A 57,671-nucleotide genomic window follows, 5' to 3' on the forward strand; every position below is an offset into this window, starting at 1 on the left:
ACTCCGAATTACATTCCATTGTGAATTCCGAATTGGAAGGTTTAGAAAGATGGAATGTTTCCAATGCATCTGCTATTGTTTTGGAGCGGGTTCCTGGCAAAAAAGATGAACTAGAGCTTAAAGGAATGATTGGATCCAAAAATTTTTTTGAAGATGGAAATGGAATGGTAAATGGAAGTTTGGCATATCGAGATGCTGGAAGTACACTCAAACCATTGTTATATGCACTTACCATTGAAAAAGGTCAGTATTCTGTTAACTCCATTTTTTCTGATGAAAAATATTCTTTTTCTTTAGGACAAGGAGGTAACTACCTTCCTAGAAATGCAGATCTTCGGTATTGGGGAGATTTGACCTTGGCAGAAGCTTTAGGAAACTCTCGGAACATACCAGCTGTGACTGCGATCAACCAATTGGGTGTAAATACATTTTATCGATTTTTGCAATCAGCTGGATTCACTCATTTAAAAGAGTCCCCTCAGTTTTATGGCCCAGGGCTTGCTTTGGGTGCTGGTGGAACAAGCCTCCTCCAGTTAACACGTGCTTATGGAACATTTCCTCTAAAAGGAATCCTTCCTAAAATTCTCCTGGGAAAAATTGACAACCAACCATTATACTTTGGTGATTCGTCTCAATTATTTTCTCCTGAAACTGCAGAAGAGATAAAGTTTGTATTAAGAGATCCTAAGTTAAGGCAGAGGGCATTTGGACGGCGAAGTTATTTGGATTTTCCTTTCCCCGTTTCCATCAAAACTGGAACTTCGAAAGACTATCGAAATTCTTGGACAGTAGCATTTAATGAAAATTATGTGGTGGGAGCTTGGGTTGGAAATTTTTCTGGGGAAAGAACTATGGATGTATCTGGTTCTTTTGGAGCCGGACGAATTGTTCAGAATATATTTCGTACTTTGATGAAAGACAAACCAAAACTGGAATACCATTCTCATTTAACGGAAACTAGAAATTTTTGTCGAGTCACTGGGAAGTTAGCACAAATGAATTGTCCTTCCATTGTATTAAGAGTCAGAAAAAAAGTATTCCTTCCTGAACCCTGTGATAAACATAAAGAAGAACCATCTGGATCCGTTTTGGGTGTCGGTTTTGTTTATCCTTCGATGGGACAAATATTTTTATACCATCCATCTTATGAAAGGGAAACACAAAGTATTCCTGTCAGAATCCGCGAAATGAAAACCTTAAAGGAACCAAAATTAATTTGGAATGAGAAAGAAGAACTAAAACCATCCTCAAACGGCGAGTTACGTTTGCCTATCATTCGGGGTAAACAATCATTAGTATTATATGATGGAGAAATGAAGAAGGCATCTGTTGATTTCGAAGTTAAATAAGTTAGGTAATTCAATTCGTTCTTTGTTTTTGGGAAATGTTTCCAGCTTACTTCTTTGTATATTTTTTTATATTTTTTGGGGACCTAACACAATTTCCTTCCAAGGTTGGTTCTACTTTCATGGATTTTTCCTGACTGTATTTTTAATTTTTAACTTGGTTTTAGATTCTTTTTTGAATCAAAAGCTGAAGATTAAAAATTCAAAGCCGATTCTTTTTTATCGATTGGTTTTATGGACTCTTTTTGTGGTGGTTCTTAGTTACCAACAAGTGTATCAAACTGCATTGACTGTTTCTCTTGTTGTATATTTTTTTCAACACCTTTCTCTTCTCTACTCTGATATCCTAAATTTTGTATACCAGTGGAATCTTTGGCAATGGATTGGATTGTTGATTGGATACTATTTGATTATTACGAGAAAAACTTTAGAGTCAAAGAAACATTTGATTGGATTTTTCACCTGTATTCTGTTATTTGTTTCTTTTCGTTGCGGACTGGACTTATTACGTTCCAATACTGATCCAAAACCTAACACTTCACAAATACTACAACGAGTGAAATCCAATTTAGAATCGATTCCAGGAAAACCAAATTTGGTTTTCGTTTTATTGGAAGGTGTTCCAAGGAAACACTTAAGTAAATTAAAATCACGTTATATTGATTTTTCTAAATTAGCGGGATCTTATTTTTGGATTCCTATGCCACATACCTCCAAAAGTCTTTTTACTTGGATGACGGGAGAGTCACAACTAAACCACACTCGTTTGCGTTTGGACGATTCCATATTAGAATCGAATCTTCCCAAAGAATTAGAATCAAAACATGGTTATCATACAGAGATGACCTATACTCAATCCATATACTTTGAAGGGATGGAACAATTTTTTCCAAAAATCTTTCAAGTTGTTTTGGATAAATCAGAATTAGAAAAAAGATTTGGGGCTCTTCATTCCTCTTTTAGTTGGGGAATGGATGACAGAGTCATTTTTCCTGCGATCAAACAAATTTCGAATTCAAAAATGCCTTATTTTTTATTTTTAGGTCTAAGCCAAACCCATAGTCCTTATTTTGTATCCAAAAACAGTTTTGATGGTCAAAGAATATCACCTTTTGATCGTTATATGGATTCTCTTTTGGAGGAAGTCGAAGTTTTGGATTCGATTATTTCTTATTTAAAAGAAAATACTTCAAGGGAAACTGTAGTCATTCTTTCTTCCGACCATGGGGAATCCTTTGGCGAAGAAGGAGCTCATGCTCATAATTATTCTTTATACAATCAAGAAACAGATGTTCCTTTTTTATTGTATTTTGTTAAATCGAACCAAATTTACATTCCTAAACTCGGAAGTTCAATCGATTTTAAAGATACCATTCTAACTTTGATAGAGACAAACTCTTTAGAAAAAGAAAATACGCGAAATACAAATTTTTTCCATCCGAACTATCAACTGGATTTAGTTTTGAAAACTTGGAATTCAGAGATTCAAAAATCTTGGATTAACAATGAAAAAAAATACATCTATCATAGCGATAGAGATCGATTATTCGAAATGGACTTTGGGGAAGAAAAAAGAATTCCCGTTACTGATCCTAAATTTAAACAAAAAATTTTAGACCATATATATTCGAAAATTGATTAGACTGATTTATTTCCGTTTAACAATGTTAAGATGGAGTTTCTTAAAAAACTTTTATAATCTAAAATGAATATATCCAATCCGTTTTCCTTGACTGCTTCTTTTACTTGATTGGATGGAAATCCATGAGACCAAGATCCAACAGCTAAGGCATGGCATTGCATCAAAAATAAAAAACCTGATTGTTCATTTAAAAAGGGAAAGGTTTGGAATAGAAGTGGTAAGACTTTAAAAATTTGTTCCTTCAAACTAAGTTTGAATTCGCGAATGGTTTCTACACTGGCATTTTTTTCTAAGATAGTTGGAACAATTGGTAGAAGTTTTAAAAATCGAACATGTCGATCCATAGAATCTACAAACCATTTCGCAAACTGATTCGCATCAATTGATTGTGTTTCTGTTAGAAAATTTTCCATGTCTAAAAACCAAGCTTCATAATCACCTATGTGAACACGAAGGCAAAGATCTTCCTTTGTCGGAAAGTATAAGTATAGAGTACCTTTTGCAATTTTGGCTCGTTTGGCAACTTCATCCATAGAGAGTTCCGCCCAGTCTTTCTTTTGTAAAAGAAATGCCGCCGATTGGAGAATGGAGGTGCGTTTGGAAAGTTTGTCTTTTTCCAATACTGCTCTTTTTTTTGGCGAACGTTCTGCAACTGCTGTGCGGCTCATACCTCCAATATGGAAAAATCCAAAAAAATATGCTAGAAAAAAACGGTTATTGACTATAGGTCAATTCAAAACAACCAGCAGTCATTTATACGTGACTTATAGTCATAAAATTCCTGAATTTTGTTAAGATTCATACAAAACTTTCTATACAAATAAAAATTTACGAATTTACATTCCGTCAAAAGATAAAGTCAAATTTTGATTTCTAACAATTCGTTAAATTAGGATGTAATTATGAAAAATCTTAACTCTTTGGGAATTCTATTCTCTGTGTTTGTTTTTGTTAGTTCTCACTTTTCCCTATTGTATGGAAAAACGAGTTCTTGTGCGGAATTGACTGAGGAGCAAAAAATTGAAAAACTTTTGGTGAAACTCGGTAAAGTCCAAGGAAGTTTGATTCGTAATGGAGAAACTCATTCCGCAGAAGCTGGAGAAAAACATTTACGTTACAAATTAGAGGAAGCAAAAAAATCTTTTTTTGCACCCGATCCTAAAGAATGGACTGCCAAATTATTTATCGAAAAAGTAGCATCAAAATCATTTCTTACGGGAACTCCTTATCAAATTAAATTTTCAGATGGCAAAGAAATCAAATCCAGAGACTGGTTACTTTCTGAATTAACCAAGATCGAGTCTTGTTTGTAATTTAGAAATTTAATTGAGTATAGGTTAGAAAAAAAATGACAAACAATAGTTGTAAAATTCATAGATCTCTTGTATCATAATCCTCCAAACAAAACGTTAGGAGCCTATTATGATTCGATTTTCTTATTTCTCTCCTTTTTATCTTTTGATCCTACTGTTTTGTTTTTCCTTATCTGCACAAAAAATAGAATCAGAGTTTTCCTTTAAAACCGACTTCAGTGTCCGGCCAACATTTGTAGAAGATGATACTCCTTTCTTTGTGAATGGGGGGAAGTGGATTTATTTAGGAAGAACTGCCGATTTTGACGAACCTGGTTTGTATTTTTATGATCCACAAACTAAAGAAAAAATTTATCGTCCGGTTCCTTTGGAAACTTATTTTCTTTCTCATCCCACAGAGTTTCTCGGCAAAATAGAAACGACTGGCAAACGTTTGCCGTTAACCATTTATGATTTTTTATTTTATGATGAAGGGAATCACCGCGCAGGTTTCGTTGTTGAAAACAAACACAATGATACTCGTGCCAAACGTTACTTTTTTATGGGATGGGATCTATCAACGAATACCATTGATGTGGTAGAACAGATTTACGAAATTCCGGAAAATGATAAAAAATCCTTTGCCCAAAGTTCCCGGATTGGTTACTCAACGGAAGACAATACAGGTTACTTTGTGTTTTCAGTAGATGCAGATTTAAAAGACAATGAATCGACAGATGTCACTGCTTTGATTTATCAAATTCAAAATCAGAACTTAACAAAATTAAAAGAATATAAATCTAAATTCTATCCTTATACTCCGGAGCTCCATCCCGAATCAAAACAATTGGTCATTGCAGCGTATGCGGAGGATTTTCAAAAAAGAAATCCAATCGGTTTTTTGTACAAAGTAAACACAGATTCATTCCAAGAATTTTCTATTCCTTCCACTCCTTATGGAATTAGTTTTTCGAAAGATGGAAAGTATTTGTATATGGCAGCAGCGGATACCGGTGAAGTGCGTATGTACAATACGGACAATCTTTCCGATGTGAAAAAAACAAAGTGGGGAACCCACGGTCATAAATTAGGATTTTGGAAAGAAGGGGAACTTGTCTGGGTTCGAAACTCTGGGCTTCATATTTATGATCCCATCACTTTAAAACAAAAGAAGGTAATTCCTACTAAAAAGTTTTATAAAAATCAAATCAATGTAAGCGGTTCGTCATTTTTGCCATTTCGTAAGTTACTCCTTAGAAATGGACTGGAAGATGTGGCTGGCGGTGCCGCCAACCGCATCTTAATTGCAGATTAAAATTCAATCTTCCTTAAAGTAATCAAATGATAAACGAGATGTTTGGATTTATTTCCAAGCATCTGCATTTTCTTTTGCATATTGACCAAAGGAGATGGGATCTTTTCCTGTCAGAGTTTTTACTGTATCGACGATAGGAGAGGCAAACCCGTCCTTTAAGGCACCAGCAATCATCACAAGAAAAGCTGCATAATCTTTTGGCAGACCTGCTGATACAAGAGAAGATTCAAATACTTTTGGATTCACATCTACATATCCAATCGTTTTTCCACTTACTTTTGTTAAGTGGTTTGCTACTTCATTGTGATCAATGGATTCAGGTCCTGTCAATGTAAAGGCTTGGTTTTCATTTTTGGTCGTTGTTAGAAGCACAGAAGCAACGGATGCGATGTCTTTTGCATCAATGAAACTTGTTTTTGCGGATCCACCTGGGAAGTAAATCTTTCCATCTTGTTTGATTCCTGAAATCCAGAAGGTATGGAAGTTTTGCATAAACCAGTTAGGGCGAATGATATTCCAAGGAATCCCTGCTCCTTCGAGTAGTATTTCTGTTTTGCGAAATGGTGCTTCCGGTGGAGCATGTTCCACACCCATTGCCGTCATCAGAACAAGTTTTTTCAAACCCACTTGTTTTGCTTTTTCAATCCAAGGGGAAAGGATTTCGTATTGGTTGGTTTGACCAGGAGGGCTTAAAAAATAAGCTGCATCCACTTTTTCCAAAACTTCCAACCCCTTGTTCAGTTCGCTAGAATCAGCAAACACCCAATGTAAGTTCGTGGAACTCTTTTGGGATTCTGGTTTTCTGGATCCTGCAAAAACTTCATGTCCCGCTTTTAGTAATTCGGTTACGAGGTGACCACCTACGAGTCCTGAGCCGCCATATACAAATACTTTCATAGTTAATCCTTGCATTCGGAAAGATTCCGTTATTGTTCTTTTATACTACTCCTAAATTTATAGACTGTCTATGTCATAAAATATTAAAAATATATCCAATCGTATAAACGAGTAGACTTTTGGTATGGATTGGGTAAAAAAGGAACATGGATCTACTTTCTGATATTCTCGCCTCCGCTGGTTGGAAAAACGACCTACTTTCCAAGGGTCAAATTTTTGATAGTTTTGGGTTTCATTTCCCTTGTGAAAGAAGTGGGGGATTTCATGTCGTAACACAAGGCAGTTGTTATGCGAGGATGGGTGGGACAACGATTCCTTTGCACAAAGGGGATCTTATCTTTATCACCAGAGGAACCAATCACGAATTATTATCCGACCCAAAGGCAAAAGTTGTCACGATCGAACGTTTCCTTGGTGATCAAGAAATTCGGATCAAAAAAGAAAACCCTGTCACAACTTTTGTATCAGTTCGTTATGAAGTTCCTCCGGGTCCTATCCACCCATTATTTTTGGAATTACCAGAATACATTCATATACCTTATGAAACTATCGAGGCACATCACGCATTAGGAGATATCATTCAAATTCTTTCTCGTGAATTAGAACTCAATCTCGGAACAGATTTAATTGTGCAAAGGTTAACCGATATTTTGTTATATTATATGTTGCGGATGTGGTTGAACCAAAATCTAGATTCGCAAGCTGGTTGGATCAAAGCCTTTCATGATACGCAAGTGCTGTATGCCCTGGAAAAATTACACAATGGGTATAACAAAGATTGGACCATTGAATCTTTGGCAAAAGAAACTGGGGTCTCTCGGGCCAACTTAGCTAACCGGTTCCGTGATGTTTTGGGAATTCCTCCGATGGAATACTTGGCAAAACTCAGAATGGAAAAAGCCAAACAAATGTTTCAAAAAGGGAATATGGGTTTGGAAGAGATTGCACAAAATGTAGGTTATGCGTCTGCTTTTTCTTTTTCGAAAGCATACAAACGTATTTTTGGAAATTCACCGAGCCGAGAGTGGAAACGAGTTGTGTAGAAGTGTACGAATGTTTTCTAGCTGATGTTTTTTAGGTAAGTATTCTGGATGATTTCGAAATACCTCCGCTGCTTTTCTAATTTTCGAAGTATCGGCCATCATTGGTTTTGTTTCTTTCCATCGCCCATCTAGTTTCATTTGTTCTGAAAGTTTGAGATAAGATTTGATCCTTCCAGCTCTTGTTGCATAACCGATTCGATTTTCACATTGACACTGATTATTTGCTTTTGTAAGACTACATTCTTTTCCAAGAAATGATTCCATTTGTTTTCTAGACCTAGATAACTTTTGGCGGAAGGCTTCTGGACGAATTCCCATCACAAGAGCACCTTCTTCACTGGAAGTTTGGAACACTTCTCCTAAAAGATAAGCCATTCGGTAAGGCCTGGAAAGACCTTGTAACATAGAGTAGGTGCAAGCTACCTGAACATGTAAAATAAGTTCAGAAACTGGCGGCGAGGATTCTTCATCCATGGTTACGGTTGGAAATTCAAGTGGCGGTTGGTAAGGTTTTTGTGTCCGGTGTAATTCCTCGCGAACAGCTCGCAAATGAACCTTCCTTCGTTCCATTTTTGATTTTTGTACATTGATCAAATGGTTACTGGCAATCCGATAGATCCAAGTTGAAAGTTTACTCTCCTTCCTGAATCCACCTAAGTTCGTAATCACTTTCACCAAAATTTCTTGGGTGGCATCTTCCGCATCTTCTGGATTCCATAAAAATTTCAAAGCCAGTGAAAAAACTTTTGGTTGGAAGATTTGAATGAGCTCTTCCAAAGCATTGGTTTTTCCAGCAAGTGAACTTTCTAATAGTAAAAGATGCGGATCTTCGATCATTATTTTTTGTTGGCTATGTAGTGAACGACTAGAGCAAGAAAAGCAGGTAATCCTTGTGAAAACAAAATCGAAAACTTAGCAGTTGCTGAACCATAAATCCCTGCCACTACCACACAAATGAGAAAAAACAAAATGGTTTGGAATTTTTGTGTTTGGTCTTTGATGAAAAACAAAGCCCAAAAAAGTCCAGCTGCTAAAAATCCATTATAAAGACCTTGGTTTTTTGCAAGCTTAGCAGTGATCTCTGCGGTTTCGGGTGTTAGTTGGAATACTTTCATTCCAAACTCTGATTTCCAAAGGAACATTTCCAATACCAAAATGAACACATGTTCAACAGCAACAAATCCAGTCAGGATTACGGAAAGAATCTTCATATCATTCTCCTAAAGAACGGTTTTTCTATTGGGACAATTGATTTTACCGTTTGTGACAAAATGGGAAGAAAAAAATGAGAAAATACCGCTAGTTTTGTTCTGAAACTGGCTTCCCGCCGGAATGAGCGGTTTGGAGCCCAAATGAGGATTTATTTTATCTGGTAATACAAATTTTTTCTGAACATCCTTCGAATATTCTAAAATTTAAAAGTGAAAATTCAGTATGAAGTTAATAACTTATCTAGTCCCATTTTTTGTCTTTGGCAGTTTTTTATCATGTTCAGAAAGCCCAAATTCCAATCCAACAACTCTATTTGGATTGTTGGCATTCGGGGGAAATACGGCCGGGTCACCTACTAACCTTCCCGAAAACCCAACGGATCCTCTCCTTCCACCCGCGGATACAACACCAACTCCTCCGGCACCATCTTCGGATGTTTGTATACTCGGAACAAGTGCCCTTTATGTGAATGGAGATTCTGGAAGTGATTCTAACGACGGAAGTAAAACCAATCCATTTGTGACGCTCAAAAAAGCAGTGACAACCGCTACTCCTGGAAACGTTATTTGTGTCGTTAGTTTGTCAGGCGGTGGAGAATACGATGAGTCAACAACGACTCTGACAATCCCATCTGGAGTAAGTCTTTATGGAGGATATAACTCTAGTTTTGTTAGAAACGTAACCACTAACAAAACAAAATTGAAACTGAATCGAATTGGTATTCAGATCAACAATCTCAATGGTGATTCCGAAATTTCAGGTTTCGACATGACAGCTGTAAATCCATCATCCTCATCTGAAAGTAGTTATGCGATTTTAATTTCCAATGGTACTGCCAAGTTAACGTTTAAAAATAATAAAGTTACTGCTGGTTCTGTTCCGGCCTCAAAATCGGCAACACCTGGTTCTAGTATTGGAATTCTTGTTACCCATTTAGATAAAATCTCTATTGAAGATTCAGAAATCGTCTCTGGCTCTGCTGGTAACGGAAATGATGGAACGAATGGTGTTAATGGTGTAGCAGGGGGCAATGGTAAAGTCGGAACCAATGGCCATTGTGACCAAAATACTATTAATGCATTGGGCGGTGATGGCGGGACTCATCCAACAAATTCTAGCTTGAACGGCTTTGCCGGGGGACGTGGTGGAAGAGGAGATGAAAATGGAATTATTGGATTTGGTACTTGTGGAGGAGTTGGCGGTGCAATGGGCGATCCAGGTTTGACAGGTCGTAGTCCTATTTGTCCACTTGAAAATGGAGCAACGGGAAATCATGGTTTGTTTACAGGTAGTGATATAGGAAGTTTTTCTCCTTTTTACCAACCAACTAACGGCAGTGATGGTAGCGATGGTTTAGACGGTGTTCCTGGAAGCGGAGGTGGAGGAGGTGGTGGCCAATCTTGTTTTTTTTGTAGTAAAGGGACTGGTAGCGGGGGCGGGGGTGGTGGCGCTGCTGGTAGTGCTGGTAAAAAAGGTACTGCCAGTGTTGGAGGAAGTGGTTCATTCGCGGTAGTTCTTTTGGAATTGAATGAAGTTGTACTGCAAAATTCTAAATTGATTTCAGGAAATTCTGGGAATGCAGGACTTGCTGGTAATGGCGGGGAAGGGGGAGCAGGGGGAGAAAAGGGAACAGGTGCGGCTATTTGCACGGGAGAAGTAGGCCGAGGAGCCGATGGAGCACCTGGTGGGAAAGGTGGAAATGGCGGTGATGGTAGTGCTGGTGGAGGAGGGTCCTCGATCGCACTTGTCTTAAAGTCTATAACCAGTCTTACCGCAAATGACAACAGTTTTAAAACTGGCCTCGGTGGTGTTGGGGGATCGGCAAGAAATTCGCATTCCGGTAGCGGTGGTCATTCGATCGCAGTCTATTCTGTTTCCGGTAGTTCCTATACCCTTTCCAATTCACAATTTGATTTAGGAACGGAAGGGAATGCGGGTTCCATCACTGGGACGGGAACAGTTGGAACTTCCGGCCGCAAAACAAACTATAGTTGGGAGTGATCCCTTTAAGGTTCCTCTCTGGCTGGACGAGTTGAGATTTCTGCATAGCGGGTCATACTTGGGAATTGGATCACTGTATCCAAACGAACCAATCGCCCTTGGCAAACTTCACAAGCTTTGGATTCAAGTCCTACAGGATACGCTGCACCTGTGGCATTGGTTTCATAATAAGCCTTTGTGAATTTGCCTGATTGGTCCAAACGAACGGTGAGACTTTGATTTTCATTTGTTCCAGGTCCGTTTTCTATGTTGCTAAGACTCGAATAACGTTTATTTGTTTCTGGTCCGAGTAGTTTTGCTCGAAGTTGATTTCCAGGCATATAGGATATTGAAGGAAATACATCGGAAACCGCTTCATCTTCAGTACTAACAAGTGTATGCCAAAGTGGATTTCCAAGCCAATCCGTCTTAAAAAAAAGAAAACTCCGATAACCTTCATTTACGGCTGGTAAAATAGGACTTCCGAAGTTTCCTGCATAGAATCCACTACCAAAAAAACCATCCTCTCCAGAAATCAGTGCAGTTGAAATCACATTCGTCTGAGATGGGTCACTTGATCCCAAATAACTTACATTATAGATCTGAAATCCTTCTATAGAAAGGTTTACAGTAATAGGTCTAGGTGTAGTATTGTTCGGATAAGGATGACCGGAAAATCCAGCTATATTTCCATTTGCAACTCCATACAAAAGTATGTTTTGAAATGGTCCAAGTACGGCAGACCGGATCGCGACAGTGTTGTTTGGCGTTCCCACAATGTATTTTTGTCGAATGGGATTGCCGTTCCCGTTTAGGATCGCCCAGCCAGTTTCTAAAATGTTTCCACCTAAGGATGTTTGTTCTGGTGGTGCGAATTCAACAAACCCGATTGAATCTGCATATGGGCTAAGTGTTCCAAAAAAAAAGTGAACATCATCTTTTTGGTCAATGACGATCGAGGAATACGCATCGTCCAAAGCTTCATTACTTTTGTCTAAATACGTTTGCCAGATTCGATTTCCATTTTGGTCAAATCGAACAAAAAACATAGAGTCTTCATTGTTTTTTTCTGAAATAGGTGCCGGTAAATTTTGCCCAGAATAAACAAAAGCCTTCACCACAAAATCACCGTTAGCAAACTCAGCAAGATTTGTTGATTGTGAAATATTACTATTGAAAGAGGTAGCTGTCACACCCAAATAATCCAACCATTCAATTTGAAAATTTTTCCCATTGATCAGAGCTACAAAAAACTGAGCGCCTGAAGTATAAGAATAGTTTTTTCCTGTGTTCGAACCATTCCACTCGAGAGCTTCTCCCGTTGCTCCAAAAACAACAAGGTTACCATTTTTCAATTTTAATAGATCGTAGGCAAAGACTTGTGCTGCACCCGAGCCCAATCGTATCGTACCTCTCAAATTCGGTGTACAAAGACTATTTAAATAGGACTCCCAAAGCAACGTTTCCATAAAACTTTTTGAATTAGGATCTCGAGGATTATTTAAATCAAGTTTGCATAAGTTAGCTGATGATAGAAGAGATGTGAGAATCAGAAGTAATTGAAACTTCTTGCTAAAATTAGATTTTTGTTTCATTGCCAAATTAAACTACCTTTCTGATGAGAAAGGTTTTTTCTATTTTAGGTCATGTTATGAGAAGTTACATATACCTCAAGTCTTTGTAGAAAACCCTAGAGGAAGATAGTTAAAGTGCATCGAAAGAGCTTTTTGATGCAAAGCGTAGGTATTCTTCTTACGTTTAGATGTTCATCTACGTAAATATTTTTTTATGCTAAAGAAATATTTGTGTCAGGTGAATCGATTGAATAACATTTTTATGACAATCATCTTCTATTAGCAATTTCTTATAAAAGAAATTTTGTTTTATGGTTCTTCTGATCCAGGTCGGGTCGAAACTTCTATCCTTCTTGCAGTCGTAAGTGTGGAAAAGCTATTAAACATTGTATGGATGGTTACCATCCTTCCTGAACAAACCTCTGCTTGGTTTGAAATAAATCTTCCGTTGTTTCCTGTAGCATCAGAAGTCCCTTCATACAATTGAATTTGTTGGAAGGCACCGGTGGAAGGATTCATTTTTAATCTGGCCTGGCCGACAGCGTTGACAACCGATCCAGATTGGATGTTCGATGAGATTCCTGTAAAGGGAGTTCCATTATCAATCATTAGTAGGTTTCCCACCACCTCTCCCCTTGTGCTGTTATAAATTAGGTTTCCTGGGATTACATCAGGCACATTATAACTTGTGGCTCCTAAGTATTGGCTCCATAATAAACTAGTGGAACTTCGATCTGGTTTTAAAATTTGATAATTTCTTCTACCGGAACTTCCTTGGTATTGATGGATTGTATTGGGAGTAGAATCAGGTTCGTTGATATTCCCAATTAAATAAACCTCGTTATTGGCAAATAATGATTTTATAATTTTATATCCCGTTGCCGAAATGGTTGGACCATAATAACCGACGGAATCCCAGCTGAGAGTCGAATTTACGATCCCATAAAAACCACGTGGTTCGCTTAATCGGGGATGGCCAGAGAATGAGATGAACTCATTGGACGATTCTCCCGCAATCAAGAGTTTATCTGCATATGATTTGAAAAATTTGGGTTCTGAAGACGAACCTGTGTTAGGTAAAAATCTTTGGCTGATTCCATATCCATTCCCATCCACTAAGGCTAATCCTAGTTCTTTCTGACTTGGGCTGGATGCATTGGAGCTAGTGGAAGGTGCTGGTAAATTTGGGAAACTAAGTCCTGTGAAATCAATCGTTGGTGTGGTTGTTTCAGATATACCTTGGTATAAAATTGCCATTTGATCAAATGGGGTCACCGTCATGGCATATCCTTTGTTGGTGAATCTTGTGTTATCTTTGTTTGCATATCCTTGCCAAACAATTTCACCGGAATATTGGTTATATCGAGAAAGAAAAAATGCTAATGTTCCTGTTTTGGCATTCAGTGTATTGGTTCTTCCCGTTCCATTGACGATAGCGAAAAATCCAAGATCCCCATTGGAAAATTCATCTACTGAAATGACTTCTGGTGTTGGCCAATCTTCTACTCCGTAACTCATCTCTCCAATATAGTCTAACCAAAGAATACGAGAAAAATATCGATCAATGACAAAAACTACTCCGTTCAAAACGGAGTTTTGGTGGTTGTTATGGATTCCAGAGGTGTTCCCATTCCAAACCAAGGGTTCTTGGGTTACCGCTGTGACGACTGTGTTTCCGCTCTTTAAAGCTTTGATGGAAAGAGGAGTGACTAAAGTATTTCCCGTTCCCAATGAAAAACTTCCACGAGCATCTGGGATACATCTGGTATTTAAATAAGCATTCCAAAGTGCCGTTTCAAAATAACTTTTAGATTTAGGATCACTCGGGTTGTTTAGAGTTAGTTTGCAATTGTTAAGCGAAAATTGAAATAGAGTCAGTATAAAGAGAAAAAAACGAAGGGTAAAATTCCTGAGGTGAAAGTTGAATGTGATCATAATCCCTTTCTGATTCCATTTAGATTCCAGGGGAGGAATGGAAATTATTTATTGAGTATAGACATTAAAAGAGAACAGAAGAGCCTGGGATTCACAAGTCATTTGTGGGGTTTGGTAAGAAAATTTATTGGGGAATTGCGAGGAATCCTAGGTTAGGGTGAGGAAATATTCCAAGAGGATTGATGTATCTGTTGAATGCAAAATGTAAAAAGAATTTTTATGAAATCAGAATTGGATTTTCTTAACATTGAAAAATGATTTTGAGGTAAAACTCATTCTAGAAAATTCCGATTTTTTAGTTAATTTTGATTTTTGAAGTTATTCCCCGAATGGAATAGTTTTCGTAACATAAAAAATTTTAGAAAAATTCCAATGAAAGTAAAAAATAGATTTAAGTTTACTGCTGATTTGATTCCCCGTGTATTCATGAAATTTTCATCACATCACAATTGCTATTTTAATCAATCCGAGAAATGTAAAATAAGTTTTCTAAACAATTTCTAATCGTAAGTCTATATTTTTTACGTATGTAAATGAAAATAAACTGTCCTTCTGTCGGTAGATTATTTTATTAATATTTATTAATATTTTTATAAACATTAGGCAAAAAACAAATCTCTTTATGCGAATACAAAAAAAAATCTATCTTCTTTCGTTCTTAGTTTTATTCTCAAGCAATTGTGTTCTTTTTTTACCCAATGGTGGCAGCCAAACTGATTTCAGTCCTTTTGCCTTTCTACTTGGCCTTGTTGGTGGATCGCCTACATCTTCCCAAAACTTAACACCAGGAACCACCATTGATCTGTCAGGTGATGGGAACCCGGATGGAACTTTAGTCGATTTCGATGGCGACGGTGTTTCCGATGGAATCAATCTTACCGGTGGCACTACTCCAAACCTAGTCCTTATCGATACTAATGGAGACGGAATTCCAGATGCTGTAGACACCAATGGCGATGGCTTACCTGACTATTATATTAGCCCAAACCCTCCTGGATTTTTTACCACAGGGCCTGGGGGAACAGGAAATCCAGTGGTCATCATTGTGGATGGAAGTGGAAACCCTCTTGGGTTTGATACCGATGGGGATGGGACTCCCAATGACACAGCTATCGTCACCATACTCAGCGATACAACTCCCCCAACCATCACTAGTTCTTTGTTAACCGGAACTTTCTCGACTACACAAACGACTACTCTCACTTGTTCTGATAACAAAGCTCCAGGATCGATTGTTTATACCTTGGATGCATCAGCTCCTAGCTTTTCTCCCAAGCAAGGAACGATCATTGTAAAATCTTCCCAGGCGATCTCTCTCTCCACAGAAGGTAGCCATACCCTCCAAGCCATCTGTCGCGACTTAGCAGGAAATCTTTCTGCACCGATTAGCATTGTTTATACGATCGATACCAAAATCCCTGCTCTTACTCTTGTCAGCCAATCTTCGGCGGCAATCAGTTCCAGTGGGGGAGCCATATCTAGTTCGACTGCGACTTGGAGATCCGATCGATCAGGATCTTTTACTGTGAGAGAAGGTAGTTCTTGTGATTCAGGAGTCATTGCGACTACGGGATCTGCCACGGCCAACGTAGACCAAGGATTTGTTCGTTCGCATACTCATTTTACTGGAGAAGGTACAAAAACATATCGTATTTGTGTCACCGCTTCCAATGGACTCACAGGATTTGTATCTGTTACCTTGCAACGAGATGATACAGCACCCGTTGTCACAGCAGATCCAGGTGCAGGGAATTATGGGGTGGCCACTTCCGTTTCTCTATCCTGTTCCGACACAGGTGGTTCTGGATGTGATCAAATTGCTTATACTGTTCAAGCTGGGTCGAGTCCTTCCAATCCATCCATCCAAGGAACGACGGGAACCGTCAGTAGTGGAACCTTATACACTGCTGCCTTTGCCATGACGGATGGAGCTATCACCTATACTAAGTTTGTGGCCCGTGACAAAGCGGGAAATGTTTCCAACGTTAGTTCGCAAAACTATACTGTGGATACACAAGTGGCAACCATCACTGTGAATTCTTATACAGCTGCCATCAATGGATCTTCGAATGTATCGTTAAGTTGGCAAAGTTCCAAGGCCGGAACTTACCAAATCCGCTTGGGTGGGTCTAGTTGTTCTACTGGAACGGCTCTTACCAATACAGGAACCAATGTGAATGTTACTGGAAATGCTGCAGCAACAACAGACATCACTTCAACGATTGCCAATTCTCATTTTGTGGAAGGAGATAATACCATCCGCATTTGTGTGGCAAACCTGATTGGTAGTTTTGGATCAACTAGCATACAAACAAGGAAGGACTCTACGGCTCCTATTGTCACGATGGCTTCTCCTTCTGGATCTGGGCCTTTTGTTTCCGGAACCCAACTCCAACTTAGTTGTTCCGACTCTGGTGGTTCTGGTTGCGATAAAATTATTTATACACTGAATGGCACAGAACCTACCTTTGATGGAAGTGGTGCGGTGACAAATGGAACGGTATATTCTTCCCCAGTGGCTTTATCCAACGGTAGTAACCAGGTAAAATATTTGGCTCGCGACTTGGCTGGAAACTTAAGCACTGCTGGAAACACTAGTTTCCATGTAGGTCCACCGAATGCTCCCGCTTTTGTAGAAGCGCAAGCCGGAGGAACAACGGCTGTAGTGCAGTGGTGGCCGGTTACTGGGGCAACATCGTACACTGTGTACTATAGCACTAGTCCCGGTGTCACGACTGCATCCACTAGTTTTGGACCAGTGACGGATCCTTATGCAACAATCACAGGTTTAACTGGTGGTACATTGTATTACTTTAGAGTGGTGGCAAGTAATGCTGGGGGAAGTAGTGCAGTCTCATTGTTAGAAGCGGGAGCATTAACGACGGTGACACCGCCTGGAAGTAGTCCTAATGTGACACGTGTGGATATTTCTGTAGGACCGGTAACTGGATCAGGTTATTCACCGAGTGCCATTCTTGATACAAGGAATAGTAAACTTCTAATCGCTACAACAGATCAGTCTGATAACAACAAATCTGGATTATTTCGATGCAATTTAGATGGAACCAATTGTTCTTATCATGATATATCTTCTAACCAAGGGACAAATTCGGGATTCACTCCATCCATTGCCATTGATGAAAAAAATCTAAAAATTCTAGTGGTTACACGGAACGGTGCGAATAACAACAAACCCGCCCTTTTTCGATGTAATTTAGATGGGACGAATTGCTCTTACCATGATATATCTACTTACCAAGCAAACGAATCCGGTTGGCATCCTTCCGTTGGAATTGATTCTATAAATGATAAGCTCTTAATAGTCACAGAAAATAGAGGTAATGATTACAAAGCAAGTTTATTTCGATGTGATTTAGATGGTACTAACTGTACACATACCGATATATCGGCTAACCAAGGAATTTACACTGGCAATACTCCTCATTTGTCTATAGACTATTTAAACCAGAAACTACTTGTGGTTATTAGATCTGCCACAAGTAAATTAAGTTTAAGATACTGCAATTTAAATGGTTCTAATTGTGTTTTTCGAGATATTTCAATAACTGGACTAGAAAATCCGTATGGGTCAATTGATTATGCAAATAATAAGTTTTTGATTGTTGCGAATCAATCTTCTTCTACAAAGCCATTGCTCATTAAATGTGATAGAGATGGGAATAATTGTACCTCCGTAAATTTTGCGAATCCGAACCCTGACAAGACAGGTTTTTATCCAAACATATTGATTGATAAAGTCAATGGAAAGTTGATAGTAACTGCAATTCGTAAGGCGACTTTCGGATATTTTCCGAACGCATGGCAATGTGATTTAAACGGAAACAATTGCAGTTATTTAGACTTTGGTTTAAATTTCGGTTCTGATTCTCACCCTAGGACACTATTCGATTCTAGTTTTGGGAAAATATTGATTATTGCGAATAAGGCGACTGTCGGTAGTAAACCAAATCTCTTTATCTGGTAATCAATCCCGCGCCAGGGATCTGAAGGGCTTGGTCTCACCCTTGTTGGGTGAGACGGGAGCGTTAGCGCACCCCGAAGGAGCCCGGTCGGGTTAGGGTCGAATCAAAATCACCTAACCAATTCGAGGCGCCAAAACTAACTAGAACTTAAGGCAAACTTACATTTTCAATGGAGAGTTGTGTTGCTTCAATGGGTGGAGCTGTAGTAAACCTAGTGTAATTCAAACGAACCATCTTTCCTGAACAAACTTCTCGCATCATGTCTGTTTGTTCCATTGCAGGTAAAGTTGCATTAGAAGAATAATGAAATCGATTGAATGTGCCTGTCTGCGGGTTTACAAAAACATCAGCCAATGTATAAGGACCAGAGCCAATACCTGTTGTGAAATCGGGAGTGGAGTTGAATCGGCCATTGATCGCGGTAGTTTGCATTCTTACTAACAGTTGAGAATTCGATAGAAGCACAGGTTCGGACTCTGTTGTATCCATTACGTCTTCCGTTGCATTTCCCAAAAAAGAATTCCACAATACATTGCCACTTGTATTCAATTTTGATATGATATAATGTTTTCTAGCGCCATCAGTTGCAACGATGGGTTCTGCCGGGCTTCCGTAAGTATACCGACCAAAGCCAATCGTGTAAATGAAATCATCTTTGACTAAAAAACGATCGGCTCCATAATTTCCTTCCGCAGCAGTTCCCAAATATTGATACCAGATTGTGGTTCCATCGGTTTCGCTTAGTTTCATAACAAATGGCATTTGGAAAGTTGCGTTGGGATGGATGGTTCCATTGGCACCTTGCGCTGTGGTGCCAGTGACAAAGAGTCCATTGGCGTTGGCTTCCGCACCAAAGATAAAATCACTTCCGTTACTGGTAAAATAACGTTGGAAGATCATCCCACCATTTTCGTTGACTGCAAGGTGAATCACATCCGAGTCAGCCCCGCCACCGAGGGTAGAGTTACTAATCGGCGGATTTTCTACAAAAGCTAGATGACTCCCCACATTTTCAATAAACACATGTAAGCGGTTGGATGTATCCATTGCGGAAACTACATATTCACCAATACTATCAGAATCTAGGTAAGTATACCAAACACGTGTTCCATCTTCACGAATCCTTCCGACAAAAAGTGAAGGGATGTTGATCCCTGATTTTGCATTGAGGGGGGCTGGTTGGGATGCGCCTGTCACTATGAAAGTCACCGAGATATCTCCATTGGAATACTTTCTTAGTTTGGGTTTGTAGGTGACTTCTTTGACAGCTTCACCTAGATAATCTACCCAAAGGATATCGCCATTGTAATGAGAGACTCGCATTAAAAACGTATTGAGTGTGATCCCTGAACTTCCGGCAAAATTGTTTGTGACGCCAGTGGAGGAACCGGGAACTATATATTCTCTTGTGATTCCCGAAACTAAATAATCTCCATTGGATAACGTGATTAAATCAGATCCTGTTGTTTTATAATTTCCCGTTCCGTAAGTTTTCTTCCAAGTTTGGAAGCCAAGACAAGGATCAGATAATAAATAAGTTCTGATTAAATTGGTAAGAAAAAAATCTTGAGAGGTCGGATCGCTTGGGTTATTGAGCTTGAGTTTGCAGGAAGATGTAAATAGAACAATAGACAGGGCAAAGTAAAAAAAAATTTTCATATATATATATTTAAGATAACAGTGGAGAGGTTTTTGTTTCTTAAAGATTTGCAGAAATAAATTATATTTTTAATTCAATTGCTTTTGAATAGATTAAATCATATTCTAATTTTCTTTTTTTCCAACTCCAATCTAAATCCATAATGTTTTTCACTACGATATCTCGATCTGTAGATGCGAACAAATCTTTTGCACGTTCTAAAGCATAACCCAGCGAACTCACGTCATTCGGTTCAAAGACAATTCCTGTTTTGTATGGCAAAAGATTGGATTCTTCTACTGTATCTCTCAGTCCACCTACACGAGATACAATCGGAATGCTTCCATACGTATGGCTGTACATTTGATTGAGTCCACAAGGTTCAAAGAGTGATGGCATCAGAAAAAAATCACTGGCTGCCTCGATTTTATGGGCAAGACTTTCGTTATATCCTTTATAAAAATAAAAAACATCAGGAATAGTTCCCGATAGATGGAAAAAAGCATTTTCTGTTTCTGGATCACCGGAGCCAAGAATCACATAACGGTGTGGTAGGTGGCTTCTTTCGGACAATGCTTTTAGGAATGTAGGAAATCCTTTTTGGTAGGTAAGTCTTCCTATAAGCCCAACGAGAGGGGCATCCAGAGGCAATGAAGGCCTTCCAATTTCCTGATAGAGCTCTTTTTTGTTTTTTAATTTTCCTTCTTTCCAATTCCGCACCGAGTAGGTTTTGTAAATCCGTTTGTCTGATTCGGGATTCCATTCTTCTGTATCGATTCCATTTAAAATTCCCGAATAGTCAGATGCTCTTTGGTTTAAACAATAACTGAGACCAAATCCACTTGGTTCTGAGAGTGTTTCTTGTCTATAGCCGGGACTGACTGTGGTAATTTGATTCGCAGAAAGAATTCCTGCCTTCATATAATTGCATTTTCCATCGTGGTCAAAGGGGCTTGTGATGAGCCGAAAGGGTTCTTCTTTTAAAAATCCGGTCATCCAAAACGGATGGTCCCCCTGATAAGCCAAATTGTGGATGGTAAAAACACTTGGTATCGGTTTTACAGAATCCTTTTGTAAGGCAAGTGAGAGTGCTGTATGCCAATCATGGGCATGGAAAACATCTACATTTAGAATTTGACTTAAAGCATAACAAGCGTAAGAGAACATGGCAAACCGAAAGTGTTCTTCTGCATGGCCATAGATGGAATCCAAAGGTTGGAATAATTCTGATTCAAAAAAATATAACTTCACTCCTCCTTCTTCTGCTTCTAAAAACCGAGAAACTTTTAGAATGGATGCCACTACGGAATCTACCTGGGCATCGTTCGGGAGGAGGGCAGGATAAACTTTGCCCGTAAACTGCGGTGGTTTTCCCAACCTACCAATCAAAGGTAATGCGACATAAACTTCTTCGGTCTTGGCCTGTTCTTTGGTGAGTGAGGCGAGCATATCGGCAAGGCCACCCATCTTGATGTAAGGAAAATATTCTGCCGATGCGTGTAGAATCTTCATTTTCTGTTATTGACACCGACTCGCAAAATAAGAAGCTAGAAAAACACAAAGTGAAATCGAGGAGAGATCCATGTCAGTATCTACTAATCTGCGCGGCCTTGCTGAATTAGGCCTTAAACCATCCGAAGTCTTCCATAACTTATCTTACGAAGAAATTTACCAGCACGAATTGAACAACAAAGAAGGTGTTACTTCTGATAACGGAACGATGATGGTAGATACCGGAATTTTTACGGGTCGCTCCCCTAAAGACAAATACTTTGTCGATGAACCTTCTTCCCAAAATAACATTTGGTGGGGCCCGGTCAACACAAAGGTTTCTGAAGCCATCTTCAACGAACTCTATGCAGAAGTAACCAAATTCCTAGATAACAAAAAACTTTATGTTTTTGATGGTCATGCTGGAACTAACGATGACACACGTATCTCTCTCCGTGTGGTCACTGAAAGAGCTTGGCAACACCACTTTTGCACAAACATGTTCCTTCGCCCAACTAAAGAAGAACTCGCAAAATTAAATCCAGAATTTACTATCATCAACGCTTCTGGTTACAAAAACACAAAATACAAAGAACACGGCCTTAACTCCGATGTATTTGTGATCTTCCACTTAGCAAAAAAAATCTGTATCATCGGTGGAACGGAATACGGTGGGGAAATGAAAAAAGGGATTTTCTCTGTCATGAACTACTACTTACCGCTTAAAAACGTGCTTACTATGCATTGTTCCGCTAACGTTGGTAAGGATGGAGACAGCGCTCTTTTCTTTGGTCTTTCTGGAACAGGAAAAACAACTCTTTCCACTGACCCACACCGCAAACTTATCGGTGATGATGAACATGGTTGGGACGATAACGGAATCTTCAATATTGAAGGTGGATGTTATGCAAAGACCATCAACCTAGATCCAAAAACAGAACCAGAAATTTATGCTGCGATCCGACGTGATGCTCTTCTTGAAAACGTTGTGTTTGATGCGGGAACTAAAAAGGTAGATTACTCTTCTGCTGCTAAAACAGAAAACACTCGAGTTTCTTACCCAATCTTCCACATCGACAACATCCAACCAGGATCAAAAGCAGGTCACCCAAATACTGTGATATTCCTTACTTACGATGCTTACGGTGTCCTTCCTGCGGTTTCTAAACTTTCTATCGAACAAGCAATGTATCACTTCCTTTCCGGTTACACAGCTAAGGTTGCGGGAACTGAGCGCGGTGTGAAAGAACCACAAGCAACATTCTCTGCTTGTTTCGGTCAGGCGTTTATGACTCTTCACCCAACATACTATGCAAAGTTACTCGGTGAAAAAATGAAAAAACACCAAGTGAATGCTTACCTCATCAACACAGGTCTTGTTGGTGGAAAGTATGGTGTAGGAAAACGTATGAACCTTCCTGCAACTCGCCAAATCATCAATGAAATCCTAAACGGAAACATTGAAAAATCCGAGTTTGAAAAACATCCAGTATTCCAAGTGTCTTTCCCAAAAACCATCGAAGGTGTGGATGCACATATCCTCAACCCACGTAACGCTTGGGAAAACAAAGAAGACTACGACAAGACAGCAACTGATCTTGCAAAACAATTCATTGAGAACTACAAAAAATACCTCACAGGTTCCAAAGAATTTGACTACAGCCAATACGGTCCAGTAGCGTAAGGGTTAAGCCAGAAAACTCAAACTACGCCGACTTACTTTGTTAAGTTGGCCGATTGGTTTGGATCAAAGCCGCTCCTCCGAAAGGGAAGCGGCTTTTTTTGTGTCTTTAGAAGTTTTGGATGAGTAGAATAGCAGCGATATTAATTCCTACTAGATGATAGGCGCTAGAAATAAGACCATATAAGATTGGTTTGGGGATGTTTGGATTGATCGCAATAGTAAATGTATTGGCAGACAAATATCCAATTCCAATCAAAACTCCCCACTTGAACGCTTCAAGAGTTTGGTGTATTTGTAATGTAGAAAATAATATTGCTGTTGTTAGTAAAATGACAAGGGTACAAATTCCTGGACCAACAACAAATATCATTGTTAACGGTTGTTCCTTTTCGTTTTCTTTTCCTAAAGAAATTCGATATAACTTTTTGAAGAGAATGGTAAACCAAACATAACCTAGAAAAAAATAGGCAAAAAAAGCCAACACAACTGCAATCCAATTCAAACTTAAAAAAATTTGTAACATAAACAATCTTCCTTTGGTAGATAGGTATCCTAGCTTTATAACGGATTTTTTTAAGAAGGGATTGTAAAAAATCAGGAAGGGGACTTTTTTTAAGTCAAAAATTCTGTCGGTGTTTGTCCAGTGAATGATTTAAACTCTTTGATAAAATGTGATTGGTCGAAATACCCAAAATCATAAGCTAATTTGGTAAATGAATTATACTTTGGGATTTCTCGAATTGCCGAATTCATTCGGATGATCGATGAAAATTGTTTGGGAGTGTTTCCGATCACCTCTCGAAATTTTTTTTCAAAGGTATCGATACTTAAATTCACAAAGGAGGCAATCTCTTTGATTTTAATTGTACCTTGAGAATGACTCATTTGCGAAATCGATTCTAAAATTCTTTGATCAATGGTTTTATTTTTAATTGTTTTTAATAAAAAATTTTCGAGATGATCAATCTTTGCGAGATTATCTGTTGTTTCCTGTAGTTTTGAGTGGAGGTCATTTAAATCAGTCTTATCTAATATATCATATCCAGAAATTCCGATCTCATTCAGTTCATACATCGACATATTGAAAAAAGAAAATGCTCCCCATGGTTGGAACTTAACAATAATGATCTCGGTTCCTTTGGAGAGTGTATTGTGTTTTACTGTTTTTCTAAGTCCCGATAAAGAGATGGAGGGTAAATTTTTTAGATCTGATTGAATCCGATAGTGATGATTCCCTTTGAGTTTGATGGTCAAAACAAACGAATGGTGTGGAATGATCGACTTACTAAAATCCTCATCACATTGAATCAAAAGATAATTCTCTATATAAGGGCTGAGCTGTGATTGCGGTTTGTATTCAATGACAGTTGGGATCATGAGAATTGATCCCAATCAAACACAGTTTCTGCTGGTGTAAAGGATTTTCCTTTCGTATTAAATAGCAATTCCAGCGTATATTGAAAAGAAATGATAATTTCTTGCTGAACCATTTCTATCTTCATTAATATCTTTTGTAAGTAAATATGTATTAATTAAATTAACAGAGTATCCAGGATCAAACGTATAATGTTTATTTACTTTTCTAGCACTCAAATATCCGAATTCGAATTCAGTTCCAAAGACAAAATTGGATAAAAACTCTTTTCTATATCCTAAACCTACAGAGCCAAATGGCCGAACGAGGCCTTGGGTCGAGGCGTAGCATGAAAATTCTGTTATACGACGTGACAATTAGAATATTGTTGAGGCTGAAATATAGAATCCTTTGATAATTTCTTTTCCATTCGAAGATTTACTTTGCTGATATCCAATGCTGCTGGATTCAGAAGAAACATAATAGAGTGTATCATTTAAGTTTTCATATTTAAAATAGGAATAATTGTAGTTATATCCAAATGCAAGATTGTAGTGCTCCATAAAATTATATTTTAAAGAGACATTGGCCTCGTAACCTTGGAAAATTCCTATAGTTTTACCATTTCCCTTAATTGTTTCCATATGAGAAAAATTATCTTGCTGTATATAGTAATTTGCTGAATAATTAAGATCTCGTCTTCCTTGGGTATGATAGATATCTAAGCCCAAATTAAGTGATAATTTATCAGTAATAGGGATTTTAGATTTCATAACCAATTGAGGTCCATGAGTAATAAATTTCTCTTCCAAAGAATAATTTGAGAGTGAAGCATTTCTTATTCTGTCAATTTTTCTAATTCCTAGACCGAAAGAAAAATATTCATTTAGTTGAGAAGGGTGAAAGAAGAAGTTTAATTTATAATCACTTCTTTCGTTATTTGGAATATAGTTTTTAAATCGATTGATTCGGTTTCCAACAATTAGATCATTTTGAAAATTTGCTCTTTCAATTTGAATTTTAGTATAATCAAATTCAATACCGTAGCCTTTTTGTAAATCTTTGAAAATGAAGTAAAAAGGAGTAATTGTTTTAGTATTACTCTCCAATTTATACACACTTACTCCCCAATTTGGTTCTGCATTAGTGACTGCTCTGCTGTAATCGAATGGAGTAAATTGTGTTTTTTGCGCTCTAATACCGGTTTCAAAAGTAGGATTAGTCGCCTGTGAAAAGACCGCAGAATTTAGAAAAATTATAACTAGTATAATCGTTGATTTTGTTTTTTTCATATTTATTGTTCCTTTTTTGATTTCATTTTTGTCATTTCGCATATCGAGTTAGGGAATGTGGCACAACCCAAGCAAGGCCTTGTGCCGAAACGTAGCGGGAAGATGCTGTTATGCGAAGTAATTTCGTTTTAGATAGCAATTCCTGCGTAGATTGAAAAGAAGTGATAATTTCTTGCTGAGCCATTTCGATCTTCATTAATATCTTTTGTAATTAAATATCTATTTAATAAACTGGTAGAATAACCAGGATCAAACGTATAATGCTTATTTACTTTTCTAGCACCCAGATATCCAAATTCAAGTTCAGTCCCTATGATAAAATTTGATAGAAATTCTTTTCTGTATCCTATTCCGATTGAGCCAAATGCTCTATCATCAAATATTGTTGTTTTTTGATAAGGTTGAATTACTAAGTAGTTATTCATATTTGTAGAGAAAAGATTTTCATTGATTTTATATCCTTTTTCAAGTCCAACATTTAGGCTCGTATAGAAATTATTCCAAAAAAAGAATTGAGATTTCAAAATTAATTTCTCACCTGTAAAATATTCTGATCTTCTGTTGAATTCTAATTGACTCTGCCTAAAATAAAGCGGGGAAGTGTTTGCATATCGCTCTCTATTTTTGTTGGCGTTAGTATATGATAATCCTAAATAGAAGTTATCGAATAGTCCGAACATTAAAGTTAAATATTGATCGCTTGAGCCGATAACGCTGGTTTTTTGATTTAAATTATCTATATAAGCTGAAGATGGTGTAACATAAATGTGAATTTTTTTTCTTTCTGAAGCACTATCACTATATATTGAAAAGTTAAATATGTATATTATAACCAAAGTAATTAGAGTAATTATATTTTTTTGTTCCATTTTATCCTTTGAATCTGAAATTATTTCGCATATCAATGTGTATTTGAAATTCCAAAATAGATGGAATTATGAGTATCAACCAATCGAGTATATTTACTTTCACCATAAACATAAAGTTGATTTGTTGCGCCATAATAAGTATAAGTCGTTTGATCCAAGTTAATAGACCTAACTGTTGATTGATTTCTGCTGAATCCAACGTAGAATCTTAAATTATCATAGAACTTATAAGATAATGAAATTTCTGCCTGAAATCCTAAAATTTCTGTTATGTTATTTGGATTGGTTTTTATCAGGTAAAAGTATGGGCCATATGCGTTTTCATAATATACTATGTTACTAACTCTTTGGTTGGTGTAATTTCTCTTTCCATAGGTCACATAAGGATCAAAACCTAAATTTAATTCCAATCCATCAACTAGTTCGAATTTACTTCGAAGAGGCACTGAAATTCCATAGGAATTTATTTTGTCAGAGTTGATATTAGATGCATATTCATAATTTTCAATTTTATAAAATCGATCGATTTTTAATATACCGAGCCCAAAGTAGAAAACTTGATTTTCAAACGGCAGATAGAAAAAATTAAACCTGTACTCTTGTCTTTGCACATTGCCAAATCCATAGGTAGTTGGGAAAAAACCATTATAAAAGTAATACGCTTTGTAATAAAGATCATTAGTTTTGATATCCACCATATCAAAATCAAAACCAAAATTTTTACTAGTACTCCGATATTTAAAAAAAGGTAAATAAACGAAGTCTTTATTGTTTTTTAATTCTGATTGGTTGTATCCGAATGATCTAGTTGTCTCATAAGGAAAATAAGTAAAGTTTTGTCCTTTTAATCCATATTCAAAAGTCGCTGATTTTGTTTTGGATTCTTCTGCATAAAGAATCGAAGTCGAGATTAAGAATATACTGATAAATATTTTTAGTTTCATTTCGTTTGGTTACCAGATAAATAAGGATGGTTTTCCAGAGTTGTTTCCATTTCTAGTAACTACAAATAACTTCCCATTTATTGGATTGATTAATGCTTCCGGATATGTGCCAGAATAATCTGCTTGGCCCACAGAAATATCTGTATGAGTACAGTTTGATCCATTAAAATTGCATCTTGTTAGTCTTGGTTTGTGTCTAATATTGTGGTCTTGGTATACAACTAATATTTTTTGATTTAGTAGATCAAGAGTTGAGCTCATATATCTGTGACTTGTGAATATACTTGAGTTATAGGAAATGTCTACGTATGTGCAGCCAGTACCTTCCAAATCACATTCAATTATACCTGGTTTACCGCCCCCACTAGTTCCTCCGCCAATCGTACCGAAATGTACTGCGACCATTATTTTTTTGCGAATAGTATCGACGTTAAGACTAGGGAATAATCCATTCGTATTTCCTAGTGAGATGTCGGTATATGTACAATTAGTTCCATCCAAATTACATCGATATAATTTAGGATTTGTAACGGAGGCAAAGCCCGATGTTACAACTAATAGCTTTTTGTTAATTGGATCAATTTTTACAGTTGGATAGAGTGCCGAGTTATTTCCTTGTCCAGCCGAAATATCAGTATGAGAACAATTGTTCCCGTCTAGGTTACAACGAAATAAACTAAGTTTGCCGTTGTTTGCATCATTCGTAGTTACAACTAGAAGTTTTTTGTTGTAATCATCGATGACAATTTTTGGCCCGTATTTGTGCGAGGCTGAGTCTCCAGCAGAGTTTGTTCCTTGGTTCGCCGAGATGTCGCTATGAATACAATTGGATCCATTTAAGTCACAACGATAAAGACTTGGTTTGTTGTCATTGGCACCATTTCTTGCTACAACTAACAACTTTTGATTCACAAAATCTATTGCTGCATTTGGGTTACGGCCAGAGTTAGTTCCTTGTCCCGCAGAAAGATCCGAATGCGTACAATTTGTACCATCTAAATCGCATCGGAAAAGGCTTGGTTTTCCGTTATTTCCATCATTAACGGTTACTACTAATAACTTCTGATTGATTGAATCTATATTTGCTGATGGGATCGCAGCAGAAATGGATCCAGTACTTACCGAATTAGACCCTTGCCCTGCTGAAATATCGACATGAATTCCGGTCGTATCTGTTCCCGGTGGTGTTGCTGTCATGAGTGCACTTGCTTCAAACATCGAAACAGCACTACTTCCCATGGCATTATTCACCACCACTCTAAAGTAATACAAAGTCCCACCGGTAAGTCCTGTGATCGTTGCATAAGAATCAGTCACTGGCCCAAAACTAGTCGATGCTGTTGTGACCCCAGGACTTGTGCTATAGTACACAGTGTACGATGTAGCACCTGTGACTGGCCACCATTGTACAACGGCACTCGTTCCACCAGCTTGTGCTTCCACGAAGGCAGGAGCATTGGGTGGGCCTACATGGAAACTTTGGTTCCCGGCAGTGCTTAGGTTTCCTGCCAAGTCACGAGCTAAGTATTTGACTTGGTTGCTTCCATTGGATAAAGCCACGGGAGAAGTATAAACCGTTCCATTCGTGACAGCTCCACTTCCATCAAACGCAGGTTCTGTGCCGTTCAATGTATAAATGATTTTATCACAACCAGATCCACCAGTGTCGGAACAACTGAGTTGGAGTTGCGTCCCCGAAGCAAAAGATCCAGAACCTGAAGGAGATGCCATCGTGACGATGGGAGCCGTTGTGTCTTTGCTTGTATTGCGAGTGGTAGATCCAAAACTACCAATAAGATTTGCCACACAAATGCGGATGGTATTCTCACCTTCTACAAAATGAGAGTTGGCAATCGTTGAAGTGATGTTTGTTGTGGCAGCGGCATTTCCAGTAACATTCGCATTACTTCCTGTATTGGTAAGCGCTGTTCCTGTGGAACAACTACTTCCTCCCAAGCGGATTTGGTAAGTTCCAGCTTTATTACTTTGCCAGCTAAGAGATACATTCGAAGATCCATTGATGGCAGCTGTATGGGAATTCACAGTGATCGTTGCGACTTGAGTGTCCACAGTATAGTTTTGTGAACTCACGCTCGAAACATTTCCCGCTTTATCACGAGCCACAAACTTGGTATAGGTGACTGACGCATCTGTCATGGCAAAGGCTGCCGCGTATATGGTTCCGTTACTTACAGTTCCCGTCGTTCCTTGGATGGCTGGATTTGTAGGAGCTGAACCAGCTTGGACGGCATAGGCTACTTGCTCACATCCTGAACCACCTGTGTCGGAACAGGATAGAGAAACGGAGGTTGCCACTCCGTAACTTCCTGCACCTGGATCCGCTGTGACAACGGGTGCTGTATCATCTCGTTGCAAACTAACAGATACAAATCCAGTCAGTCCGTTGGAAGCCGTAACACAGATGCGATATGTCTTTGTGCCTTCGCCAGTAAAATGAGTATGAGAACGAACAAATCCTTGGTCTACGTTGGCAGTAACAGATCCTGTTGTCGCAATAGTTCCCGTATCACAAGAGCTACCTTCTCTCACAGTAAAAGATCCAGAGCTATCGGATCTCCAAGTGGCAGTGGAACTGCTAATGGCTCCCGCACTGGCACTAATGGCTGCTGAAGATTGGCTGACAATCGTAAGTGCTGGAATTTTGGTATCGATCGTATAAACAATATTAATCGGTGCAGAAAGATTTCCCGCTAAGTCACGACAGATGGCTTGGAGGGTATGACTTCCTTCGGTAGATAGAGCGACTGCTTGGGAAGATTTTGTGATGATGGTTCCATTCTTCGGCGCAAAGGTTGGAGCCGATGCATCCAAGGTATAAACAATCGATCCCGGCGCTTTGTTATCCGAACAAGTGAGAGTTGTTGTTTGAGTAGTGGAGTATGTTCCCGTTAACAAAGAACTGGTGATGGTTGGCGGAGTGGTATCACTCAAAATGGTAACGATAGCAGTGTCGTTGGGAGTTCCATCCCCGTCGGTATCAAATCCTAATGGATTCCCATTTGCATCCACAATGATGACTACAGGATTTCCCGTTCCCCCAGGGCCTGTGGTAAGAAATCCGGGTGGATTGGGACTAATATAATAGTCGGCGATTCCATCACCATTCGTATCAACAGCATCAGGAATCCCATCGCCATTGGTATCGATGAGGATTAGGTTTGGTGTGGTTCCGCCAGTAAGATTAATCCCATCGGAAACACCATCTCCATCGGAATCGACCAAAGTTCCATCTGGTTTTCCATCACCTGACAAATCGACTGCGGTTCCTGGAGTTAGGTTTTGTGCAGAGGTAGGCGATCCACCAACGAGTCCTAAGAGAAAGGCAAAAGGACTAAAATCAGTTTGGTTATTTCCCTGTATAGGGAGCAATATGCAATTGCTAGTAAAAAGAATTAAAAAAGAGAAGAGGTGAATTTTGTTTCGCATCAGAGATTCATTTTGCCTAAGGTTTTATATTCAGATTCTAAAATGAAACTGCGTATTCATCCTTTAGGGGCAACTAAAATTGCGAAGATTGCAAGAAATCTCCAAAATTACCGCTAGGAACGTTCTGAAATGAGTGAAAAAACGTTTTTAACGTTTTGGGATGTAAATCATGTTCAAAGCAAGGAGTGGAGGATATTTTTATGAGAATCCATCAAATTTTTTTGTTGTACAGAATTCTTCCAATGCTTACAAAAAAAACTTTGTTATCTCAATAAAATAAACAATTCAATTATAAATAATCTTTTATCAGCTGAAAGTAAGAATTCAATAGTATTAGAAAACAAAATGCGATCAATACCATTCGACCTATTGATATGGGTTTAAATACCATTTTGAGTTTTAGGACTTTATCCCAATGAGTAGTTCCATTTCTGAATAAGTAAAATATGTTAAATAAAGCAAAAAAAGTTGCTATCTTGGGAATCATAAACCCCAATCCAAAACAACAAACATAAAATGAACGGTTTAAAATTGTTGTGATGGGGATCTGTTGATTTTCATTTTCTTTCGATACTAAATGGATATTAAAAATCTTTTTTCCTAAACTTCCATTTACAAAAAATTGGAAGGAAGTATCGTACATAATGAATACGATGAAAGTCAGTAAATATGTGAGAATTTGATTCAATATTCCTTCATCATTAGGAGCTAAAATAAAATCTATCAAATGGATCGATAATATTTCTGCGGCCTTTATATCAAAGAATTTCGCGAGAATACGAGCGGTATAGTGAGTATTGTTTTTTTGCTTCAATTTGCTGAGATACCTTGCGTAATGTTATATTCAGAGAACATAATTAACAAATCTGAAAATAGAAACGTCAATATTTAAATTTCATTCACAAGGGCTCTCTGCGCATGAGCCCCAAAGAATCCAAAAACTAGCTTGGTTTTTCTTTCTGATCTTTATTTCTTAAATGGCATCTCACCTAAATAATCTTTTTTCCCAATTTCGATACCATTGTGTCTTAGGATTGCATAAGCAGTTGTTATGTGAAAATAAAAATTAGGAATCGCATGGTGAATCAGGTATTCAAACCCCGTTAAATATTTTCCTTCCCATCTTGGTTGTGAAACTTTGATTTCGTTCACTGATTTGAAATCTTCTTCTTTATAGGTATCTAAGTATTGGATCACTGAACCAATTCTATTTTTTAATTCAGCTACGTTGGTTTCGGAATCATCATGAACGGGAGCATTTTTTCCTGAAATACGAGATACACAAAGTTTGGCGGTATCACATGCAATTTGGATTTGTTTTGTTAATTGAAATTGATCAGGGAAAAGTCGTGAATTCAGTAAATTCTCAAAAGGAAACTTTTTTGTTTCCGAATGGGCTTCTGCTTTTTCTAGAATTTTGACTAAGTTCCCAAGTCCTTTTTTAAACGATTGGACGGAGATTTGATAAACGATGGATTCATTCATAGTTCTATTCAATTTGTAGAACAGTGTAGAATCAATCCAATTAAATCGAAACTGATTTCGCAGATTAAGGCATTTTCGAGAAGGTATTATTGAATTAATTGTACAATTTCAGGATCGCATTCATTTGATTCTTGTTATGATGTCCTTTGGATTGAGGAATATTCTAAAAAACTATTGCTTTTAAAAAAAACGATTACTACTTTGTTCCCAACCGTCACTTATCAATTGGTCCGTTTATGATAAGACATAGCGGGAACGGATCTAGGGGTTCGACTCCCTCAAAATTTCGGTAAAAACAGCATACGCTGAATTATAATAGAAGTGAGCAGTGATAAAATCACAGTTTCCAAAAACTTTGCAGTTTAAAGGATACCGAAATTCTATGGAATTTCTTAAATTAAACTCCGTTTTTGGAAATGCTCTCCTTCTTGTTTTAATGGATTAAGGATTCTAAATGAAAATAATTATCAGACCAAATGAAAAAGCTATTGTATTTATTAATTCAAAGTTTAGTAAAATTTATGAACCAGGTGTATATAAATTATATTCTTGGTTTAAAACTATTTTAGTATTTTCATTTCCTATCGTAGAAAAGTCAGTATCTGTTATTAACCAAGAAATTTTAACTAAGGATAATGTTGCATTAAGATTATCTTTCACATTTTCGTATTTGATTCAGGACATTAAGCTTCTAACTGAAAATTTTACATTAAAATTTGATGTAGATCATATAACACTTTTGATAGAACAAAAAATCTCCAATTTAATTAAAATTGAAATCAGGAATATACTATCGACGCTTACAATTTTTGAATTGAATGAAAAAAGAGATACTTTGTTCGATGGAATTATAGAAAGAATAGAGAATGAAACCAAGTTGATAGGCTTGAAAGTAAAAACCATTACGCCTTTGGATTTTTCATTTCCTAAAAATATCCAAGATATTTTTGCCAAATTAGTGGAAGCAAAAGTTAGATCACAAACAGATTTAGAAAATGCAAGGACACAGGTTGCGACTGCTCGAACACTAAAGAATGCAGCTGAACTGATGAAAGGTGACGAAAATTTAAAATTTTTCCAATATTTGGAAACAATTTCCAGAATTGCTAGTAAAGGGAATCATTCCTTTATCATAGGAACTGAAGACATTAGAAAACATTAAGAATTGCTAACGTCCGGCGGGACTAAAGGGTTGGACAACTTCAATAAGCCTAGAGGTATTGTTGATTTAATTGCAGAATTTCAACATCGCATTCATTCGATTTTTGCCATGATGTCCTTTGGGGTGGATTGGATGACACCGAGTTTAATTGCATAATACCCGGCACTTGTAAACAGAATCTCCATTCGATTTGTGCTTGCCGTCGATGTGAAAATTGTGGAGGAATTCTCCGTTCTTTGCGTCTGGCAATTCTCTAATCCGTTGGAGTAAATAGGATTTAGGAATACTCCCGAAAAACTATTGAGCGGGGTGTTGGTAGAGGTTAAAACTATTTTTGTACCTATTGTAGCATTTATAGTCAGATAAGAGGTGTTATTTGCAAAGAAAACTCTTTGATCCGCTTTCTTGGGAAAATTAATTGCATAACCATTGCAAAGCAGTGAATCGCCGTAATTTTCGTTTGAAGCGGAAATGGCCTGTAAAAGTAGCAAATTTTCAAAGTTTTTGTCTTTTTTATCCATACAACTGGCTGTTAAGGCGGTAAGAAGAATTAGGATTATGTAATTTGATTTCATTTCGTATTTTAGGAATGATACCTATAACATCAATTATCGTTTTGATTATTATTTTGACACAAGTATTTTAATTTAATGAAAATGCAAACTTGGGGATGTGTTGTTGTATCGGCATCCACATAATAAAAATAATTGCATTTTTTAATATAAAATATTTCTAATATATGATGGATCTAGAAGAAGTATCCTGTCTTGGTTTTGTAATTTTGTCCAATTGGCCTTTTGCTGTCACTAATGCTTTGCCATCTTCGGAGTGCCCATGAAATATCTGTTTAGCATCATCCCGATCCTTCCTCTCACAGTCTTTTCTTGCGTAAAACGTGAAAAGGAAAAATCTTTTTATGAATAATTTCCAGGGTATCTGAATCCGATCCTTTCAGAATCGAGTGCTTGTTCGGCGGCAATAGATGCTTATCCGGCAAACGCATATCCTTGTTATTTAAAATCGGAAGATCCTATTTTCTATCGTTATGATACAAATGTTTTTATCGATCCAAGCACAACATCTGTCCCCCAGGGCACTCCGATTGGTTGTCGATGTAGGATCAATGCTAATACGAATCCATATGGATTCAATTTGTTCAATCGTATTGAAGACTATCCGGATAATGGCATATCCCCGATTCCCTTCCATCTCAAAGTTACTATAGACGGTCTAAATTGGTATATTGATTCACTGGCTTCAGGGAATGTTATCGTATGTTTGGATCGAATAGGGACTTGCGGTGGTAAAAAAGTTTACCAAAAACTTTTGATTCAATAATCACTTTGGTCCCTTAAAGACCAAAGTTTACTTAACAAAATTTTTAAATGGCAACGCCACCAGACAAAACAAGCTCTAAAAATCCAAAATTTTGAGAAGCTCGATTGGAACCACCGCTGGTAAGAACATCTGTTAAATCGATGTATCCACCCTTACCACCTAATTCCAGAAAGTAGGTTCGCGAAAACTCATACCGAGTGGCGACGTATCCCGAAACCCCATACCCTGAAAGATGGAAGTTATTGTTTTGTCCTTTCCCTAACACGCGTACATCGCTACGACAAACAACAGGCCCCGCTCCAATTGTGGATACCAAACTAATTCCGCTCATTCCATCAGAAGAAGTATAAAGAGGTGTGATCCAACCAAAGTCTAAAAACAAATAATTGAGTCCATCGGTATGTTCATACTTTAAGATATCAGGTGTTAAGGCTATGGTTTGGTCCCCGCCATGATAACCAGCCATTTCCTGCACATGTCCAGGAAAAAGATAAATAAAGGCTGCTGCCTCAGGAGACAAGGCGAGTTGGTTTTTGGCAATCACACCCGGGTCAATATAACCGGAATACTTCACCGGTTGGCCTGGTGTGACAACATACTTCATATGGTCTTGGCCAAAAGCCAAAAAGAACCTGTCAGTGAAGAAATAACTAATCTTTAAATTGTATTGAGGGATTTCAAATTTGGAAGGGTTGAAGTAAACCTCCGGTTTAAAAGATTCCGGTTTATCTTTTGCGTTCACGTCTTTGAGAGTGTATTCGTAACCCGGTCCGCGAAAATTAATATCACTTTGCGTATAATAACTTCGATTGTAACCCCATTGAAAATTCCATCTGCCCTTTTTATCGTGAATGGAAGGCGCGCCCTCGTTTTCATTGGCTGAAATGTTAGAAGTGAGTAGGAGAAAAATGATAAAAATAGAAAGGCAATATTTGATAGAAACAAACGGCTGTTTGCTTCTAGGGTCATACAGATTGTACATAGCGCCATTTTCTAAATAGGTATCAAAATCGAATAGACGAATGTATGTTTGGTTCCGAAAAAGAAGGGATTTTTTCAGTAGGGATAAATACTATATTTAATTTTATTCGAATTGGATCGCGGCCTTTATGACAAGTGGAGACTATCTTTTTCTGGAAATTTTTATTTTCTTTACCTCCTTAGATTTAAGGATTTTCGGGCGCCTCGAATTGGTTAGGTGACCTTACTATGATTCTAAAACGACCGGGCTTCCTCCGGGGTGCGCTCCCGCTCCCGTCTCACCCGAGTCGGGTGAGACCAAGCCCTTCGGATCCCGTGGCGCGGGATTGGTTACCAGATAAAGAGGGAGGGTTTGCCTTGGTTTCCAGTGATTACTAAAATCTTTCCGTTTACGGAATCGATGATAGCAACAGGTCTATCGGCCGATGATGCTCCCTGACCTGCAGATAAATCAGTATGAGCACAACTAGATCCGTCCAAATTGCAGCGGAACAGGCTTGGTCTACTGGAGGTTAATCCTTTTTGTGTGACAACCAGAAGCTTTCCATTTATAAGATCGATTATCGCACTAGTTTCATGTCCTGAACTACTTCCTTGTCCTGCTGAGAGATCAGTATGAGAACAGCTAGATCCATCCAAATTACAGCGATACAAGCTAGGTTTGCCATTGTTTGCATTATTTGTAGCCGTCACCAATAGTTTTTTATTGATAAAATCTATTGCCGCAAAAGGACTTGAGCATGAATTATTTCCTTGCCCAGCGGAGATGTCAGTGTGAGAACAAGATGTTCCATCTAAATTACAGCGAAATAGACTGAGTTTACCGTTGTTTGCATAGTTAGTTGTCACCACCAATAGTTTTCTATTTATAGGATCGATAACTACGCCTGAGGTGTAACCAGAAGCATTTCCCTGTCCCGCAGAGATATCGGTGTGAGAACAAGAAGTTCCATCCAAATTACAACGAAAGAGACCTGGCTTAGTATTGTTTGCTCCATTCGTTGTCACTACCAATAATTTTTTATTTATAGGGTCGATTACTGCAAAAGGCTCGTAGCCAGACCCATTTCCTTGTCCTGCAGAGATATCAGAAAATGAACAGTTAGATCCATCCGAATGGCACCGGTACAGACTCAGCTTATCATTGTTTACCGAACTTTGCGTGACTGCCAAAATTTTGTCATTGAAAACATCGAATACCATATGAGGGCTATTAACTGACCCATTCCCTTGTCCTGCTGAGATATCAGAAAATGAACAGTTAGATCCATCCAAATTACAGCGAAATAGACCGGGTTTGCGGCCTGACGCGGTTACCACCAAAAGTTTTCCATTAACCGTATCTATTACTGCACTTGGATAAACTCCTGAGCGCCCAGCGGATATATCTACATGTGTCCCTGTGGCACTTGTCCCGGGAGGTGTCGCAGTCGTCAGCGCAACTACTTCCAAAAAAGAAAAGGCACTTGTGAACGCTGTATTACTTGCCACCACCCTAAAGTAATACAAAGTTCCTCCAGCAAGTCCTGTGATCGTCGCATAAGGATCAGTCACTGGTCCAAAGCTAGTGGATGCAGTTGTGACCCCAGGGCTTGTGCTATAGTACACAGTGTACGATGTAGCTCCAGTCACAGGCCACCATTGTACAACGGCACTCGTTCCCCCTGCCTGTGCTTCTACATAAGCAGGCGCATCCGGTGGGCCAACCTGGAAACTAGTGTTTCCTGCTGTGCTTAGGTTTCCTGCCAAGTCACGAGCCACGTATTTCACTTGGTTGCTTCCATTAGAAAGTGCCACAGGAGAAGAATAAACCGTTCCATTAGTAACCACACCACTTCCGTCAAACGTAGGTTCTGTGCCATTCAGTGTATAAATAATTTTATCGCATCCGCTACCACTGGTGTCGGAACAACTGAGTTGGAGTTGGGTTCCTGAAGGGAAAGGTCCCGAACCAGAAGGAGATGCCATCGTTACCACAGGAGCCGTAGTGTCTTTATTTGTGTTGCGTGTGGTAGATCCAAAGCTACCGATAAGATTGGCGACACAAATGCGGATCGTATTATCTCCTTCCACAAAATGAGAGTTGGTTATCGTAGAAGTGATATCTGTTGTGGCAGCTGCATTTCCCGTTACATTCGCATTACTTCCTGTATTGGTTAGAGCCGTCCCAGTAGAACAACTAGATCCACCCAAACGGATTTGGTAAGAACCTGCTTTGGAACTCTGCCAACTTAACGATACATTCGAAGATCCATTGATGGCAGATGTATGAGAATTTACAGTGATGGTTGCGACTTGCGTATCTACAGTATAGTTTTGCGAACTGACACCAGAAACATTGCCTGCTTTGTCACGAGCCACAAACTTAGTATAGGTGACAGCGCCATCAGTCATGGCAAAGGCAGCGGTATATAAAGTTCCACTACTTACAGTTCCAGTCGTTCCTTGAATGGCTGGATTTGTTGGACTAGATCCGACTTGGACGGCATAGGCAATCTGATCGCATCCAGAACCGCCAGTATCGGAACAGGATAGAGATACAGAAGTGGCGACTCCATAATTTCCCGCACCTGGATCAGCAGTCACGACTGGTGCTGTATCATCCCTTTGCAAACTAACAGATACAAATCCTGTCAGTCCATTGGATGCAGTCACACAGATGCGATATGTCTTTGTGCCTTCGCCAGTGAAATGAGTATGAGAACGAACAAATCCTTGGTCTACGTTGGCGGTAGCAGATCCTGTTGTCGCAATAGTTCCTGAATCACAAGAACTTCCTTCTCGAACGGTAAAAGACCCAGACCTGTCCGACCTCCAAGTCGCAGTGGAACTGGAAATTGCACCAGCACTGGCACTGATGGATGTCGAAGATTGGCTGACAAGAGTAAGTGCCGGAATTTTAGTTTCGATCGTATAAACGATGCTAATCGGTGCAGAAAGATTTCCTGCTAAGTCACGACAGATGGCTTGGAGGGTATGACTTCCTTCGGTAGATAGAGCGACTGCTTGGGAAGATTTTGTGATGATGGTTCCTTGTTTTGGAGAGAAGCTAGGAGCCGATGCATCCAAAGTATAAACAATCGAACCTGGTGCTTTGTTATCGGAACAAGTAAGAGTTGTTGTTTGTGTGGTGGAAAAAGTTCCGGTTAACAAAGAACTGGTGATGGTTGGAGGAGTAGTATCGCTCAAAATGGTAACGATAGCCGTATCGTTCGGCGTTCCATCTCCGTCGGTATCAAAGCCTAATGGGTTTCCATTTGTATCCACAATGATGACCACCGGATTTCCAGTTCCTCCAGGCCCTGTCGTGAGAAAACCAGGTGGATTGGGACTAATATAATAGTCAGGCAATCCGTCTCCATTCGTGTCGACGGCATCAGGAATCCCATCTCCATTGGTATCGATCAGGATGAGGTTCGGTGTAGTTCCGCCGGTAAGATTGATTCCATCGGAAACACCGTCTCCATTGGAATCGACCAAAGTTCCATCTGGTTTTCCATCACCTGACAGATCCACTGGTGTTCCTGGAGTTAGGTTTTGCGCGGAGGCAGGTGATCCGCCAACGAGTCCCAATAGAAAGGCAAACAGGCTAAAGTCTGTTTGGTTGCCGCCGCTAGGAAGGATTCCTACGCAATGAGTATAGGAAATCAATAGAAAGGAAATTAGGGTTAGTTTTTTTCGCATAACAAGCAGCCAATTTTAACATATTTTCCAAATAATATTCGGAAATGATAATATGGGTTCGAACTTGGAATGTGGACAACTAATTTTCATTAGTTTGTCCAAAAAGTGAACTAAAACCGTTTAAAACGTTCTAGAAAGTGGTTTCCACCGTTTCTAACGGTTTTGAAAATAAAGGTGAGTGAACTTCGATTCATCTTTCAATTGAATCCCTAGATTTGTTAGTTCAGCTTCAAGTTTGGGGAGGGAACTGGGACCAAACCCATGCAATCGAAGTAGGTCTTTTTTCGTAAATCGAGATAGATCTTCGAGTTTTGAAATCCCAAGTTCATTGATCAAAGCTCTCTGGGCAGGTACTCCGAGAAAACTTAAAAAATTAGAATCATTTGTTTTCATATTCGATTCTTCCAATTCATCACTTGGGTAAAGGGCATCTAGTAGCTACCGCCGCTTCCGCCTCCACCGGATGAACCTCCACCAAAACTTCCTCCCCCGCTGCCACCGCCACCAGAGGAGCCGCCAGAACTGCTCTTTTGTTTTTTGGGAATGGTTTCGTATTCGGTGGCACTATGTTTGCAGTGAGCACAATTTCGTCTGACTTCTACCTTACCCGAACTGCTGTAAGTTGCTTCTGAAAGGATGCGGCTGGATTTACAAACAAAGGTTTCGAACTTACAATCCGGGCAGGTCTTGATTTTACGAAAGGAAGTGCCTTTGTAAATGTATTCTGGATCGATATTGGGAAATTTGAGAATGGAATTGGCCTCGCATCCCGGACATACCCAAACATCGTAATCTATGGAATTCACTAGCTCTTCAGAAATTTGACCTTTCGACAAATGGGTGTTATCCTCTTCTTCCGAAAGTTTGATCATAGCGGTTCCACATTTTTTACAGTTTCTGGGTGTGTTGCGAATGTTTTGTAATCGTTCCATCAACTTACGCATTCGTAAGTCTCCCCAAAAAATAAAGAAGACAATGATGCTTGCAACAATGAGAAAAATTGATATAGGGAATAAGGCATCCTCTAACACCAAAGACAATAGAGTGATGGCAATGATGACGGGACTGATCACAATTCCATAAAACAAAATAAAATCTGTTTTGTGGACAATATGGTATTTGGCAGTTGGAGAAGGTGTGAGCCAAACCACAATCCTTTGGAATAAATTTAAAAATAGAAAAAGACCTAAATAACCGAAGATAAGAAACTTCTTATTTCGAAACGATTCTTCCTTTTCTATTTTTTCTTGTTCGGCGAATTTTTCGTTTAACAATCTTGATTCTTCATCGTTTAAAAAATAGTTTCCAGTGGTATTGTATCTATCAACGGTTTCTTCTAAGATTTTCTTTTCATCATCTGTGAGTTGCGAGTAGGGTTTTCCTTGGTAATCATATTCATCGGTTCGTTTTGACTGATTGGATGTGTCATTGTTTGAAGGATCTTCACTTATATCTGTCGCAACATTTGTGTTAGATACATTGATTACTAAATTTTCCACCGCGATTTCTGGATGGTTCAGTTTATTGATCAGTGCGGCAACCGTATCGGCATGACCCTTTTGAAAATCATCAGCTTTAAAAGAAGGAATGGTGTAGGTATCAATGATTCGTTTGACTGTGACGTCTGGAAGGGCTCCTTCCAGACCATATCCAATTTCGATTTCCACACGCCTTTGGTCGATGATGTGTAAAACTAGGATTCCATTGTCCTTGCCTTTTTTCCCAATTTTCCAATGATTAAATAGTGCGACGGCAAAGTCTTTTGGCACATAACTTCCAATCGTCGGCAATGTGACGACCGCAATTTCCAATCCACTCGAAGCTTCTTCTGCACTGATCATATTGTCGATGACTGACGCGTCTGTCAAAACACCGGCACTGTCTTCTACCCAACTATTTCTTAGTTCCTTAGGATTGGGAACTTTGGAAACAAGTGAGTCTATGGATTCTTCATGGGAAGGGGAGCAGAAGAAAATTGTGAGCAGGGAAGTTGCTACGGCGAGAGTCAGTAGAATCTTATGGAAATAGGTTTGTCTTTGGGTAAGGAGTGCATTCACGACCGCTAAATCATAGAAGAGCGGATTGGGATGTCAAGCCTCTAGTTATGGGGGAAGCCCACAAGAGGATCCACAAGTAAAGGAAATGGTTCTTGGAGTGAGAGGAATTCCAGACTGAGAACGAATCCCGGGGCCCAAAGAAATCGTATAAGTAGTTTCGTTAACAAAGCCGTCTGGCATTCCATGAAGTGACTGGCCTTGTATGCTAACGCTTTCTACGGAAACTGGTGGAGTGATCAAAATATTCTCAGAAAACCATGTAGAGTAAGGCACTTCATCTTCTGGAAGTAGAATGATATCTGAAAAATAGAAAGAGAGCATTGATGGAGCATTTTCTACGTAAGCATTATTTTTTGGACCCGAATCAGTAAGTTCAAAAAAACTAGGTTGGTTTCCTGGTTCATAAGCAAAAAAACTCGAGACTTCCACAAGACTAGAATTGTCTTTGATTTCCGTAACTCGAATGTCTAGAGGTGAAGAAACAAGAAGTGTGAAGCTAAAATATGAGGAGCCACCTTTTGTCACTGTAAATGTGGTGGAGCCGGTTGATAAATGAATGAAAAATCTCCCACCAGAATCCGTTGTTGCCGATGAATCTAATCCATCGAGTCCATTGGATCGGCTGGCAACCGTAAGAGTTGCATTTGGAACTGCTGCACCTGTTTCATCACGAATTTGGCCAGTGATGGAAATAGCAAAGGGTGAAGGAGTCAGTCCGCCCAGAAGAGGGAGTCCTAGGAGAATGGATGAGTCTTCTTTGGGATCAGAAACCAGGATGCTTTGAACGAAGGGGTTGAAGTAGCAGTTTGCTTGGATTGTCAGCAGAACTAGAAGTAAGGAATATTTGAGTTTACGTATGATAAAATTCATTTTCGTAAATATGGCGTCTTAAATGATAAGTCGCCGCGGCATAAATTTATGCGAATATATGAATTTTATGATATATAGTTATGATTTGTCAAATCAAAAATAGCCTGATTTATGTCCCTGGACATACGGAGCAAGTAGGCGAGATCGGTATTATTTTTGAAAATAGGAAAATACTTGGATAGCAATTAAGATCCACTGCAACTAGGTTGGCAAAGAAATGTAAGAGTTCGCGGTTTTAAAGTTTTACCAGCCGCCGATTTAATTCCTGATCCAAATATAAATATATTCGGCCCAATAGAACCAGCCGACGCATTGTAAATTGTAAGTACATTGTTGGTTATTTCAGATGCCTCCCCATCAAGTGTTTTGGTAGGATACGTTAATATATTTGCATCCAAAAAGGTTTGTTTGTCCCCTGGAACATCCAAGTTTTCAGAGAATGTAATATAAAGATAGGTTGGCCAAATTTCAAATGTTGTTCCTTCTGATATCGGAGAAGTGGAAACTATATCAAAATAATTCGGAATGGAACCTTCCGAATAAAATTCCATATTGATAGCACCAGCGCCAGCAACTGATGATGCAACGACAGATACAACACCTGGGCTTGGAATTGAAATTGTGAATGTAAACAACACCGAACCTGATTGTTCTACTCGAAAGGTTGTTTCGCCTAAACTTAAAGTAAGATAAAACCTACCTCCTTCATTTAATGAGGTAGTGCTGGTGAGACGAGGTGATGGATTGATTTGGCTAAGGATAGTCAAGGCACCGTTAGCGACAGCAGCTCCATTTGCATTAACTACTTGGCCTGTGATGTTGACAGTTCTTGATCCAGTAAGTGCAGCGGCAATTCCCAATTTAGATGCTGGATTTGTGTTTTCTTCAATTTCTGGATTCACAACCATTTGCACCGCTGGATTGAAATAACAATTCCCGAGTAACATCCCTAAACTCAAAAATACTGCAACAGATAGTAAATTAAATCGCGAGCTCATATCGTTTCTCCAGAAAAAAGAGGGATTGTTTTACAAAAGGAAAATCTCTTAGGTTAGGAACCTAAGAGGTTAATTGTATGGGACGTAGTGATGTTTGGCAAGAAATTTATTGATTACGAAGGGTAACCGAACTGAAATTAACCGAATATTTCCTCTCTCAACCCAAAAAATCTTTATTAATAAGCACAAGCTTCCGGTAGGCTGTAACAAAACTTAATTCTACGCGGTGTCAGCGAATTGCCCGAAGCAGATTTGATATTAGAAGTAAAATCTATAGTATATACATTGCTATATGTAAATTCTCCTATTGCCATAAGTGGAATTTGATTTCCAAAAATACTTGAAGGTAGATATCCAGTCCCTATCGCAGGTGAAATGATCACAGAATTTTGAGCCCAAGATAAATTTCCTGGCTCTACATCTGCAGGAGCTTCATTGAATTCTAAAAATATTGCATTCGGAGCTTTTCCTAAATTAACGTTATGAATATTTACTTCTGACTCTCCTTCTAAAGTGAACACTCGTACCAACTCAAAAAAGCTAGGTGACTCGCTACCGTTCATTGTACCTAAATTGGAAATTTCAAACAATTCGGAAGTGCCACTTATCTCTGCTGTGATCGAAGTTGGATCCAAAACGTCCAATGAGAGGGTAAAAAGTGGAGAGTCATTTTGTGAAACTACAAAACTAATCCTGCCTGATTGGAAAGGTAAATAAAACCTTCCCCCCGAATCAGTTGTGTAAGGTGGTAAAATGGATTTGGATTGGGGTGAAATAGGTGAAGGAGCTAAAACAAGATTTGCTAGTGCTGTGCCATATTGATTACGGATTTGACCCGTGATCTTTAGGTCAGATACTCCTGGGCCGAGTCCAAGTAAACTAAGAAATGAATTATCATTTTTTTCTTCCACTGGATTTAAGATTCCGTTCACAATCGGATTGAAATAACAATTTTGAAAAAACGAAATGGAAAAGACTAATAATCCAATCGTTTTTTTCAATGGCAGATAAGAAGTCATTCTGGAGTATCTAAATTTCATATCAATATACCTAGAGCTTACTTCTTCTTCTTCAAAGATTCTAAATCTTTTTCGAGTTGTTCTAACTCGTATTTTTCTTCCGCTTCTTTCAGTTCTTGTTCGGTTCTGATTTGTTCTACGGCTTCATCTTTGATGCGTTTGATTTCGGAATCAGAGACCATACGATATCCATTTCCATCGCAAACATCAACGATAATGGTTTTACGAGTGACTGTGATGAGAAATCCACCGAGAAGAGTAATCGCCATATCTTTCCAAGTAGAAGTTTGTTTGATCCGAACAGGGCGGTTGTCTTTGGGAAGTAATACATTCCAATCAGGTTCGTAGAAACGTAAGGCACCAAACAACCAAAAGTATTCTGGATATTCTTGGAATGCCTGGCATTTTGCCGAGTCGGGAGCGAGAGTGATCATGTTACCATCAGCAACAGACCCAAGAACAAAGGAATCACGAAGGCTATGGGTTACGACTTCGCCTCCTTCTTGTTTCGCTTTTCTTTCTGATTCTTGTCTGGATAATTCTTCTCTACGTTTGCGGATTTCTTCTTGTTTGGCTGCGATGGCTTTTTCTTTTTCAGATTTTCGTTTTTCTTCTTCTTCTTTACGAATGTTTTCTTCTTCTGATTCCGCAATGTCTTTGTAGATAATTTTTAGGACAGTTTTTTTGGAAATCACCATGTGTTTTCCGTTCTGTGTGTCCACTTCGACACTATCCACGTTTTGGTTGGTCACAATCCCTTTGATGGATTTGCCTTGTTTGAGAAGGATGGTTTGTACAGCGCTTAATGGAAAAATAAAAAATAGAAGTATAATTAAGGTTAATTTGATGTTTCGCATTTTTTTAGGTCCGTTTTCTAGTATTTTCCCTATATTAATAAAATTTAGAATCATTTGCAATACCGAAATTTTGCATTTAACAGAAATACTTCGAGAAATGAGGTCTCGATTTTGCAAGGAGATGGATGTTTCTCACCAAACAATCGAATTTGAATGTAAAAAGTAGTAGATAATAGCCGCAGTATGATTCGTATTTTATGTTTTGTTCATTCGGTTTAAAGTTGATCATTCCAATAAAAATATAGTGGTTCATTAGAAAGAGGCGCATGAAAGAAGACCAAAAGATGCATAAAGTTCTACATTCTGTCCATTTATGGGGCATCGCAGTGGGGCTTGTTATTTCCGGGGATTATTTCGGTTGGAATTTTGGATGGTCCAAAGCTAGTTTTTGGGAATTCAGTTTTGCTGTGGTTTTGATCGCCACTTTCTATGTACTATTTGCCCTTTGTTTTACAGAACTGGCAGCCAGCATCCCGCAGTCGGGTGGGCCTTCTGCTTATGCAAAAAAAGCACTTGGGGATTTGTTTGGGCTTGTCACTGGATATTTGGTTCTTGTTGAATTTTTACTCGCACCGCCGGCGATTGCCTCTGCTCTCGGTGGGTATATCCATTTCCTATTTCCCGTTATACCAGCGTTTGGTGCCGGTATAGTAATGTTTTGTTTCCTTTTATTAATCAATTTAACGGGGATCAAACAAACGGCTCGGTTTGAACTTTTTGTCACTCTTGTCGCTGTGTTTGGACTTTTGTTCTATTTAGTTTTTCTTGTACCACATATTTCCTTGGATCGTATTCCTAATTTTCCAGAAGTAACTTCTATCTCTTGGGGATCTGTATTTCTTTCTATTCCTTTTGCCATTTGGTTTTTTTTAGCAGTGGAAGGAGTGGCTTTGGCTGCCGAAGAAGTTCGTAATCCGGCAAGGGACATTCCTATTGGATATACCGCTGGTATTTTTACTTTACTCTGTTTGGCGGGACTCATTTTTGTTTTCACAGCTTCTGTTGTAGATACCAAAGAAATTTCTGAATTGGATTATCCTTTGTCTTATGTATTACAAAAGTTATATGGCAAGGATCAAATTTGGCCTTTTGTGTTTACCTTCATTGGTTTGTTTGGACTTGTTGCTTCTTTATTTGGGATCATCCTTGGAAATTCGCGGTTGATTTATGCTATGGCTAAGGAGGGTTACTTACCAAATTACCTTTCTAAATTGAGTAAGGGCACTCTTGTTCCACAAAATGCAGTTCTTTCTGGTGGCGTATTGGGAATTTTTTGTATGTATTTTTTTGATACCGCAGAACTTATCACCATATCTGCATTAGGTGCATGTGGAATGTATCTACTTAGTTTGGTTTCCTATTTTGTTCTTCGCAAAAAAGAACCGCTGATGCCACGGCCGTACAAAGCTCCTTTTTATCCGATCCTTCCTGGAATTGCTTTAGTTCTTGGAATTGTCGCTTGTGGTTCGGTTTGTTTTTCCGAGCCTTATCTGGCACTTGGAGTAGTTGGATTTGGATTTTTACTGGGAATTGGTTACCGTTTCCAATCAAAAAGCTAACTTGATTTGAATCCAATCCAATGAAGTTGCCATTGGAATTCATTTTGCGTTTGGAATCAAAATTCAGTTCAGTTCAATAAATAGCAAAGTTAAATATTGAATTAACTTCCCTGTTCCATTTTTGGTTTGGCTTGTGCTTCGTAACAACGATCCAAAAACAATCGTGAAACAGAATCATCTGGGTTTGTATCAAGTAGTTTGGCAAAACTATCGATTGCCTCTTCAAAATCTTCTCTGCGGAAGGCATCCAGTGCGAGTGTATAATCATCTTTGGTGGAAACAAGCCTTGCTGCTTTTTCTGGTTCGTATCCATCCAAAACTTCTACAACAAAAACCGATTCTGTTTTTCCTTTGATCGCCACTCGGTCCAGGAGTCGGTAATGGTATCCTAATCCGTCAGATGCTTCGATAAAAGTGTCTGCACTAATCACAATCCGAGAAGAAAAGAGTTTGGTGATTCCTTCAATTCGAGAGGCAAGGTTGACTGCGTCTGAGATAACGGTTCCTTCCATTCGCTTGTGCTCACCTAAGATTCCTAAGGTGAGATTTCCTGTATGGATTCCAATCCCTACTTCAATCGGAATATAACCACAGTTAGACCTATGCCCGTTATAAATGCGAATTGCTTCTTGCATTTCTACGGCTGCTTTGACCGCATCGTTGACATCATAAGGAAATAATGCCATCACGGCATCACCGATGAATTTATCGATAAAACCATTGTTGTGTCGAATGATTGGCCCCACTCGTTGGAGGTAACTATTTAAAAAATCAAAATTTTCTTTAGGAGTTAGTGTTTCCGAAAATTCGGTAAAGGACCTAATATCCGCAAAGAGGATGGTCATTCTTTTTTGGACTTGGTCTCCTAAATCTACGTGGCGGATATCGGTTTTGCCCAAATGGAATAGAAACTCGGTCGGAACAAAACGACTAAAGGAAACGCTGAGTTGTTTTTGTTCATGGGCAAATTCGAGAGATTTGTTTATGTTTTGGCGGACAATCCGTCCAAAAGTAATAACTTGTAAAAAAACAAAGATCACAACACTAGCAGGTGCTATGTACATAGTGTGGATGTAGGATTCTGCATGTAGAACATCATTTGTGGCAGCAACCAAAACTAATAACATACCAGCTAACAGAAGTTTTGATTCCATTCTGTTTTTTTTGTAGGCTTTATACAGATATATAAAGATAAAAACACCATTCCCAACAAAAGCTATAGGATAAATGGATGCAGTTTCCGTAAAATAAACTGGAGGAAGTAACAATCCCAAACTTAATAGAATGGAAAGTGTGTAAAAGAAGGTTCCCACTTTTTTAGAGAAATCTTCTGGAAAGATTGTATAAAAATAATGATAGAGTAGGGGAGCCGACCAGAACCAAGAAATGTATTCTAGTCGTAACAAAAACCAATATGGGAAATCATAAAATTCTGATATGATTCGTTCTCCCGTAGAAATGGTTCTAAAAAATACTGCCAAAGAAAACAGAAAAATCCCAATCGTATGTTTCCCATCTCGATTGTAAAAATACATCACTAGAAAAAATAAACCAACAAATGCTAAAACGGAAGATAACATGGTTTCGTTTATTTTTCGTTTGGTGAGCCTACTTTCTGCCTTCGTATAGGTTGATAAAGCGACATCGGTCCAAATTCCACCTTTCCTATGTACATAGTTGGCAACGTAAAGATCAATGGTTAGGTCTGAGGTTTGAGGCAAAACGACAATTGTTGATTTAACTTGCGGCGTGTATTCGTTTTGATTGGATCCGGGAGTTCCTGACCCACCTAAATACTTTCCGTTTACATAAATGGCGTACGAAGTGTCCTGTTCTTGGACAGTGAGGGCCATGGTTTCCGTAAGTTTTTCATTTAGTTTGAGTTTGATCCTAAAACTAGCATGACCAAAACCACCTAAAGTTCCGTATGGCATTTGGAATCCGTTCCAATGATTCGGAAGATTTAAGAACAAATCCGAATTTGTTTCTTGGATTTTGGAAGGAGGAGTGTTCCAAAAAAATTTCCATTCCCCGTTTAAGGAAACATAAGTTTGTTCGGTAAACGAATGATTACTTAGATCCAAATACCCTTTCTTTATTTCTGCTTTTACATTCCTCTCCTCAGAAAGACAACTGAGTTGGAATAACATAAGAATGAGAAAGAGTTTTTTCATTTAGGTTTGTCGTTTTGGAAATACAGTATAATCTTGAAGTTTGGTAAAATGCACTTCGTCTCGTTTGTAACCAAGTAGACCTTCCAATGTTTGGTAACGATTCATACCCATGCTGATTTCAACATCCTGGCCTGTAAATTGGCCTGGGTGTTCATAGCCGCAGGAATGCGCTAAACTAAGAAGTTCTTTGCGAAATCCTTGGATGTATTTGGCAGCACGTTTTCCTTTGATTTCTGGATCCACTCCGCGTTGTAACCACCAGTTCTGAGTGGCAACTCCAGCGGGACAGTGGTCGGTATGACATTTTTGTGCTTGGATGCAACCAATGGATAACATGGCTTCTCTAGCTATATTGATTAAGTCACAACCCATAGCGATCGCAACAACGGCTCGGTCGGGAAATCCAAGTTTCCCAGAACCAATCCAAACAATTTGTTCGGATAATCCTTCTTTTTGAAACAGAGTATAAACTCTTTGGAATCCTATTTTAAAAGGTAAAGATACGTGATCGGCATAGGTGAGAGGAGCGGCACCTGTTCCCCCTTCTCCACCATCGATTGTGATAAAGTCGGGCCCAAGAGAAGTTTGTTTGATTTCACGTGCGAGTTCTTCCCAAAACTCAATTTCCCCAACGGCACTTTTGATTCCGACAGGAAGGCCTGTTCCTGATGCAATTCTTTCAATGAATTGAATGAGTTCTTTAACGCTTGTAAATTCACTATGAGAATTGGGAGAGATACAATCTTTTCCTTCTTCTACATGACGGATGGCTGCAATCTCGGCGTTTACTTTTTTTGCAGGAAGGATTCCACCTTTGCCTGGTTTTGCGCCTTGTGAAAGTTTGATTTCGATCATTTTGATACAAGGGTTCTTCGCTACTTTTTCTTTCAAAACTTCCAAACTAAATTTTCCCGATTTGTCTCTGGCACCAAAGTACCCAGTTCCAATTTGCCAAACCATATCAGCCCCTTCCATATGATACTGGCTGAGGCCCCCTTCGCCTGTATTCTGATAGGCGCCGGAATCTCTAGCTCCTCTATTGAGAGCCATCACTGCATTTTTTCCAAGGGAACCAAAGGACATTGCAGAAATATTAACAATGGAATAAGGTCTGTAAGGAAATTTACGTTTGGGCCCAATGATTTTTAAACAAGGGATACAACTTGGATCTTGGTTGTGGACATAGGCCTTGGATTCTGGATAAGGGAAGGCTTTGTGTTTGATGATAGGATATCCCGGTTCGTATTGGATTTCTGTAGTTCCAAATCCAAAGTTATTGTTTTGTCCTTTGGCTGTGGCATAAATCCAACTTCTTTCGGTTCGATCGAAGGGACGTTCTTCTTTGTCGTGGGCCACCCAATACTGTCTGAGTTCGGGCCCGATCATTTCTAGGAAATAACGGAGACGTCCCACGATTGGAAAGTTTCTCTGAATCGTGTGCGTTTTTTGAGAAATATCTCGGATAAAAACAAACACAAGAAACAGCAACAATCCAACGAATGTGGAAACTACGGGATAGGTTTCAATCCAATTGAGTATCTGATCCATAAGGGGTGCGTCCATTTCTATATACGAAGCAAAATGATGACAAGCTAAGATTGAACGTGTGAAATTGATTCCAAAAGTTTTTCTTTTGTGAAGGGTTTGAAGATGTATCCGGAGATGATGGGAATTTTGGCTGCACGGTCTGTGTCGGCGAGGTCTACGGAAGAACTGACCAGAAAAATCTCAATGGATTTGGGAAACTGAGGTAACATTTTTTCAAACGCATCTAAAAATTGCCAACCGTCCATAAGAGGCATATTGATATCTAAAAAAATAATATCAGGGAGTTGGTCTTTGTTTTGAACTTCTGTTTGCAAAAAAGCCAAAGCGTTTTCCGCATCGGAGAAAATTAGGACTTCCCCTTTGATTCCCGCATTGGATATGATTTTTTTGGTAGTGAATTGGTAGATTTGGTCATCGTCGATCACACAAATTTTGGGAGTCATTTGCCTCTCCCATTGGGAAAGTACATAGGCAAATCAGTCCCATTCCCAAGTTTGGAACTTACCTCTATTTGTCCTCCCGCCAATTCGACTTTTACCTGAATCAAAAATAACCCCGAACCCTTACCCACTATCTGACGATCAAAAGTCTGTTTTAAATGAAAAATTTGGTCATCATTTGGGTTTAAATCGATCCTATGATCCGAAAAGGAAATGGTTGGAATTTTAGGATCTTTTATTTTTAGGAATCAGGATTTTCGATTTTGAATCCAGAGTTGTTATTTTGCGAAACTGAGTTTAGGTTTTGGATGACATCCAATAATTGGTTTTCCCATCCTTTGGTGTCTTTTGGATTTTTGGATGTTTTCATCAAATCCAAAAGAGTTTGGAGCCCGTGCAGAGATTCTTGTACTACAAGAGAGGTGGATTGTTCGGACGATTGTAGATTTTTGTTTTGAAGGAAAAGGGATTCGGTTTTGTCTTTTAATACTTCGTTACTTTTACGAAGTAAATTTTCATTTTTTTTCTTTTCATCAATATCAATAATTTGAGCCAAATAGTGAATGGGGTGGCCGGTATCATCTCTTAGTACAGTCACAGTAGTGAATGCCCAAACGTTGTTTCCTGATTTGTGAATGTATTGTTTTTCGAGCGAATAGTTGTCTGTAATTCCTTTTTGTACTTCATCTCGAAGTTTTAAATTTTCTTCGAGTTCGTCCATAGAACTGATATCAGAAAAATGTTTACCAATGACTTCAAAGATTTTGTAACCTAAAAAATTTGCAAAAGAATCATTGGTTTCATCTATATAACCATTTTTTCCAGTTAATACAAGCCCAATAGGTGAGTCATGAAACATGGTTTTGAATTTACGTTCTGCAATGGCTAAGTTTGCTTCGGTATCTATTTTTTCAGAAATGTCCCTAGAAGAAGTATGAAGGTATTTTGCTCCCGATGTCGGGTGAATGGTCAAACGGTTGTCAGACTGCAACCAGATATAACTTCCGTTTTTGTGTAAAAAACGAAAAGTGGAATGGATGTTTTCTTCTCCACGGAGGAGCGGTTGGTGTGATCTTTCTTGGATTAACCTTCTTTCGTCGGGATGAAAATAATCATAAGGATTTTTGCCAATGAGTTCTTCTGATTTGTAACCAATGATTTTTTCTGAATTGGGGCTAACGTAAATATACGTTCCGTCTGGTTCATGTAGACATACCAACTCACGGCTAATTGCCGTTAAAAGATGAAGTATTTCTGAATCGGGGAGTCCCACAAACAAGATCCTTATTTTTTCCAATTGGTTGTCTATCGGAATTGTCCTTTTGGGGCAGAGCTTTCATAAAATTAGAGGGAAATTTCTTTTTTTGAAACCAACCCATAGAAAAACGAACCGGTCTTTGTATGGCCAAGAAAATTGAATTAAGGATACTCAAATGAAAAATCTATCGTATATCATTCTAGACGGAAATTTAACCGCAGACCCAGAAGAAAGAAATGTCGGAGGGGGAAAGTCCCTTGCCATTTTTACCGTTGCAGTCAATCATACTGCGGGCAACCAAGAAAGTAAGGACAAAGAGGATGTGTCTTTCTTTGAAGTTGAAGCTTGGGAAAAATTGGGTGAGAACTGTGTCGAATACCTAAAAAAGGGAAGTAAGGTGACGATCATGGGAAATCTAAAACAAAACCGATGGAAAAGTCCGGAAGGTGAAAACAGGTCTAAGTTCAAAGTAACTGCTTCCACCGTCAGGTTTGATAGTATGCGTAAACAAGATTCGAAGGCTGCGTAAAATGTAGATACGGGTGTTGGAGATTTCCTTCACCCGTTAAATATTGTTAGGGGGTAGGTATCGTTCTTTTTTTATGTTTTGAATGAGTAGGAGAATCAAAAATCGAATGGTTATCGTTTTGGTCAGTTTTGGAATTTTCCCCAGATTCCTCGGTTAGTTTTTTATCATCACTACGATCTTCTTGGATTGTTTGTTTTCCGTTTTTGATCACGGACAAAATTCTAAAGTATCTAGGTGAAGAAACTAAGTTCCACTCTCTAAAATAATACTTTGTAAATGCATGTTTAGGTCCATACACTCCATTTGTAGAATCGATTTTGTTTTTGATATTGGTTTTGAAATCGGCTTGTTCTTCTTTTGTTAGGTTCGGGAACTGTGCCACTTCCCCATCCACATAACGATTTCGTAAAATATCCAATTCCCTTCGGTTACGCCCGGAGACGTCTTCAAAAAAATATTGATTGGGGGCATTACAATTTCCCGCATAGGATTCACAATTGGGCACTAGATGCGGGTTTACATATTTGAGTTCCAGATAGATACTAATGTATTCTCCTGGGTTTGGAACTTTTCCATCTTGGATTTCTAAAACTTGAGGAACACTGTCTCTATCTGTGTATTGTCTTTCAATCGCTTCACGTGAGATTTTAGTTTCAGGGGTAGTGCTATTCACCTTCACAGGTTTTTTTGATTCCCCAACAATCACTTTGTTTCGCATCACTTCTGTTTTGGTCTCTAAAATTTCATAGGCTTGGAAATTAACCGGTTGTTTGGCGATGATCTCACCCTTTTGGTTGATCACGATGATATGATGTTCTAAAATAGTACCGGAAATAATTTCTTCTATTATGCTTATCCCCGCATCCTCAAAAAATAAATCTAGTTGGATGAATGGAATTTTGTTTTCCGAATACTCTATACTCACCCCAGGTTCTTGTGTTAAAGGTTTTTTTCCTTCTTTGGATTCGGAGTGGACTGCTTCCGATTTTGTAATCATCCGAATGCGGTTGAGATTGATTTGTTCTGTATGAGTCGGGAATGACGGAATGAAAACCTGTTGCGGAGTTTGGCATCCGAATGAAAGAACTAACAGGAAGGAAAGAGAATACAAGCGCTTCATATAGTGAGTATCGGCCAGAGATTGCCCCTAAAATTAGGGGCAATGGGCAAGTTAGATGTGTTTTACGCCGGCTGGAGGAAGGATAGGTCCGCTCACTTGAAGGATTTCTACATATTTTCCATTCACCAAACGGAATGCTTTTTCCGGTTTGTCTTTTAAGAAATATACTGCTTCCATTCCTTTTTGTGTAGGAGCTTCCATTTTCAAAACCTTTCCCCACTCAGAATAAGTAAGAGTAATGGTTTGACCATCTTGTGTGTATTCTTTTACAAGTTTACCATCAAAGTCATACTCTGCCATTGCGATTGGATTTCTGTCGGTCCAGAATTCAATTAAGTTGAAAATGAGAACATCCAAAATTCCGCCAACGTAATAAGCGATAGAAATTGGAAAGAGCATTAAAAGGGAACGAAAGAAACCTGCAACCTTTCCTGTTCCGATTTGAATGTTTCCGTTGAAAGAATAAATTGCTTTCGTAAGGCCAAATTTTCCGAAACAGTTTGCGAATAAACCAATGGAAAGAATTCCAATGAGTGCCGATTTGAATATTTTTTTCATTTTTACCTCGTAGTTCTTGAACTAAAAAAACTAAAGACCAATCCTAGGTGATTCAGGAATCATCTGCAAGCCGAAATGATTGACATGGTCATTTTTTCGAAGAATCTGGTCTGAATAGAAGGCAACTCCATTGATCTTTTCCGATTTTGAATATTTTGTCTTCTTTCTCTTTGTTTTTTTTACGGTTTGGTACGTATTCCCGACTATTTTTTCCAACCAATCTCGAGAAACACGAATCTTACATATATTTCTACTCATTAGTAGTTATTTCTTTTACATGTCTTGGGATTATCGTTTCGGTGCTCTCATTCTACTTTCCACTGCCATTGATTATTTTGTAGGTATCAAACTAAGCTCAGAAACTAGGGAAAAGGTTAGGTATTATCTTTTACTTTTTAGTTTGATTACAAACTTAGTTTTTATTTTAGGATTCTTTAAATACTATAACTTTCTTGTTACATCGGTGAATGCTGTCACCAACCCCTTGTTTGGTGCCGATACTTTGCCTGTTCTTAAAATTATTTTACCAGCAGGAATTTCTTTTTTTACCTTCCAATCTTTGTCTTATACAATCGATGTGTATCGCAAAGAAATCCCGGCTGAAAAAGATTTTGTTCGTTTTGCCTTATTTGTAAGTTTTTTCCCACAATTGGTAGCAGGGCCTATCGTAACAGCCCGAACCTTTATGCCACAATTGTACACTCCGAAAAAACTCGAAGATATTGAATTTCGTGTGGCGATTCGATTTTTTATGTTGGGCTATTTTAAAAAGGCAGTTTTGTCTGATATGGTAGCTCCCACCATCGACACGATTTACGCTGATCCATCTGGTTTTCACGCCTATGCTTTGTTAATTGGTGCTGCCCTAGGTGGAATCCAAGTGTATTTAGATTTTAGTGGGTATTCCGATATGGCCATTGGAAGTGCCATGTTGCTCGGTTATAAACTTCCCACAAACTTCAACTTACCATTCCTCGCCACGTCTGTTTCTGGATTTTGGCGTCGTTGGCATATGACACTCAATTCTTGGTTACGTGATTATATTTATATTCCTATGGGTGGTAGTCGGGTAACTTCAGTAAGACGAAAGTTTAATCTTTGGTTCACAATGTTTGTGAGCGGGGTTTGGCACGGCGCACAGTGGACTTTTGTGTTTTGGGGATCCTTAAACGGATTTTTTTACGTTTTGGAAGAGATTTGGAAAGAATGGTTTCCGGACAAAAAGAACCAGACAGAAACCAAACATTGGTATGCGGCGGCTCCTCTTTGGCTCTTTCAGAATATTCTCAATAGCTCTATTTTCTTTTTGGGAGCGGTTTTTTTTCGTTCCCTCAATTGGGAAAATGCTTGGATTCACATTCGGGGAATATTTACATTCCAAGCCGGACAAATTCGTCCCTATATGTGGAAAGACTTCCTTTGGATTCTATTTTTCCTCTATTTAGGCCATATCATTGGGTATTTTATCTTTGAGAAGGGAAAAGGCAAACAAATCCCTGCCAGTTTGGAATTTGCCCTATACCCCATTCTCTTTCTTGTCTTAAATTTAGCTACACCGGAAAATTCTGTTCCGTTCATTTACTTTCAGTTCTAATTTGCTTTTTTCGTTTCCAATAATGTGAATCCTTGTAGCTTGTTGCTATGGAAAGTGAGCGAAGGCTTCCACGAATATCCCCCGGTGACTTTTCTGGATTTGAAGTCCAATTGGATTTGGAAGGGATCACACTTTTTGGAAAGTTAGGGAATATTTCCGAAGAGGGCCTTTGTTTTTTGGGTGAGGACGATTTACTTGGTGACGAAATCGAATCCCAGGTTTTGGGCAGTATTGTTTGGGCAAAAGGCACCAAACGGATGTTCTTTGAAGGAACAGTGATGTGGACCCAAACTTCCAAAATCAAAAATGTAATTTATTATATTGCTGGAATCCAATTTCAAGAAAGACTCAATCTAACTGATTCAATGCTCGCACGTAGTTTGGAGATCAAATGAAAATACTACTTCTGGGTGGCACCGGTCTTATCGGTAAACAAGTGTTACTATCTCTTGTTTTTTATCCCCAAATCAAAAAGGTGATTGTTTGGGCCAGAAACTCACAATCTGCTTCCAATCCCAACGTACCCATTGAAGTCATACAAGTAAAGTGGGAGGACTTTCAATCTGGAAAGGTTTCTATCCCCGATGGTTTGGATGCTGTGTTTTGTTGTCTTGGTACCACCATTAACAAAGCAGGAAGCCAAGAGAAATTTAAAGAAATAGATTACGAATATCCTTTGCTTGCGGCAAAACAAGCCAAAACAAAAAAGGTTCCAGGTTTCTATATCATCACTGCTATGGGATCTGATTCCAACTCTTCTATATTTTATAATCGAGTGAAAGGGGAAATTGAAACGGAACTTCGTAATTTACAATTCCCGTTTTTAGGAATTTTTAGACCTTCCCTTCTGATTGGTGAAAGGGAAGAAGTGCGAATGGGTGAAAAAGTAGGGGAGTTTCTTGGAAATCTAATTCCTTTTGGACTTCTAGGACTCAAAAAATTCAAACCAATCCCTGGTGAATATGTTGCCAAATCCATGATCTATTCTTTATTACACGACAAACCAGAAGCAGGAACAGCCCCGCAAGTGAAAGTTTATGAAAACGATGTCCTTTGGGAGATCGGTAAGGACCATTCTTTTTGATTCCAGATAACAAACAAAAACCCTATTCCAAAACCAAATACATCATCCTGAGTTGGGTGGTTCACTTCATCGTAAGAGTTTGGTATTTATTCATTCGAAACCAAAAGTTTATGATTCCCGAAGAAAGTGCCAAAGTCATTGAAACTGGTTCTGGATATATCATTGCTGTTTTTCATGAAACAACTCTTTCTCTTTACCGACACGCCACAGAGTATTTGAAACGAAAGAAAAAAGCGGATATGGTCGCTCTTGTTTCTCAATCCAAAGATGGTGAAATCATCCACCAAACCTTTGCTCGCTCTAACTTACGTTCAGTGCGAGGTTCTTCCACAAGAGGGGGAACGGGTGCCTTTCGCAATATCCTCAAAGAAATGAAACAAGGTGCGGTTCCTATCTTTACCGTAGATGGTCCAAAAG

Annotated in this window: 46 protein-coding genes (2 of these 46 cut by a window edge); 15 read left to right on the forward strand and 31 right to left on the reverse strand. The window is 38.7% G+C overall.

The window, feature by feature from the left end:
- Together EHQ70_RS00260 and EHQ70_RS00265 are read left to right on the forward strand one after the other, a co-directional pair.
- Positions 1 to 1,349, forward strand: partial view of a transglycosylase domain-containing protein gene (locus EHQ70_RS00260; protein WP_135582982.1) — the 3' portion only. 841 nt of this gene lie to the left of the window's left edge; the window shows 1,349 of its 2,190 coding nt (coding positions 842-2,190); the start codon falls outside the window, past its left edge; the stop codon is at positions 1,347 to 1,349.
- Positions 1,330 to 2,988, forward strand: coding sequence for a sulfatase-like hydrolase/transferase (locus tag EHQ70_RS00265; protein WP_244288172.1), 1,659 nt, complete (start codon positions 1,330 to 1,332; stop codon positions 2,986 to 2,988). Before EHQ70_RS00260 ends, EHQ70_RS00265 begins: the two co-directional genes overlap by 20 nt.
- Here EHQ70_RS00265 and EHQ70_RS00270 read toward each other — a convergent pair.
- The gene (locus tag EHQ70_RS00270) at positions 2,985 to 3,656 is read right to left on the reverse strand and encodes a TetR/AcrR family transcriptional regulator (protein WP_135582983.1); all 672 of its coding nucleotides are present in this window, start codon (positions 3,654 to 3,656) and stop codon (positions 2,985 to 2,987) included. The genes EHQ70_RS00265 and EHQ70_RS00270 overlap by 4 nt on opposite strands.
- A 234-nt stretch (positions 3,657 to 3,890) precedes the next feature.
- On the opposite strand from EHQ70_RS00270, the gene EHQ70_RS00275 reads away from it, so the two are divergent.
- Entirely contained in the window at positions 3,891 to 4,301 is a 411-nt protein-coding gene (locus tag EHQ70_RS00275; RefSeq protein WP_167481678.1) for a DUF5329 family protein, read from the forward strand.
- A gap of 109 nt (positions 4,302 to 4,410) precedes the next feature.
- Positions 4,411 to 5,595, forward strand: coding sequence for a YncE family protein (locus EHQ70_RS00280; RefSeq protein ID WP_135582984.1), 1,185 nt, complete (start codon positions 4,411 to 4,413; stop codon positions 5,593 to 5,595).
- A gap of 48 nt (positions 5,596 to 5,643) precedes the next feature.
- Here the strand turns inward: EHQ70_RS00280 and EHQ70_RS00285 are convergent, their stop codons facing one another.
- Positions 5,644 to 6,492: an NmrA family NAD(P)-binding protein gene (locus EHQ70_RS00285; RefSeq protein WP_135582985.1), complete on the reverse strand. Its 849-nt coding sequence runs from the start codon at positions 6,490 to 6,492 to the stop codon at positions 5,644 to 5,646.
- Positions 6,493 to 6,638: 146 nt separating this feature from the next.
- Here EHQ70_RS00285 and EHQ70_RS00290 point away from each other — a divergent pair, with 146 nt between their 5' ends.
- Positions 6,639 to 7,535, forward strand: a complete 897-nt coding sequence (locus EHQ70_RS00290; protein WP_135582986.1) for an AraC family transcriptional regulator — start codon at positions 6,639 to 6,641, stop codon at positions 7,533 to 7,535.
- Here the strand turns inward: EHQ70_RS00290 and EHQ70_RS00295 are convergent.
- On the reverse strand, positions 7,503 to 8,372 hold the full coding sequence (locus EHQ70_RS00295; RefSeq protein ID WP_135582987.1) for an RNA polymerase sigma factor: 870 nt from the start codon (positions 8,370 to 8,372) through the stop codon (positions 7,503 to 7,505). The genes EHQ70_RS00290 and EHQ70_RS00295 overlap by 33 nt on opposite strands.
- Positions 8,372 to 8,746 (reverse strand): DUF1304 domain-containing protein, encoded by a 375-nt coding sequence (locus EHQ70_RS00300; protein ID WP_135582988.1) that lies wholly within the window; start codon positions 8,744 to 8,746, stop codon positions 8,372 to 8,374. Before EHQ70_RS00300 ends, EHQ70_RS00295 begins: the two co-directional genes overlap by 1 nt.
- Before the next feature lie 223 nt (positions 8,747 to 8,969).
- On the opposite strand from EHQ70_RS00300, the gene EHQ70_RS18695 reads away from it, so the two are divergent.
- Positions 8,970 to 10,748 (forward strand): DUF1565 domain-containing protein, encoded by a 1,779-nt coding sequence (locus EHQ70_RS18695; RefSeq protein ID WP_135582989.1) that lies wholly within the window; start codon positions 8,970 to 8,972, stop codon positions 10,746 to 10,748.
- 5 nt (positions 10,749 to 10,753) lie between these two features.
- Here the strand turns inward: EHQ70_RS18695 and EHQ70_RS00310 are convergent, their stop codons facing one another.
- The gene (locus tag EHQ70_RS00310; protein ID WP_167481679.1) at positions 10,754 to 12,196 is read right to left on the reverse strand and encodes a hypothetical protein; all 1,443 of its coding nucleotides are present in this window, start codon (positions 12,194 to 12,196) and stop codon (positions 10,754 to 10,756) included.
- Between the two features lie 414 nt (positions 12,197 to 12,610).
- Positions 12,611 to 14,236: a hypothetical protein gene (locus tag EHQ70_RS00315; RefSeq protein WP_135582991.1), complete on the reverse strand. Its 1,626-nt coding sequence runs from the start codon at positions 14,234 to 14,236 to the stop codon at positions 12,611 to 12,613.
- Between the two features lie 622 nt (positions 14,237 to 14,858).
- Between EHQ70_RS00315 and EHQ70_RS00320 the strand changes: the two genes are divergently transcribed.
- Positions 14,859 to 18,221: a chitobiase/beta-hexosaminidase C-terminal domain-containing protein gene (locus EHQ70_RS00320; protein WP_135582992.1), complete on the forward strand. Its 3,363-nt coding sequence runs from the start codon at positions 14,859 to 14,861 to the stop codon at positions 18,219 to 18,221.
- A 145-nt stretch (positions 18,222 to 18,366) separates the two neighbouring features.
- Here the strand turns inward: EHQ70_RS00320 and EHQ70_RS00325 are convergent, their stop codons facing one another.
- Together EHQ70_RS00325 and EHQ70_RS00330 are read right to left on the reverse strand one after the other, a co-directional pair.
- Entirely contained in the window at positions 18,367 to 19,878 is a 1,512-nt protein-coding gene (locus EHQ70_RS00325; protein WP_135582993.1) for a hypothetical protein, read from the reverse strand.
- A 61-nt stretch (positions 19,879 to 19,939) separates the two neighbouring features.
- Positions 19,940 to 21,370: a glycogen/starch synthase gene (locus EHQ70_RS00330; RefSeq protein WP_135582994.1), complete on the reverse strand. Its 1,431-nt coding sequence runs from the start codon at positions 21,368 to 21,370 to the stop codon at positions 19,940 to 19,942.
- 70 nt (positions 21,371 to 21,440) lie between these two features.
- On the opposite strand from EHQ70_RS00330, the gene pckA reads away from it, so the two are divergent.
- Positions 21,441 to 23,033 carry a phosphoenolpyruvate carboxykinase (ATP) gene (pckA, locus tag EHQ70_RS00335; RefSeq protein WP_135582995.1) on the forward strand — a complete coding sequence of 531 codons (1,593 nt, stop codon included), beginning with the start codon at positions 21,441 to 21,443 and terminating at the stop codon, positions 23,031 to 23,033.
- Between the two features lie 106 nt (positions 23,034 to 23,139).
- Here the strand turns inward: pckA and EHQ70_RS00340 are convergent, their stop codons facing one another.
- The 8 genes from EHQ70_RS00340 to EHQ70_RS00380 form a co-directional block, all read right to left on the reverse strand.
- Entirely contained in the window at positions 23,140 to 23,556 is a 417-nt protein-coding gene (locus EHQ70_RS00340) for a DUF1761 domain-containing protein (RefSeq protein ID WP_135582996.1), read from the reverse strand.
- A gap of 89 nt (positions 23,557 to 23,645) precedes the next feature.
- Complete coding sequence (locus EHQ70_RS00345) at positions 23,646 to 24,410, reverse strand: helix-turn-helix domain-containing protein (RefSeq protein ID WP_135582997.1); 765 nt, start codon at positions 24,408 to 24,410, stop codon at positions 23,646 to 23,648.
- 354 nt (positions 24,411 to 24,764) lie between these two features.
- Positions 24,765 to 25,679 (reverse strand): hypothetical protein, encoded by a 915-nt coding sequence (locus EHQ70_RS00355; protein ID WP_135582998.1) that lies wholly within the window; start codon positions 25,677 to 25,679, stop codon positions 24,765 to 24,767.
- 128 nt (positions 25,680 to 25,807) lie between these two features.
- Entirely contained in the window at positions 25,808 to 26,548 is a 741-nt protein-coding gene (locus EHQ70_RS00360) for a hypothetical protein (RefSeq protein WP_135582999.1), read from the reverse strand.
- Between the two features lie 32 nt (positions 26,549 to 26,580).
- Positions 26,581 to 27,492: a hypothetical protein gene (locus EHQ70_RS00365; RefSeq protein WP_135583000.1), complete on the reverse strand. Its 912-nt coding sequence runs from the start codon at positions 27,490 to 27,492 to the stop codon at positions 26,581 to 26,583.
- Positions 27,493 to 27,501: 9 nt separating this feature from the next.
- Positions 27,502 to 30,939, reverse strand: a complete 3,438-nt coding sequence (locus EHQ70_RS00370; RefSeq protein ID WP_135583001.1) for an FN3 associated domain-containing protein — start codon at positions 30,937 to 30,939, stop codon at positions 27,502 to 27,504.
- A gap of 289 nt (positions 30,940 to 31,228) precedes the next feature.
- Positions 31,229 to 31,753 (reverse strand): RDD family protein, encoded by a 525-nt coding sequence (locus tag EHQ70_RS00375; protein WP_135583002.1) that lies wholly within the window; start codon positions 31,751 to 31,753, stop codon positions 31,229 to 31,231.
- A gap of 152 nt (positions 31,754 to 31,905) precedes the next feature.
- Positions 31,906 to 32,412, reverse strand: coding sequence for a DUF1993 domain-containing protein (locus tag EHQ70_RS00380; protein WP_425270001.1), 507 nt, complete (start codon positions 32,410 to 32,412; stop codon positions 31,906 to 31,908).
- 466 nt (positions 32,413 to 32,878) lie between these two features.
- Between EHQ70_RS00380 and EHQ70_RS00385 the strand changes: the two genes are divergently transcribed.
- On the forward strand, positions 32,879 to 33,586 hold the full coding sequence (locus EHQ70_RS00385) for a slipin family protein (RefSeq protein WP_167481680.1): 708 nt from the start codon (positions 32,879 to 32,881) through the stop codon (positions 33,584 to 33,586).
- 92 nt (positions 33,587 to 33,678) lie between these two features.
- Here EHQ70_RS00385 and EHQ70_RS00390 read toward each other — a convergent pair whose 3' ends face one another.
- From EHQ70_RS00390 to EHQ70_RS00430, 9 genes are all read right to left on the reverse strand, one after another.
- Entirely contained in the window at positions 33,679 to 34,107 is a 429-nt protein-coding gene (locus tag EHQ70_RS00390; RefSeq protein ID WP_135583004.1) for a hypothetical protein, read from the reverse strand.
- An 860-nt stretch (positions 34,108 to 34,967) separates the two neighbouring features.
- Entirely contained in the window at positions 34,968 to 35,906 is a 939-nt protein-coding gene (locus EHQ70_RS00395) for a hypothetical protein (protein WP_244288173.1), read from the reverse strand.
- 329 nt (positions 35,907 to 36,235) lie between these two features.
- A complete protein-coding gene (locus EHQ70_RS00400) occupies positions 36,236 to 39,589 on the reverse strand; it encodes a chitobiase/beta-hexosaminidase C-terminal domain-containing protein (RefSeq protein ID WP_135583006.1) in 3,354 nt (1,117 codons plus the stop codon).
- A gap of 153 nt (positions 39,590 to 39,742) precedes the next feature.
- Positions 39,743 to 39,982 (reverse strand): helix-hairpin-helix domain-containing protein, encoded by a 240-nt coding sequence (locus tag EHQ70_RS00405; protein WP_135583007.1) that lies wholly within the window; start codon positions 39,980 to 39,982, stop codon positions 39,743 to 39,745.
- Positions 39,983 to 40,020: 38 nt separating this feature from the next.
- Positions 40,021 to 41,646 carry a TPM domain-containing protein gene (locus EHQ70_RS00410; RefSeq protein ID WP_208729483.1) on the reverse strand — a complete coding sequence of 542 codons (1,626 nt, stop codon included), beginning with the start codon at positions 41,644 to 41,646 and terminating at the stop codon, positions 40,021 to 40,023.
- Between the two features lie 45 nt (positions 41,647 to 41,691).
- Positions 41,692 to 42,516: a carboxypeptidase-like regulatory domain-containing protein gene (locus EHQ70_RS00415; protein ID WP_244288174.1), complete on the reverse strand. Its 825-nt coding sequence runs from the start codon at positions 42,514 to 42,516 to the stop codon at positions 41,692 to 41,694.
- A 185-nt stretch (positions 42,517 to 42,701) separates the two neighbouring features.
- A complete protein-coding gene (locus EHQ70_RS00420) occupies positions 42,702 to 43,514 on the reverse strand; it encodes a carboxypeptidase regulatory-like domain-containing protein (RefSeq protein WP_135583008.1) in 813 nt (270 codons plus the stop codon).
- Between the two features lie 176 nt (positions 43,515 to 43,690).
- Positions 43,691 to 44,554: an Ig-like domain-containing domain gene (locus EHQ70_RS00425; protein ID WP_244288175.1), complete on the reverse strand. Its 864-nt coding sequence runs from the start codon at positions 44,552 to 44,554 to the stop codon at positions 43,691 to 43,693.
- Between the two features lie 17 nt (positions 44,555 to 44,571).
- Positions 44,572 to 45,390 carry an LA_0442/LA_0875 N-terminal domain-containing protein gene (locus tag EHQ70_RS00430; RefSeq protein WP_135583009.1) on the reverse strand — a complete coding sequence of 273 codons (819 nt, stop codon included), beginning with the start codon at positions 45,388 to 45,390 and terminating at the stop codon, positions 44,572 to 44,574.
- 266 nt (positions 45,391 to 45,656) lie between these two features.
- On the opposite strand from EHQ70_RS00430, the gene eat reads away from it, so the two are divergent.
- Positions 45,657 to 46,949 (forward strand): ethanolamine permease, encoded by a 1,293-nt coding sequence (gene eat, locus EHQ70_RS00435; protein WP_135583010.1) that lies wholly within the window; start codon positions 45,657 to 45,659, stop codon positions 46,947 to 46,949.
- 101 nt (positions 46,950 to 47,050) lie between these two features.
- On the opposite strand, the gene EHQ70_RS00440 is transcribed toward eat, so the two are convergent.
- The 4 genes from EHQ70_RS00440 to EHQ70_RS00455 form a co-directional block, all read right to left on the reverse strand.
- Positions 47,051 to 49,123 carry an adenylate/guanylate cyclase domain-containing protein gene (locus EHQ70_RS00440; protein ID WP_135583011.1) on the reverse strand — a complete coding sequence of 691 codons (2,073 nt, stop codon included), beginning with the start codon at positions 49,121 to 49,123 and terminating at the stop codon, positions 47,051 to 47,053.
- A complete protein-coding gene (locus EHQ70_RS00445) occupies positions 49,124 to 50,686 on the reverse strand; it encodes an FMN-binding glutamate synthase family protein (RefSeq protein WP_135583012.1) in 1,563 nt (520 codons plus the stop codon).
- Between the two features lie 29 nt (positions 50,687 to 50,715).
- Positions 50,716 to 51,114, reverse strand: coding sequence for a response regulator (locus EHQ70_RS00450; protein WP_135583013.1), 399 nt, complete (start codon positions 51,112 to 51,114; stop codon positions 50,716 to 50,718).
- 238 nt (positions 51,115 to 51,352) lie between these two features.
- Entirely contained in the window at positions 51,353 to 52,384 is a 1,032-nt protein-coding gene (locus EHQ70_RS00455; protein ID WP_244288176.1) for a PAS domain-containing protein, read from the reverse strand.
- Between the two features lie 160 nt (positions 52,385 to 52,544).
- On the opposite strand from EHQ70_RS00455, the gene EHQ70_RS00460 reads away from it, so the two are divergent.
- Positions 52,545 to 52,898: a single-stranded DNA-binding protein gene (locus EHQ70_RS00460; RefSeq protein WP_135583014.1), complete on the forward strand. Its 354-nt coding sequence runs from the start codon at positions 52,545 to 52,547 to the stop codon at positions 52,896 to 52,898.
- A gap of 46 nt (positions 52,899 to 52,944) precedes the next feature.
- On the opposite strand, the gene EHQ70_RS00465 is transcribed toward EHQ70_RS00460, so the two are convergent.
- Complete coding sequence (locus EHQ70_RS00465; RefSeq protein WP_135583015.1) at positions 52,945 to 54,018, reverse strand: hypothetical protein; 1,074 nt, start codon at positions 54,016 to 54,018, stop codon at positions 52,945 to 52,947.
- 51 nt (positions 54,019 to 54,069) lie between these two features.
- Entirely contained in the window at positions 54,070 to 54,576 is a 507-nt protein-coding gene (locus EHQ70_RS00470; protein ID WP_135583016.1) for a DUF3332 family protein, read from the reverse strand.
- 130 nt (positions 54,577 to 54,706) lie between these two features.
- Between EHQ70_RS00470 and EHQ70_RS00475 the strand changes: the two genes are divergently transcribed.
- The 4 genes in view from EHQ70_RS00475 to EHQ70_RS00490 are tightly spaced (at most 47 nt apart) and all read left to right on the forward strand, a layout consistent with a single transcriptional unit that may run on beyond the window.
- A complete protein-coding gene (locus EHQ70_RS00475; RefSeq protein ID WP_135583017.1) occupies positions 54,707 to 56,170 on the forward strand; it encodes an MBOAT family O-acyltransferase in 1,464 nt (487 codons plus the stop codon).
- 47 nt (positions 56,171 to 56,217) lie between these two features.
- Complete coding sequence (locus EHQ70_RS00480) at positions 56,218 to 56,565, forward strand: PilZ domain-containing protein (RefSeq protein ID WP_135583018.1); 348 nt, start codon at positions 56,218 to 56,220, stop codon at positions 56,563 to 56,565.
- Positions 56,562 to 57,254: an NAD-dependent epimerase/dehydratase family protein gene (locus tag EHQ70_RS00485; protein ID WP_135583019.1), complete on the forward strand. Its 693-nt coding sequence runs from the start codon at positions 56,562 to 56,564 to the stop codon at positions 57,252 to 57,254. Before EHQ70_RS00480 ends, EHQ70_RS00485 begins: the two co-directional genes overlap by 4 nt.
- Positions 57,251 to 57,671: the 5' portion of a lysophospholipid acyltransferase family protein gene (locus tag EHQ70_RS00490; RefSeq protein ID WP_135583020.1), read on the forward strand. 317 nt of this gene lie beyond the right edge of the window; only the first 421 of its 738 coding nucleotides appear in the window; it begins with the start codon at positions 57,251 to 57,253; its stop codon lies off the right edge, out of view. The genes EHQ70_RS00485 and EHQ70_RS00490 overlap by 4 nt, the downstream gene beginning before the upstream one ends.

It is taken from the genome of Leptospira congkakensis (assembly GCF_004770265.1).
Taxonomy (GTDB): domain Bacteria; phylum Spirochaetota; class Leptospiria; order Leptospirales; family Leptospiraceae; genus Leptospira_A; species Leptospira_A congkakensis.

Coding starts and splice junctions, on each gene's coding strand:
- EHQ70_RS00450 (WP_135583013.1), bottom strand. CDS start 51,114: ATGACTCCCAAAATTTGTGTGATCGACGATGACCAAATCTACCAATTC.
- EHQ70_RS00300 (WP_135582988.1), bottom strand. CDS start 8,746: ATGAAGATTCTTTCCGTAATCCTGACTGGATTTGTTGCTGTTGAACAT.
- eat (WP_135583010.1), top strand. CDS start 45,657: ATGAAAGAAGACCAAAAGATGCATAAAGTTCTACATTCTGTCCATTTA.
- EHQ70_RS00425 (WP_244288175.1), bottom strand. CDS start 44,554: ATGAAATTTAGATACTCCAGAATGACTTCTTATCTGCCATTGAAAAAA.
- EHQ70_RS00440 (WP_135583011.1), bottom strand. CDS start 49,123: ATGAAAAAACTCTTTCTCATTCTTATGTTATTCCAACTCAGTTGTCTT.
- EHQ70_RS00315 (WP_135582991.1), bottom strand. CDS start 14,236: ATGATCACATTCAACTTTCACCTCAGGAATTTTACCCTTCGTTTTTTT.
- EHQ70_RS00445 (WP_135583012.1), bottom strand. CDS start 50,686: ATGGACGCACCCCTTATGGATCAGATACTCAATTGGATTGAAACCTAT.
- EHQ70_RS00370 (WP_135583001.1), bottom strand. CDS start 30,939: ATGCGAAACAAAATTCACCTCTTCTCTTTTTTAATTCTTTTTACTAGC.
- EHQ70_RS00355 (WP_135582998.1), bottom strand. CDS start 25,679: ATGAAAAAAACAAAATCAACGATTATACTAGTTATAATTTTTCTAAAT.
- EHQ70_RS00275 (WP_167481678.1), top strand. CDS start 3,891: ATGAAAAATCTTAACTCTTTGGGAATTCTATTCTCTGTGTTTGTTTTT.
- EHQ70_RS00405 (WP_135583007.1), bottom strand. CDS start 39,982: ATGAAAACAAATGATTCTAATTTTTTAAGTTTTCTCGGAGTACCTGCC.
- EHQ70_RS00390 (WP_135583004.1), bottom strand. CDS start 34,107: ATGGATAAAAAAGACAAAAACTTTGAAAATTTGCTACTTTTACAGGCC.
- pckA (WP_135582995.1), top strand. CDS start 21,441: ATGTCAGTATCTACTAATCTGCGCGGCCTTGCTGAATTAGGCCTTAAA.
- EHQ70_RS00280 (WP_135582984.1), top strand. CDS start 4,411: ATGATTCGATTTTCTTATTTCTCTCCTTTTTATCTTTTGATCCTACTG.
- EHQ70_RS18695 (WP_135582989.1), top strand. CDS start 8,970: ATGAAGTTAATAACTTATCTAGTCCCATTTTTTGTCTTTGGCAGTTTT.
- EHQ70_RS00460 (WP_135583014.1), top strand. CDS start 52,545: ATGAAAAATCTATCGTATATCATTCTAGACGGAAATTTAACCGCAGAC.
- EHQ70_RS00345 (WP_135582997.1), bottom strand. CDS start 24,410: ATGATCCCAACTGTCATTGAATACAAACCGCAATCACAGCTCAGCCCT.
- EHQ70_RS00340 (WP_135582996.1), bottom strand. CDS start 23,556: ATGTTACAAATTTTTTTAAGTTTGAATTGGATTGCAGTTGTGTTGGCT.
- EHQ70_RS00385 (WP_167481680.1), top strand. CDS start 32,879: ATGAAAATAATTATCAGACCAAATGAAAAAGCTATTGTATTTATTAAT.
- EHQ70_RS00395 (WP_244288173.1), bottom strand. CDS start 35,906: ATGTACAATCTGTATGACCCTAGAAGCAAACAGCCGTTTGTTTCTATC.
- EHQ70_RS00400 (WP_135583006.1), bottom strand. CDS start 39,589: ATGCGAAAAAAACTAACCCTAATTTCCTTTCTATTGATTTCCTATACT.
- EHQ70_RS00485 (WP_135583019.1), top strand. CDS start 56,562: ATGAAAATACTACTTCTGGGTGGCACCGGTCTTATCGGTAAACAAGTG.
- EHQ70_RS00330 (WP_135582994.1), bottom strand. CDS start 21,370: ATGAAGATTCTACACGCATCGGCAGAATATTTTCCTTACATCAAGATG.
- EHQ70_RS00420 (WP_135583008.1), bottom strand. CDS start 43,514: ATGAGCTCGCGATTTAATTTACTATCTGTTGCAGTATTTTTGAGTTTA.
- EHQ70_RS00310 (WP_167481679.1), bottom strand. CDS start 12,196: ATGGAAACGTTGCTTTGGGAGTCCTATTTAAATAGTCTTTGTACACCG.
- EHQ70_RS00320 (WP_135582992.1), top strand. CDS start 14,859: ATGCGAATACAAAAAAAAATCTATCTTCTTTCGTTCTTAGTTTTATTC.
- EHQ70_RS00430 (WP_135583009.1), bottom strand. CDS start 45,390: ATGCGAAACATCAAATTAACCTTAATTATACTTCTATTTTTTATTTTT.
- EHQ70_RS00415 (WP_244288174.1), bottom strand. CDS start 42,516: ATGAATTTTATCATACGTAAACTCAAATATTCCTTACTTCTAGTTCTG.
- EHQ70_RS00470 (WP_135583016.1), bottom strand. CDS start 54,576: ATGAAAAAAATATTCAAATCGGCACTCATTGGAATTCTTTCCATTGGT.
- EHQ70_RS00285 (WP_135582985.1), bottom strand. CDS start 6,492: ATGAAAGTATTTGTATATGGCGGCTCAGGACTCGTAGGTGGTCACCTC.
- EHQ70_RS00480 (WP_135583018.1), top strand. CDS start 56,218: ATGGAAAGTGAGCGAAGGCTTCCACGAATATCCCCCGGTGACTTTTCT.
- EHQ70_RS00325 (WP_135582993.1), bottom strand. CDS start 19,878: ATGAAAATTTTTTTTTACTTTGCCCTGTCTATTGTTCTATTTACATCT.
- EHQ70_RS00270 (WP_135582983.1), bottom strand. CDS start 3,656: ATGAGCCGCACAGCAGTTGCAGAACGTTCGCCAAAAAAAAGAGCAGTA.
- EHQ70_RS00290 (WP_135582986.1), top strand. CDS start 6,639: ATGGATCTACTTTCTGATATTCTCGCCTCCGCTGGTTGGAAAAACGAC.
- EHQ70_RS00365 (WP_135583000.1), bottom strand. CDS start 27,492: ATGAAACTAAAAATATTTATCAGTATATTCTTAATCTCGACTTCGATT.
- EHQ70_RS00465 (WP_135583015.1), bottom strand. CDS start 54,018: ATGAAGCGCTTGTATTCTCTTTCCTTCCTGTTAGTTCTTTCATTCGGA.
- EHQ70_RS00295 (WP_135582987.1), bottom strand. CDS start 8,372: ATGATCGAAGATCCGCATCTTTTACTATTAGAAAGTTCACTTGCTGGA.
- EHQ70_RS00360 (WP_135582999.1), bottom strand. CDS start 26,548: ATGGAACAAAAAAATATAATTACTCTAATTACTTTGGTTATAATATAC.